Origin of the sequence: Bradyrhizobium sp. 61, from assembly GCF_023073075.1 — a bacterium.
GTDB classification, from domain to species: Bacteria; Pseudomonadota; Alphaproteobacteria; order Rhizobiales; family Xanthobacteraceae; genus Bradyrhizobium; species Bradyrhizobium barranii.
In genome coordinates, this window is record NZ_JADPIU010000064.1 from 173015 (window position 1) to 230254 (window position 57240).

The 57240-nt window shown below is 64.4% G+C and carries 52 protein-coding genes (2 of these 52 only partly in view); 24 read left to right on the forward strand and 28 right to left on the reverse strand.

The window, feature by feature from the left end:
• The 5 genes in view from IVB46_RS22640 to IVB46_RS22660 are tightly spaced (at most 22 nt apart) and all read right to left on the reverse strand, a layout consistent with a single transcriptional unit that may run on beyond the window.
• Window positions 1–526 carry the 5' portion of a ThuA domain-containing protein gene (locus IVB46_RS22640; protein WP_014496439.1) on the reverse strand. The gene continues 119 nt to the left of window position 1, outside the view, so 526 of the gene's 645 nt are visible here — the first part of the coding sequence; the start codon lies at window positions 524–526; the stop codon falls past the left edge of the window.
• Between the two features lie 10 nt (window positions 527–536).
• Complete coding sequence (locus IVB46_RS22645) at window positions 537–1634, reverse strand: Gfo/Idh/MocA family oxidoreductase (protein WP_247343512.1); 1098 nt, start codon at window positions 1632–1634, stop codon at window positions 537–539.
• 22 nt (window positions 1635–1656) lie between these two features.
• Window positions 1657–2505, reverse strand: a complete 849-nt coding sequence (locus tag IVB46_RS22650; protein WP_247308867.1) for a carbohydrate ABC transporter permease — start codon at window positions 2503–2505, stop codon at window positions 1657–1659.
• On the reverse strand, window positions 2498–3439 hold the full coding sequence (locus IVB46_RS22655) for a sugar ABC transporter permease (RefSeq protein WP_247308865.1): 942 nt from the start codon (window positions 3437–3439) through the stop codon (window positions 2498–2500). Before IVB46_RS22655 ends, IVB46_RS22650 begins: the two co-directional genes overlap by 8 nt.
• Before the next feature lie 2 nt (window positions 3440–3441).
• The gene (locus IVB46_RS22660; RefSeq protein WP_247308862.1) at window positions 3442–4701 is read right to left on the reverse strand and encodes an extracellular solute-binding protein; all 1260 of its coding nucleotides are present in this window, start codon (window positions 4699–4701) and stop codon (window positions 3442–3444) included.
• A gap of 167 nt (window positions 4702–4868) precedes the next feature.
• On the opposite strand from IVB46_RS22660, the gene IVB46_RS22665 reads away from it, so the two are divergent.
• Window positions 4869–5627 (forward strand): SDR family NAD(P)-dependent oxidoreductase, encoded by a 759-nt coding sequence (locus IVB46_RS22665; RefSeq protein ID WP_247308860.1) that lies wholly within the window; start codon window positions 4869–4871, stop codon window positions 5625–5627.
• A gap of 162 nt (window positions 5628–5789) precedes the next feature.
• On the opposite strand, the gene IVB46_RS22670 is transcribed toward IVB46_RS22665, so the two are convergent.
• A complete protein-coding gene (locus IVB46_RS22670; protein ID WP_247308858.1) occupies window positions 5790–6653 on the reverse strand; it encodes an alpha/beta hydrolase in 864 nt (287 codons plus the stop codon).
• 299 nt (window positions 6654–6952) lie between these two features.
• Here IVB46_RS22670 and IVB46_RS22675 point away from each other — a divergent pair, with 299 nt between their 5' ends.
• The gene (locus tag IVB46_RS22675) at window positions 6953–7960 is read left to right on the forward strand and encodes an alpha/beta hydrolase (protein ID WP_247308856.1); all 1008 of its coding nucleotides are present in this window, start codon (window positions 6953–6955) and stop codon (window positions 7958–7960) included.
• A 91-nt stretch (window positions 7961–8051) separates the two neighbouring features.
• Here the strand turns inward: IVB46_RS22675 and IVB46_RS22680 are convergent, their stop codons facing one another.
• From IVB46_RS22680 to IVB46_RS22730, 11 genes are all read right to left on the reverse strand, one after another.
• Window positions 8052–9095 (reverse strand): 5-methyltetrahydropteroyltriglutamate--homocysteine methyltransferase, encoded by a 1044-nt coding sequence (locus IVB46_RS22680; RefSeq protein WP_247308854.1) that lies wholly within the window; start codon window positions 9093–9095, stop codon window positions 8052–8054.
• 35 nt (window positions 9096–9130) lie between these two features.
• Window positions 9131–10000, reverse strand: coding sequence for a fumarylacetoacetate hydrolase family protein (locus IVB46_RS22685; RefSeq protein WP_247308852.1), 870 nt, complete (start codon window positions 9998–10000; stop codon window positions 9131–9133).
• 3 nt (window positions 10001–10003) lie between these two features.
• Complete coding sequence (locus IVB46_RS22690) at window positions 10004–10663, reverse strand: polysaccharide deacetylase family protein (protein WP_247308850.1); 660 nt, start codon at window positions 10661–10663, stop codon at window positions 10004–10006.
• 9 nt (window positions 10664–10672) lie between these two features.
• The gene (locus IVB46_RS22695; RefSeq protein ID WP_247308849.1) at window positions 10673–11482 is read right to left on the reverse strand and encodes an ABC transporter permease; all 810 of its coding nucleotides are present in this window, start codon (window positions 11480–11482) and stop codon (window positions 10673–10675) included.
• Between the two features lie 7 nt (window positions 11483–11489).
• Complete coding sequence (locus IVB46_RS22700) at window positions 11490–12296, reverse strand: ABC transporter ATP-binding protein (RefSeq protein WP_247308847.1); 807 nt, start codon at window positions 12294–12296, stop codon at window positions 11490–11492.
• Entirely contained in the window at window positions 12275–13030 is a 756-nt protein-coding gene (locus IVB46_RS22705) for an ABC transporter permease (RefSeq protein WP_085403195.1), read from the reverse strand. Before IVB46_RS22705 ends, IVB46_RS22700 begins: the two co-directional genes overlap by 22 nt.
• Before the next feature lie 2 nt (window positions 13031–13032).
• Window positions 13033–13992, reverse strand: coding sequence for an ABC transporter substrate-binding protein (locus tag IVB46_RS22710; RefSeq protein WP_135216568.1), 960 nt, complete (start codon window positions 13990–13992; stop codon window positions 13033–13035).
• 52 nt (window positions 13993–14044) lie between these two features.
• On the reverse strand, window positions 14045–14773 hold the full coding sequence (locus tag IVB46_RS22715; RefSeq protein ID WP_208072209.1) for a GntR family transcriptional regulator: 729 nt from the start codon (window positions 14771–14773) through the stop codon (window positions 14045–14047).
• 69 nt (window positions 14774–14842) lie between these two features.
• The gene (locus IVB46_RS22720) at window positions 14843–15676 is read right to left on the reverse strand and encodes an N-acyl homoserine lactonase family protein (RefSeq protein WP_247308845.1); all 834 of its coding nucleotides are present in this window, start codon (window positions 15674–15676) and stop codon (window positions 14843–14845) included.
• 21 nt (window positions 15677–15697) lie between these two features.
• Window positions 15698–16084 (reverse strand): carboxymuconolactone decarboxylase family protein, encoded by a 387-nt coding sequence (locus IVB46_RS22725; RefSeq protein WP_027575101.1) that lies wholly within the window; start codon window positions 16082–16084, stop codon window positions 15698–15700.
• A 28-nt stretch (window positions 16085–16112) separates the two neighbouring features.
• Window positions 16113–17489, reverse strand: a complete 1377-nt coding sequence (locus tag IVB46_RS22730) for an MmgE/PrpD family protein (protein ID WP_247308843.1) — start codon at window positions 17487–17489, stop codon at window positions 16113–16115.
• Window positions 17490–17715: 226 nt separating this feature from the next.
• Here IVB46_RS22730 and IVB46_RS22735 point away from each other — a divergent pair, with 226 nt between their 5' ends.
• The 12 genes from IVB46_RS22735 (at window position 17716) to IVB46_RS22790 (ending at window position 29810) form a co-directional block, all read left to right on the forward strand.
• The gene (locus IVB46_RS22735) at window positions 17716–18609 is read left to right on the forward strand and encodes an NAD(P)-dependent oxidoreductase (RefSeq protein ID WP_247308841.1); all 894 of its coding nucleotides are present in this window, start codon (window positions 17716–17718) and stop codon (window positions 18607–18609) included.
• Between the two features lie 30 nt (window positions 18610–18639).
• Window positions 18640–20034 carry an MmgE/PrpD family protein gene (locus IVB46_RS22740; protein ID WP_247308839.1) on the forward strand — a complete coding sequence of 465 codons (1395 nt, stop codon included), beginning with the start codon at window positions 18640–18642 and terminating at the stop codon, window positions 20032–20034.
• A gap of 112 nt (window positions 20035–20146) precedes the next feature.
• Window positions 20147–21082 (forward strand): branched-chain amino acid ABC transporter permease, encoded by a 936-nt coding sequence (locus IVB46_RS22745; RefSeq protein ID WP_063984365.1) that lies wholly within the window; start codon window positions 20147–20149, stop codon window positions 21080–21082.
• A gap of 2 nt (window positions 21083–21084) precedes the next feature.
• Window positions 21085–22857, forward strand: coding sequence for a branched-chain amino acid ABC transporter ATP-binding protein/permease (locus IVB46_RS22750; protein ID WP_187387760.1), 1773 nt, complete (start codon window positions 21085–21087; stop codon window positions 22855–22857).
• On the forward strand, window positions 22844–23551 hold the full coding sequence (locus IVB46_RS22755) for an ABC transporter ATP-binding protein (protein WP_247308837.1): 708 nt from the start codon (window positions 22844–22846) through the stop codon (window positions 23549–23551). The genes IVB46_RS22750 and IVB46_RS22755 overlap by 14 nt, the downstream gene beginning before the upstream one ends.
• A gap of 30 nt (window positions 23552–23581) precedes the next feature.
• Window positions 23582–24832: an ABC transporter substrate-binding protein gene (locus IVB46_RS22760; protein WP_247308835.1), complete on the forward strand. Its 1251-nt coding sequence runs from the start codon at window positions 23582–23584 to the stop codon at window positions 24830–24832.
• Between the two features lie 34 nt (window positions 24833–24866).
• Window positions 24867–26105: an ABC transporter substrate-binding protein gene (locus tag IVB46_RS22765; RefSeq protein ID WP_247308834.1), complete on the forward strand. Its 1239-nt coding sequence runs from the start codon at window positions 24867–24869 to the stop codon at window positions 26103–26105.
• Between the two features lie 40 nt (window positions 26106–26145).
• Window positions 26146–26526 carry a carboxymuconolactone decarboxylase family protein gene (locus IVB46_RS22770; protein ID WP_014496467.1) on the forward strand — a complete coding sequence of 127 codons (381 nt, stop codon included), beginning with the start codon at window positions 26146–26148 and terminating at the stop codon, window positions 26524–26526.
• Between the two features lie 15 nt (window positions 26527–26541).
• Window positions 26542–27312, forward strand: a complete 771-nt coding sequence (locus IVB46_RS22775; RefSeq protein WP_247309124.1) for an SDR family oxidoreductase — start codon at window positions 26542–26544, stop codon at window positions 27310–27312.
• A gap of 19 nt (window positions 27313–27331) precedes the next feature.
• The gene (locus IVB46_RS22780; protein WP_247308833.1) at window positions 27332–28072 is read left to right on the forward strand and encodes an SDR family oxidoreductase; all 741 of its coding nucleotides are present in this window, start codon (window positions 27332–27334) and stop codon (window positions 28070–28072) included.
• A 23-nt stretch (window positions 28073–28095) separates the two neighbouring features.
• On the forward strand, window positions 28096–28809 hold the full coding sequence (locus IVB46_RS22785) for a GntR family transcriptional regulator (RefSeq protein ID WP_085403183.1): 714 nt from the start codon (window positions 28096–28098) through the stop codon (window positions 28807–28809).
• A 26-nt stretch (window positions 28810–28835) separates the two neighbouring features.
• Window positions 28836–29810: a tripartite tricarboxylate transporter substrate-binding protein gene (locus IVB46_RS22790; protein WP_247308832.1), complete on the forward strand. Its 975-nt coding sequence runs from the start codon at window positions 28836–28838 to the stop codon at window positions 29808–29810.
• 12 nt (window positions 29811–29822) lie between these two features.
• Here IVB46_RS22790 and IVB46_RS22795 read toward each other — a convergent pair whose 3' ends face one another.
• Together IVB46_RS22795 and IVB46_RS22800 are read right to left on the reverse strand one after the other, a co-directional pair.
• The gene (locus IVB46_RS22795) at window positions 29823–32927 is read right to left on the reverse strand and encodes a DEAD/DEAH box helicase (protein WP_247343571.1); all 3105 of its coding nucleotides are present in this window, start codon (window positions 32925–32927) and stop codon (window positions 29823–29825) included.
• 372 nt (window positions 32928–33299) lie between these two features.
• Complete coding sequence (locus IVB46_RS22800; protein WP_071917581.1) at window positions 33300–33560, reverse strand: hypothetical protein; 261 nt, start codon at window positions 33558–33560, stop codon at window positions 33300–33302.
• A gap of 122 nt (window positions 33561–33682) precedes the next feature.
• On the opposite strand from IVB46_RS22800, the gene IVB46_RS22805 reads away from it, so the two are divergent.
• On the forward strand, window positions 33683–34414 hold the full coding sequence (locus tag IVB46_RS22805) for a DUF3750 domain-containing protein (protein ID WP_247309120.1): 732 nt from the start codon (window positions 33683–33685) through the stop codon (window positions 34412–34414).
• 310 nt (window positions 34415–34724) lie between these two features.
• Here IVB46_RS22805 and IVB46_RS22810 read toward each other — a convergent pair whose 3' ends face one another.
• On the reverse strand, window positions 34725–35780 hold the full coding sequence (locus IVB46_RS22810) for a LacI family DNA-binding transcriptional regulator (RefSeq protein ID WP_071915404.1): 1056 nt from the start codon (window positions 35778–35780) through the stop codon (window positions 34725–34727).
• Between the two features lie 136 nt (window positions 35781–35916).
• Between IVB46_RS22810 and IVB46_RS22815 the strand changes: the two genes are divergently transcribed.
• Genes IVB46_RS22815 through IVB46_RS22835 form a run of 5 tightly spaced genes read left to right on the forward strand, consistent with a single transcriptional unit; the run spans window position 35917 to window position 41990 of the window.
• Complete coding sequence (locus IVB46_RS22815; protein ID WP_247308831.1) at window positions 35917–36933, forward strand: TRAP transporter substrate-binding protein; 1017 nt, start codon at window positions 35917–35919, stop codon at window positions 36931–36933.
• Window positions 36934–36959: 26 nt separating this feature from the next.
• Window positions 36960–38849 carry a TRAP transporter large permease subunit gene (locus tag IVB46_RS22820; RefSeq protein ID WP_231144498.1) on the forward strand — a complete coding sequence of 630 codons (1890 nt, stop codon included), beginning with the start codon at window positions 36960–36962 and terminating at the stop codon, window positions 38847–38849.
• Window positions 38850–38868: 19 nt separating this feature from the next.
• Window positions 38869–39408, forward strand: coding sequence for a VOC family protein (locus IVB46_RS22825; protein ID WP_014496479.1), 540 nt, complete (start codon window positions 38869–38871; stop codon window positions 39406–39408).
• Between the two features lie 12 nt (window positions 39409–39420).
• On the forward strand, window positions 39421–40629 hold the full coding sequence (locus IVB46_RS22830; RefSeq protein WP_247308830.1) for a ribulose-bisphosphate carboxylase large subunit family protein: 1209 nt from the start codon (window positions 39421–39423) through the stop codon (window positions 40627–40629).
• The gene (locus IVB46_RS22835; protein ID WP_247308829.1) at window positions 40626–41990 is read left to right on the forward strand and encodes a four-carbon acid sugar kinase family protein; all 1365 of its coding nucleotides are present in this window, start codon (window positions 40626–40628) and stop codon (window positions 41988–41990) included. Before IVB46_RS22830 ends, IVB46_RS22835 begins: the two co-directional genes overlap by 4 nt.
• Window positions 41991–42043: 53 nt before the next feature.
• Here the strand turns inward: IVB46_RS22835 and IVB46_RS22840 are convergent, their stop codons facing one another.
• Both IVB46_RS22840 and IVB46_RS22845 read right to left on the reverse strand, forming a co-directional pair.
• Window positions 42044–43069 carry a cellulase family glycosylhydrolase gene (locus IVB46_RS22840; protein ID WP_247308828.1) on the reverse strand — a complete coding sequence of 342 codons (1026 nt, stop codon included), beginning with the start codon at window positions 43067–43069 and terminating at the stop codon, window positions 42044–42046.
• A 21-nt stretch (window positions 43070–43090) separates the two neighbouring features.
• Window positions 43091–44377: an O-antigen ligase family protein gene (locus IVB46_RS22845; RefSeq protein ID WP_247308827.1), complete on the reverse strand. Its 1287-nt coding sequence runs from the start codon at window positions 44375–44377 to the stop codon at window positions 43091–43093.
• Between the two features lie 230 nt (window positions 44378–44607).
• On the opposite strand from IVB46_RS22845, the gene IVB46_RS22850 reads away from it, so the two are divergent.
• Complete coding sequence (locus IVB46_RS22850; RefSeq protein ID WP_247308825.1) at window positions 44608–45744, forward strand: GNAT family N-acetyltransferase; 1137 nt, start codon at window positions 44608–44610, stop codon at window positions 45742–45744.
• A 21-nt stretch (window positions 45745–45765) separates the two neighbouring features.
• On the opposite strand, the gene IVB46_RS22855 is transcribed toward IVB46_RS22850, so the two are convergent.
• Entirely contained in the window at window positions 45766–46989 is a 1224-nt protein-coding gene (locus IVB46_RS22855; protein WP_247308823.1) for an NAD(P)/FAD-dependent oxidoreductase, read from the reverse strand.
• Between the two features lie 472 nt (window positions 46990–47461).
• On the opposite strand from IVB46_RS22855, the gene IVB46_RS22860 reads away from it, so the two are divergent.
• From IVB46_RS22860 to IVB46_RS22870, 3 genes are all read left to right on the forward strand, one after another.
• On the forward strand, window positions 47462–48808 hold the full coding sequence (locus tag IVB46_RS22860) for a polysaccharide biosynthesis C-terminal domain-containing protein (RefSeq protein WP_247308820.1): 1347 nt from the start codon (window positions 47462–47464) through the stop codon (window positions 48806–48808).
• A 229-nt stretch (window positions 48809–49037) separates the two neighbouring features.
• Complete coding sequence (locus IVB46_RS22865) at window positions 49038–50213, forward strand: glycosyltransferase family 4 protein (RefSeq protein WP_247308818.1); 1176 nt, start codon at window positions 49038–49040, stop codon at window positions 50211–50213.
• Window positions 50214–50242: 29 nt separating this feature from the next.
• A complete protein-coding gene (locus IVB46_RS22870; protein ID WP_247308815.1) occupies window positions 50243–51778 on the forward strand; it encodes a hypothetical protein in 1536 nt (511 codons plus the stop codon).
• A gap of 79 nt (window positions 51779–51857) precedes the next feature.
• On the opposite strand, the gene IVB46_RS22875 is transcribed toward IVB46_RS22870, so the two are convergent.
• The 5 genes from IVB46_RS22875 to IVB46_RS22895 form a co-directional block, all read right to left on the reverse strand.
• A complete protein-coding gene (locus tag IVB46_RS22875; protein WP_135215839.1) occupies window positions 51858–52805 on the reverse strand; it encodes an ABC transporter substrate-binding protein in 948 nt (315 codons plus the stop codon).
• Between the two features lie 102 nt (window positions 52806–52907).
• Window positions 52908–53945, reverse strand: a complete 1038-nt coding sequence (locus IVB46_RS22880; protein ID WP_071915415.1) for a ribose ABC transporter permease — start codon at window positions 53943–53945, stop codon at window positions 52908–52910.
• Entirely contained in the window at window positions 53938–55461 is a 1524-nt protein-coding gene (locus IVB46_RS22885; RefSeq protein ID WP_028155725.1) for a sugar ABC transporter ATP-binding protein, read from the reverse strand. Before IVB46_RS22885 ends, IVB46_RS22880 begins: the two co-directional genes overlap by 8 nt.
• Window positions 55462–55591: 130 nt before the next feature.
• Window positions 55592–57037, reverse strand: a complete 1446-nt coding sequence (gene xylB, locus IVB46_RS22890) for a xylulokinase (protein WP_247343517.1) — start codon at window positions 57035–57037, stop codon at window positions 55592–55594.
• A 13-nt stretch (window positions 57038–57050) separates the two neighbouring features.
• Window positions 57051–57240, reverse strand: the 3' portion of a protein-coding gene (locus IVB46_RS22895) for a LysR family transcriptional regulator (RefSeq protein ID WP_028147172.1). 734 nt of this gene lie beyond the right edge of the window; the window shows 190 of its 924 coding nt (coding positions 735–924); the start codon falls outside the window, past its right edge; it ends in the stop codon at window positions 57051–57053.

Here is a 57240-nt window from a genome sequence, read left to right on the forward strand (position 1 = left end):
TCTTCCAGACCACAGGCATCACCACGCCGTCGATCCAGGGCGCGTGCTCGCCGGTGAAGGTCGTCGTCGCCAGCACCTCGTTGGCGGGGTCGACATGCATGTAGTACTGCTCGGAACGATGCTCGAAACTCTTCAGCCCCTTCATGATGGGGTCATCCGGCTTCGTCAAGTCGACCTTGTAGTCGATGATGTTGCCGGGATGCGCGACCCACTGCCCGCCGCACAGGAACTGGTAGTCGACGGACTCGCGGAACGCATCGCACATGCCGCCATGATGCCCGGCCAGCCCGACGCCGCCACGCACCGCCGCGCAGAGATTGAGCGCCTCCGCCTTCTCGATCTTCGACATGGTGTAGATCGGGATGATCAGCGACAGATCGTGGATCGCGGGATCGGCGAACGCGGCCGTCGTGGTCTCGACCCGAACCTCGAATCCTTCCGCCTTCAGCCAGCCGCGGATCATCGAGGCGCAGAGATCGGGATCGTGTCCCGGCCAGCCGCCCCATACAATCATTGCCTTGCGCATGGTCATTCCCTCAGTCGATCTGTCCGGTTTCACGTCCGGCCGGCAGCAATGCCGGCCGCTCGATGCAGCTGCCGATCTTGACGCGGCGTCCTTCGTCGGCGGAGGTCTGGAACGCCTCCATCACCTCGAGCACATGGAAAGCGAGCGCGCCGCTGGCGCGATGCGGGCGGTTGTTCAGGATCGCGGAGGCCATGTCGGCGACCCCGATGGAACGAAACTCGCCATCGACGTGACCGTGGGTCAGCGGCACCGGCTCCCATTCCCCGCCAGTCTTCGCGACCTGCACCTCGCCGCCGAACCGGTTCGGGTCCGGCACCAGCATGCTGCCCTTGTCGCCATAGATCTCGATGGGCGCGTGCCGGTGCTTCGGTACGTCGAAGCTCATTGCGATCGAGACGACCGCGCCGCTCTCGAATTCGAGCGTGCCGGCGACATGGGTCGAAACCTCGACCGGGATCAGGGTGCCGTTCATCGGCTGGCTGGTGACCAACCGTTCGGATTTCGGGCGCGCGGTCGAGCCCATCACGCTCGCGACCGGGCCAAGCAGCTGCACGAGATCCGTGATGTAGTACGGCCCCATGTCGAGCATCGGCCCTCCGCCGCGAAGGTAATAGAAGCCCGGCGACGGGTGCCAGCGCTCGTGGCCGGGACAGCCGAAGAAGACGCTGCCCGCGACCGGCGTGCCTATCGCGCCATCGTCGATCAGCTTGCGCGCGGTCTGGTGCCCACCGCCAAGGAACGTATCAGGGGCGCAGCCGACGCGAAGGTCCTTCTGCGCGGCGAGATCCATCACCTTGCGGGCTTCCGCGACGTTGATGCCGAGCGGCTTCTCGGAATGAACGTGCTTGCCGGCATTCAGCACCGCGAGGCTGACGTCGGTGTGGGCGAGCGGCACGGTGAGATTGATGACGATCTCGACATCCTCTCGCTTGAGCAGTTGATCGACCCGCATCGCCGGCAGCCCGAAGGCGGCACCCTGCCGCTCCGCCGCATCGCTGCGCATATCGGCGAGCGCCTTGATTTCCATGACCGGAAAGCGCTGGGCCGCCTTCAGATAGGCGGTGCTGATATTGCCGCAGCCGATGATTCCGATGCCGACTTTTCTCATTGTGATCTCCGTAAGGTATCGTTCATCCCTTGACCGCGCCTGCGGTGAGACCGGCGACGATGTGTTTCTGCGCCAGAAGAAAAAGAATGATGGTGGGCAGGATGGTCAGCGTGATGAAGGCCAGGATCAGGTGCCATTCGGACGAATACTCACCCTGATAAACCATGATGCCGAGCGGCCAGGGATAGAGCGCATCGGTGTTGAGCATCACCAGCGGCAACAGATAGGCGTTCCAGCTGTTGACGAAGGTGATGGTCCCGACGGTCGCCAGGATCGGTCGCGACAACGGCAGCGTCACATAGCGGAAGAATTTGATGTAGCTGCAGCCGTCGACCAGCGCGGCCTCGAGCAGTTCATAGGGAATGTCCTTGAAGAAGCGCCGCAGCAGCAGCACGCTCATCGCGAGGCTGAAGGCCACCTGCGGCAGCGCCACGCCAAAATAGGTATCGAGCAGCCCGAGATCGCGTACCTTGATGAACAGCGGCAGCACCGCGGTCGCGGCCGGAAACAGCAGGCCGAGCGTCAGGTAGCTCAGCAGCATAGATGAGCCGTAGAACCTGACATGGGCGAAGGTGAACGCCGCCATCGAGGCGACGATCAGGGTCAGGGTCACCGTGAGCGTCGAGATGATCAGCGAGTTGCGCAAGAGCTGCCAGTAGCGCGCGGAGAACAGGATGTCGGCATAGTTCTGCCACTCCCAGTGACGCGGCAGGCCGAACGGATTGACGCGTAGTTCGCCGAGCGATTTGAAGCCGCCGAGCAAGGTCGCGAGCAGCGGCACCAGCACGAAGACGGCAACGACGGCGAGGAACACCGCCTTGAACAGCACGGCAGGATCTAACGGCGTACGATTGGTCTCGGTGCTACTCATCACGCATGAACCATCGCTTGTACGTGAAGGCAAAGGTCACGCAGATCGTGAACAGAATGACACCGATGGCGCTGCCATGTCCGACCCGCATGCGGGAGATGCCGTTGTTGTAGAGGAAGCTCACCAGCGTGTTCGAGGAGTCCGCAGGCCCCCCGCGCGTCAGCGGCATGACGAGGTCGAACAGCTGCAGCGAGCCGACGATGGCGAAGAACACCGAGAGGCGAATCGTCGGATAGAGCAAGGGGATGACCACGTGTCGCAGGGCTTGCGAACGCGTCGCGCCGTCGATGCGCGCGGCTTCGATCAGGCTCTTGTCGAGGCCCTGGAGCGCCGCGATGAACAGCATCATGTGGAAACCGAAGTACTTCCAGACGACGACGATCAGCACGGCCAGCATTGCCGTATCTGTCGAGGCCAGCAGATGCGGGGGCTCGGCGCCGAAGGTACGCCAGATCGAGGCGACAAGGCCGTAATCGCCGTCGTAGACGAAGCTGAAGATCAGCCCGGTCGCGATCTCGGCCAGGATATAAGGCATAAAGAACAGCATGCGCAGCGCCACCGCCCCGCGAAAGCGTTCGGCGAGCATCAAGGCCAGCGTGAGCGCAAGCGGCAGCTGGATGGCGAGCGAAACAGCGATGATCAGCCCGTTGTTGCGCAGCGCAAGCCAGAAGGCGCGTGTCTCCAGCACGAAACGGTAGTTGTCGAAGCCGATCCAGTTGGTCGGCCTGCCGAACCCGTTCCAGTTGAAGGCCGAATACCAGGCCGCCTCGCCAATCGGCAGCACCACGAACAGCGTGAACAACAGCAGCGCCGGCGGCAGGAACAGGATCAGGACCGTCAGCCTGCCGTCCCAGCTCGGGCCGCGGTCGGCGACCTGGGGGACCAGCTCACCGGCAACGTCCATCGCCGACACGCTCGCGGCCCGGCGTGCCACCGTCAGTTACCCTGCTTCCACGCCGCCTCGATCGCCTTGGCCGCGTCTTGCGGGCTCATGCTGCCGCCGGCGATCTCCGCGGTGACGTCGTTGACGACGCGGCCAACCGAGGGGCCGAGGCTCTGGTCATAGAAGTTCTGGTGGTAGTTCGACTTCGCCAGATTGGCCGCGATCAGCTTCATGAAGGCGTTGTTGAGACCGGCATCCGCGCCCTGCACCACCGGGATGATGAAGTTGCCCGCAGCAAGCCGCGTCTGCACGTCCCTGGAGACGAAGTATTTCAGGAAATCGACCGCCTCCTTCGGCGAGCCCTTGGTGATCAGCCAGCCGGTGATGCCGCCGAGCGTATCGGTTGGCGCGCCCTTGCCGCTGGCCACGACCGGGAAGTCGAACCAGCAGATCTTGTCTTCGCTCAATCCGACCTTGTCGGCGGCAAGCGCGCGCTGCAAGTGATAGACCGTGCTGATGGCGAGCGTCATCGCCGCCTTGCCATCGCCGAAATAGCCGACCGCCTGCGGATTCTTGAAGCCGAGGAAGCCATTCTGGAACGGCTGGAGATCGACGAGTTGCTTGAACAGCTCGCCGGATTTCCGGAAGGTCTCCCCGGCGAAGCCGCCGTCCTCGCCGCGCAGCGCCGCATCGAACGCCGGCTTGCCGCCGACGCGCACTGCAAGATGCGTCCAATAGAAGTGCAGCGGCCATTTGTCGGCCCCGCCGACCACGATCGGGGTCACGCCGGCGGCCTTCAACGTTTTCACCGCGGCAAGAAGATCGTCCCAGCTCTTGATCCCTGCGGGATCGACCTTCGCCTTCGCCATCAGCTCCTTGTTGCAGAGGAAGCCGACCTGCGACAGCGCGGTCGGAAGACCGTAAACGCGGCCGTTGGCTGTGAAGGCGGCGAGCGCTGCCGGCGTGAGGCTGTCGCTGTAACCCTTCACCTGATCGGTGATGTCGTCGAGGACGCCAGCCTCGATCTGCGTCTTCAGGACGCCGCCGGCCCAGCTGTAGATGATGTTCGGCCGGTCCTTGGATTGCAGGATGGTCGGCAGCTTGGCCTTGTAGGCCTCGTTCTCGAGGAACTGCATCTCGATCTTGGTGCCGGGATGCGACGCCTCATAGGCCCGCGCAACCTCCTCCCAGATTTTCACCTGGGCCGGATTGGCTTCGATGTGCAACCACTTGACCGTCGTGTCGGCCGCGGCGGAGTTGGCCCAAAGCAGGCATGCGGCGGCGGCGAGTCCCAGCTTCCCGAGCAGTCTCATCACATTCCTCCCAACCGGCTCTTATTCTTTGGCTGCAATCCTGCCTTCGATTTTTGAGGTACGCAACTAAAATTCTGATCTATGCACCTCACGTGGGGAATGGCTAAGGTTGGCGGGACAACTGGGCGGCGCCTCGCACCGCCCGCAACGCAACTTGAGAGGTGCCCATGGCCGCCGTTTATTCCGACCTTGCCGGCAAGGTCGTTCTCGTCACCGGTGGCGCATCGGGGATTGGGGCTGCGATCGTGCGGCGCTTCGCGCAGCAGAAATCCAATGTCGTGTTCTTCGACATCAAGGCCGACGAGGGCCAACGCCTCGCACGCGAGCTGTCGGATCAGGGTCTGGCTGCGCATTTCCAGCGCGTCGACCTGACTGACATCGCCGCGTTGCGCGCCGGCGTCGCCGAGGCGCGCAAAGCACACGGCGCGATCAATATCCTCGTCAACAATGCCGCACATGACGAACGGCACAACACCGAGGAGATGACGCCGGAATACTGGGACGACCGCATCGCGGTGAACCTGAAGCACCAGTTCTTCGCCGCGCAAGCCGTGCTGCCGGACATGAAGGCGGCGAATGCCGGCGCCATCATCAATTTCGGCTCGGTGTCGTGGATGGCCGGACAAGGTGGCATGGCCGCGTACACGGCCAGCAAGTCGGGCGTGGTCGGTCTGACGCGCTCCCTCGCGCGCGATTACGGTCCCTACAACATCCGCGTGAACGCGATCGCGCCGGGCTGGATCATGACCGAGCGCCAGCTCGAGAAATGGATGACGCCGGCGGGCGAGATCGAACTGCAGCAGCGACAATGCCTGAAGCGCCGGCTGGTACCGGACGAGGTCGCGAAATTCACCCTCTTCCTCGCGTCCGATGAGGCCTCCGCCTGCACCGCTCAGCACTACGTCGTAGATGGCGGCTGGGTGTGAGACGCTTTGAGGGTCGTGGGCGGGACCAGAGCTCGAACCCGGCCCTCCCCGCTGACTAAGAGTCAGCGGGTCGCTCCGTCCAGTTGTTTGCACAAGCCGGGGTCGCGAAGCCTATTGGAAAAGATGCCAATGGCACTTTCAATCAGCTCACACCGCGACAGTTCAGCCGTGTTGCTGCGTGACGCTCGGACGTGAGTTGGTGACGGCCTCGCGTATCATTCCGGCGACCAGCTTCGGCGCGGTGATCGGCGATGCATGATCGACTTTCTCGGAGCGAACCTGCGCACCCATCCGTCGTGCCAGGAATAGCTGTGTCGCCGGATTGATCATTCGATCCTCCTCGGCGACCAGGTACCACGACGGCTTTGCCTTCCATGCGGCTTTCGGAGCCTTTTCCTGGATTGCCGCGACGGCAATGGGACGCTGGATTGCAGCAAGGAGCGCAGCCTGCTCAGGTCGGGCATGCTGGCACCAGGCCGCGCCAAACCGGTCGTTCGGCATCCAGAGGAAACCATGACTGTCGGTGGTGAGTTTCGGCGCCTCCGGCGATGGCTTGTCGCGATAGAATATTTGCGCGACTGTTTCGCCTTCGTCGGGAGAGAGGGCCGAAATGAAGACCAGCGACCGCACTCTGTCCTGAGTGACCGCACCTATCACGGCGCCGGCATAGGCATGCGCGACAAGGACAACCGGTCCGTCGGTCCGCTCCAGCGCGCGTTCAAGCGCCGCGACATCATCCGATAGCGATGTGAGCGGAAGCGGCGCGGCCATCGTCTTCAGTCCCTCGGACTGCAGCAGCGTAATGACGTGCGCCCAGCTTGAACCGTCGGCCCAGGCGCCGTGGACGAGAACGACGGTGGCGTCCGTCCCCGCAGCGTCCGATCTTCTGCTGACGTCGCGGGCGACCTTCTTGCTCGCTCGGGCATTTGCAACCTCCGGCGCGATCACGCCGAATTGTGCTGCCGCAACAGTCGTTGCCGCAGCACCAACGAAACGCCGGCGATCGTGGTTGATTTCGTCGGACATGGATCCTCCATTGCTCTGGCGGCTTGCGTTGACGCACCTCCGCTTACCCTGACCTCCCGCTATTCGGCGACGCGACCAAATTGGTTACAGGCGGAGGATCATTCCAGCGATCACTTCCCGACTGTTCCCCGCCTCTGCCCCATCGCGCCAGAGGGATGACCGAAATCATCAGCACGAACGGTTCAGTGACGCTAATCCTGCGAAAGCGCGCTTCCACGCAGGTGCTAACATGTCTCACCGCGTCGTCATTGAGGGGGCGTTTGCCAGGAGCGTCGCGCGAACCTCGAAGGACCTCAGGGATGACAGAAAAGACAAAGATCGAGCGCCGCACCTTCGTCCAGGTGATGACCGCTGCATCGAGCGCCGCTCTATCACTGGCGCTTCTACCGCGACGCGCGGCCGGCCAATCCCCAAACAATTCCACCTCGAACGCTTCCGATCTCTTCGAGACAAAGGAGATCAAGACCGATGACAACACCATTTTCATCAGGCGCTACGGGAGCGGATCCCCATTGCTCATGGTCCATGGATTTCCGCGAACCAGCCTGATGTGGCGTCATGTGGCGCCGCACCTCGCCCGCAATCGCACGGTCATCTGCGTCGATCTTCGTGGATATGGCCGCAGCGGCGTTCCCGCTTCCGCGGAGGATCACTATCCCTATTCAAAGCGGGCGATGGCGAATGAGCTTGTCGCCGTGATGGATAAGCTTGGCTTTTCCAAATTCGATCTGGTTGGACACGATCGCGGCGGTCGCGTTTCCTACCGCCTTGCGCTCGATCACCCGGAGAAGGTGCAACGTCTCGCAGTGTTTGACGTGCTGCCGATCTCGGAAGCCTGGGGCCACGCCGACGCAAAGTTCGCCATGACCTACTGGCCATGGAGCCTCCTCTCGCAGAAGGCACCTCTTCCCGAAAAATACCTGATCGGTGCGCCGGACGCGGTATTCGACAATCCCTTCGGCCAGGGCTCATTCGGCCCCGAAGTGAAAGCGGAATACATCGAAACCTATCGCGATCCGGCTCGGGTGCATGCGATCTGCGAAGAGTACCGCGCGGCCGCAACCCTGGATATCGAGCATGACAAGGCGGACCAGAAGGAAGGCCGGCGCATTAAGTGCCCTATGCTGCACTTGTGGGCCTCCAGCGGGCCACTCGATACATTCTACGAGCAGAATGGCGGCGCATTGGGAATTTGGAAGAAGTGGGCCGACAACGTACAAGGTCGGGCCGTCAAGGGCGGTCACTTCTTTCCTGAGGAAAACCCTACCGACACAACCGAGCTTCTAACCAAATTCCTGTCGGCTTGAACGGTGGCTGACGCCCGCGCAGATTTCGACCAGGCTGGCCACAGCCAGGCGATGGCCGGCGAACGAACGATCCTCGCCGGCCCAGCTCTATTCAGCCGATCTCCCGCCGGACCATGGCCGCCGCATCGCACATCGCCTTCAGTTTTCCGAACGCGATTGCGCGCGGCATGTACTTCATGCCGCAATCGGGCGCCGGGACCAGGCGGTCCGGCGAGACGTATTTCAGGCCGTTGCGGATACGGGCGGCCACGGTGTCGACGCTCTCGATCGCGGGATCCGCGAGGTCGAGCACGCCGAGCATGATCTTCTTCGACGACAGGTCCTTGAGCACGCCGAGGTCGAGCTTCGGCTGCGCGGCCTCGATCGAGATCTGGTCGGCAATGGTGTCGTCAAGCTCGGCGAGGAAGGAATAGCCGGCCGGCTTGTTCGAGCCCGGCACGACCGCGGCATAGCCGAAGCAGAGATGCACGACGGTCGGCACCGTGATGCCCTTCAGCGCACGGTTGATCGCCTTGACGGCGTAGCGCTTGGCAAGATCCGGATTGTTGCGCACCCAGGGCTCGTCGAGCTGGATCACATCCGCGCCTGCCTTCTGCAGATCGAGCGCCTCGGCATTGACGGCCTCGGCGAGCGCCATCGCCAACTCTTCCTCGTCCTTGTAGAACTCGTTCTTGGCCTGCTGGCTCATGGTGAACGGGCCCGGCAAAGTGATCTTGGCGGCCCGATCCGTGTTCTTGCGCAGGAACTGCATGTCGTGCAGCTCGACCGGGCCCTTGCGCTTGACGGGACCGACGACACGCGGCACCGGGGTTTGGGTGTTGCCGGTGCGCGCCACGATCATCGCGGGATTGTCCCCGTCGATGCCGTCGAGCGCGGTGGCGAAGCGGTTGGAGTAGCTCTCGCGGCGGATTTCGCCATCGGTCACGATGTCGATGCCGGCGCGTTCCATGTCGCGGATCGCGACGATGGTCGCATCGTCTTGCGCCTCCTCCAGATGCTCTGCCGGCAACCGCCACATGTCGTGCAACCGCGTGCGCGGCACCACCTTCGACAGCATGGCGCGATTCACCAGCCATTCCGGCTGCGGGTAGCTGCCGACCACCGTGGTCGGCAGGATATGCGTTGGCATGGGCATGGGATTCTCCTTCTTATTGTTATAGAGCGCGGCTCTCACACCGCGCGCGTCGCCGTGGCCGATCCCTCGTCCTTGACGGGGTTCCGCAGGATGCCGATGCCGGAGATCTCGATCTCCACGACGTCGCCGCCCTTCATCCACAGCGGCGGCGTGCGATAGGCGCCGACGCCGCCGGTTGTGCCTGTGACGATGACATCGCCGGGCGCAAGCTCGGTGAACGTCGAGCAATAAGCAATCAAGGCCTGCACGTCGAAAACGAGATCGGAGATCGGGGCCTTCTGCACCTCGACACCGTTGAGCCGGGTGATCAGCGTCTGCTTGGTCACGTCGGTCAATTCGTCGGTCGTCACCATCCAGGGCCCGAAGCCGCCGGTGCCGGCAAAGTTCTTGCCGGGCGCGAATTGCGAGGTGTGGCGCTGCCAGTCGCGGATGCTGCCGTCATTGTAGCAGGCATAGCCGGCGACATGGCTGAGCGCGGCTTCGCGCGAGATGCGGCGGCCGGCCTTGCCGATGATGACGGCCATCTCGCCCTCATAATCGAAACGTTCGGATTCCAGCGGCCGGATCATTGGCTGACCATGACCGACCTGGCTGTTGGCGAAGCGGGTGAAGATCATCGGATGCGCCGGCGTCGGATGGCCGCTCTCGGCCAGATGCGTGGCGTAGTTGACGCCGATGCAGAAGATCTTGTCGGGATCTGGCACGGTCGGCAGCAGCGCGACATCCTGCAGCGCGTGGTCGGGCTTCTCGCCGGCAAGTTTCTCGAGCTCGTCGAGCGATCCCTTCGCAAGCAGCGCCTTCAGCGTCGGATAGGCCTTCAGGCGCTTGCCGGCATCGATGACGCCCTTGTCGGTGACGATGCCATAGCTCGCGGTGCCGGCGATCGTGAAGCTTGCAACTTTCATCAGTCAAACACTCTCTTCGATGGAGGAAACATAGTCGTTGATCGGAAGCGCAATCTCGCCGTTGCGGATCGGAACGCATTGCGGCGGGAAGTCCTGGCGAAAGCGGGCGCCGGCCGCCTCGGCAGCGTCAAGGAAACGCTCGAGATGGTCCATCGCGCCGGTCGGCAGATCGTGCAGCACCATCAGCGTCCAGGGCTGCCGGCTGCACTGGTCGAGTGCGCGCCCGGTCCAGCCGTCGGGGTCGTCCCAGTCGCGCGGGATCGCATTCCAGAGCACGCAGCTGTGCTTGTTGCGGGCGAGATAGTCCACGACGGAGGGTTTCAACAGCCGCGCATCGAGATTGCCGCCGCCACCGAACGGCCGGAACCAGCGCTGGGGATGCGCGAGATCGCCGATCGCTTTTTGAGTTCGGCCGATTTCGTTCTCTGCCGTCTCGCGATCCGCCTGCTCACCGAGCGGAATGGTGTGCGTAAACGTGTGATTTCCGATCCAGTGCCCCTCCCCGTGCGCACGCACCGGAAGGCCGCGCCGCGCGGGGTCAGCGAGCTTCTCGCCGATGACGAAGAAGGTGGTCTTGATGCCGCGCTCGGCGAGAATGTCGAGCACACGCGGCGTCACATCAGGATCGGGGCCGTTGTCGAATGTCAGGGTCAAATCGTACACGCTGGTACCTCAGGTCGCCGGCTGCATCGCGCGCGACGCGATCTCGTCATTGGCCTGACCGGCGCGCGTGCCGGTCTGCCAGATCGCCGCCTTGCGCTCGATCCAGCGGATCGCGGCGTTGAAGGCAATGGCGAGGAACAGCACGAGCAGCACGCCCGCGAACACGTGCGGACTGTCGAGGATCGTGCGGTAGCGCGAGATCAGATAGCCGATGCCGGCCGATGAAATCAGCATCTCCGAGACGACGACGCCGACGATGACCAGCGCGCCGCCGACACGCAGGCCCGACAGCACGGTCGGGATCGCGGCGGGGATGATAACTCGCACCAGCCGCTGGCTCAGCGTCGCGCCCATGCTGCGTGCCGCGAGCAGGAGCTGCGGATCGATGGTCTGGATGCCGGCGGCGGTGGCGAGCATCGTCGGCAGGAAGCCATAGATCGAGGCGAACGCGATCTTGGACTCCGAGCCGATGCCAAGCCATACCGTGAAGACGGGATAGAGGATCACGAGCGGCACTGCATACAGGCTCGACACCATCGGCATGATCAGGACGCGCGGACGCGGCAGGCTGCCGACGATGGCGCCGAGCAGGATGCCGCCGCCGCAGGCGAATGCCATGGAGATTACGACCTCGTAGAGCGTCACTGCGAGCGCATGACCGTATTCGGCAGCGTCGGTCCACCCGGCAATCAGCGTCGACGACAGGGCCGGCAGGAACAGCTCGGGAATGAGCCCGGTGCGCGGCAGCAGCTCCCACAGCGCAATCAGCCCGGTCACGATCAGATATCGCAGCGTCTTCGCACTTATTCTGGCGCTCATCTCCGCCTCACGCCGATTTGCGGATGTGCCGCCAGATGCGGTCGCGCAGCGCACCAAAGGCGTCGCCGCTCAGCATCTCGTAGGTGCGGGGCCGCGGCAGCTGGACCTGAAGATGGTCGACGATGCGGCCCGGCCGCGCCGACATGACGATCACCTCGTCGGCAAGATAGACGGCTTCGGTGAGGCTGTGCGTGACGAAAACGACCGTCTTGCCGGTCGCGGCCCATATCCTCAGCAGCTCGTCGCCCATGGTCATGCGCGTCTGCTCGTCGAGGGCGGCGAATGGCTCGTCCATCAGCAGCACCGGCGGGTCCTGCACCAGCCCGCGCGCGATCGAGACACGCTGCTTCATGCCGCCGGACAATTCGTGAGGATGCCGCCTGCCGAAGCCGTCGAGGCCGACCAGCTTGAGCGCATCCTGCGCCTTGGCGCGGCGCTCGGCCTTGGGCACGCCCCGCAGCGCCAGCGGAAACTCGACATTGTCCTCCGCCGTCAGCCACGGGAACAAGCTCGCTTCCTGGAACACCACACCGACCCTGTTGGGGTCGGGCTGCAGGATCGGCGCGCCGCTGATGGTGATCGTGCCGGAGGTCTGCTGGCGCAGTCCCGCCATCATCATCAGAAGGGTCGACTTGCCGCAGCCACTCGGGCCGACCAGCACGACGAAACGGCCGGGCTTGACCTCGAGCGAGACGTCCTCCAGCGCGACGACGTCCTGCGATCTCGTCTTGAAGACCTGACCGACATTCTTGACCTCGATCGCGCCGGCCCGCGCGGCGGGCTTCAGCGGGGTCACGTTCGCCAATGGCTGCATCGCGTTTCCACCCATCTGACAAGTTCGTTGAAGGTCATGGCGATCGCGGCGACCATCACGACGCCGGCGAGGAGCTGCTTCATCTGGAAGTTCTCGCCCCAGGTCGCGATCTGGTGGCCTATGCCGTCGCGCGAGGCGTACATCTCCGCCAAAATCACGCCGGTGAGGTTGAAGATCATGGAGATCCGCAACGCCTCCAGCAGCACCGGCAGCATGCTCGGCAGATAAACCCGGAACGCCGTCTGCCATGGCGTTGCGCCATAGGAGCGCGCCACCGTCAGATGCTCGACCTTGACCGATTCCACCGCCGTCGTGGTCGACATGATCACGATGAAGATCGTCGAGAAGAAGCCGAAGCCGACCTTCTGGGCGAACCCGACACCGAACACCAGGATGAACATCGGCAGGAAGATCGACTTCGGGATGCTGAAGGCGAAGAACAAAAGCGGCTTGGCCACGTCCGCAAAGTAACGGTTCTCCGCGACCAGGAAGCCGATCACCGCACCGAAGGGCACGGCCAGCGCGAACGCAGCAAGCACCTCGGTCGCGGTCACCATCAGATCCTTCTGCACGGCCGCGCGCTGCAGCAGATCGCCGAGCGTCGCAAAGGTATCGGACGCCGACGGCAGCAGGCGCGGATTGACGATGCCGGTGCGCGACAGCACCTCCCACAGCGCCAGGACCGCGATGATGATCGCGATCCGCGCAAGGTTGATGACGAACGTGCTTTGCATCGTTACGGCTTGGTCGGGACGGGCTTGAACTTGGCCGAGATCACGTCCTCGACCGGCACGATGTCCTTGAGCCCGCCGAGCTTGGCGAGGTCGAGCGAGAGCTGCACGGCCGCATTGACGTCGGCCGCGCCCATGTCGCCGCTGGTCTCGAGCTTCATGATCGTGTTGTCGTACTCAAGGCCCGCGATCTCCGGCGGCATTTCATAGAGCTCAGCGATCAGCTTGACGGTGACGTCGCGGTTGGCGCGCATGAACGCGACCGCACCATAGAGGGCGTTCACCGCCTTCTGCACCATCTGGGGCTTGGCCTCGGCGAATTTGTCGAGCACGATCCAGCCCGCAGTGAGGTTCGGCGGGACCGCGGTCGCGTAATCGAGGATGGGCTTGGCCTCACCGGACTTCGAGATCTGGAAACTCAGAGGCGAATAGACCACGGCCGCCTCGACATTTCCGGCCAGCAGGTTCGGCACCAAGCCACCGCCGCCGACGGGAACGCGCGTAAAATCGATCTTCTTGTCCTGGATGGTCCACAGCGCGAGCAGGTCGGAGCCGGAGCCGGCCGCGGTGATCGCCACCTTCTTGCCGTTGAGGTCCTTGACGTCGAGCGTCGACTTGGTCGGGACCATCAATTGCCAGCCGAAATTGCCCATCGCGGCATTGGCGACGATCCGCGACATCACGCCCTTCTTGCGTCCGGCGGACACCAGCGACGGCGGATCGAGAATGATGTCGGCCGCGCCCGCAGCCATGCCTTCGAACGTCTCGGCCCCGCTGCGGTAGATCGTCAACTCGGCCTGGATGCCTTCCTTCTCGAACAGTTTCTGCCGCACCGCCGTCTCGGCAATCGTCGTCGGCCAATAGGTTTTCGTGGGCAGGCCGACGCGGATGGTGTCGGCGGCGCTCGCAGGCCCCGCCAGAATTGCGGCGGCGATCAGCGACATCAACGCGTGATTGATCTTCATTATTGGCTTCCTCCCGGTCTCTGTTTTTTGTGTGCCGGATTTTTCCGGATCGTCAGGTCGTACGGCTCACCTCCGCAATGCGAGAGGCGGCGAGCTCGACGAATTCTTTGGTGGTGCCGAAGTGCTTTGACAAGGCGCGAACTGCCGCATCCGCATCGCGCCTGATCACGGCGGCGACGATCGCCTTGTGTTCGGCTTCGACGTTGCGTGGCTTGCCACCGACCTCCCGGCGGATCGAGAGGCGGCGATATCGCTCGCTCTGCTCGTGCAGCACGTCGCGGAAGCCGAGCAGCCATGGCGAGCCGCACGCGTTGACCAGCGCACGATGGAAGATGCGGTGACGGATCACCCACTCCTCGTAGTGCACGGTCGGATCGTCGGGATAACGATGGGGAACGGCCTTCAAATCCGCCCAGGCGGATTTCACCGATGCGAGCCAGGCCTCATCGCCCCGCTCGATCGAGCGACGGAGCGCAAGCCCCTCGATGTCGATCCGGGTCTGCGTCACGTCGGCAAGATCGGCGAGCGACACCGGGCTCACGCGAAAGCCACGCTGGTCCGACGCCTGCACGAGCCCGTCCGCGACAAGTCGCGACAGCGCCTCACGCACGGCGGCGAGACTCACGGAAAACTGCTTGGCGAGCCCCGCGATATGCAGCTTCTGGCCCGGCGGCAGCCGCGTCGCCAGGATATCGGCGCGCAGACGTTCGTGCAGCGCCGACGTCAGGCTGCGCGGACCATCCCCGGGGCTTCCGGACAACTGGAACTGAAGCGGACCCATGGTCGGATGATTGCAAGGCGGCGGCCGCGGGTCAACAGAAAATCGAAAATCGATTTTTTCTAGCTCAGGTTACGCTACGCCTTGCCCAACGTCCGGGGAATGCGCGGCCCTGGACGGCGCCACGTCGAGACGAACAGCTACGCCATTCAGATCCGGGCTTGGCGCCGGGTAGACCTTCATGACGAGCGGATCATGGCCGGGAACGATGTGGTCCGCGTCCGGCGCCGCGGCTCGCAGCTTGTCAAAGCCCACCAGCATGTCACCGACATGAAAGGCTGTCGTGAACGGACGCTCGCTCGTCATGTTCTCGTAGAAATGACTGACGTCGGAGGCGAGCACGACCGGGCCGCGGCGCGTGTTGACGCGGACGAACTGAAGACCGGCCGAATGCCCGCCGGCCGCGTGGACCGTCAGTCCGGGCGCGATCTCGGCGTCGCCGTCGTAGAACAGCACCCGGCGCGCATAGTTCAGCCGCACGATCCCGCAGACGTCCTCGACCTCGAAGGAATGCGACAGCCTCGGATACTGCATGTAGCGCCCGGTGGCGTATGCGAGCTCGCGCTCCTGAAGATGAAACCGCGCATTCGGAAACCGGTCGAAATTGCCGGCGTGATCGTAGTGCAGATGCGTGAGGATCACATCCTTGACGTCGGCCACGTCGACATCGAACGCGGCAAGCGTCTCCACCGGGCAGCACAGGAATGTTCGCCTGCGCTGCCTTGCGATTTCGGCGTTGAACCCGGTGTCGATGACGAAGGTGCGACCGCCTCCCCTCGCCAGCCACATGAAATAGTCCATCGGCATCGGCCCGTCATGCGGATCGCCGCCGATGAAATGCTCGCTCCGCTGGGCATCCCGCGTTGCATAGCGGATGGCGAAGAGCTCGTATTCCGGGTCAGCCATGAGAGCTTCCATCAAACGGGCTCAGGACCCCGCATCGACCTCGTTGAAGGCCTCGCGCGCGTTGCGGAAGGCGTCGATACCGGCGGGAACGCCGCAATAGACAGCGACCTGGAGTAGGATCTCCTTGATCTCCTCCTTGGTCAGCCCGTTCTTCAGGGCGCCCTTGACGTGCAGCTTCAGTTCGTGCGGGCGGTTCAGCGCGCCAAGCATCGCCAGGTTGACGATCGAGCGCGTGCGCCGATCGACGCCGGGCCGCGTCCACAGCGCGCCCCAGCAGAACTCGGTCGACCACTCCGCCATCGTGCGCGTGAACTCGTCGGCACCGGCGATCGACTTGTTGACGTAGTCCTCGCCGAGCACCTCTTTACGAACTTTGAGGCCCTTTTCGAACAGTTCGGTCTTGCTCATGATCGTCCCTTTCCGGTCTTGAGAGATTCTAGTTGGAAATTGTTTGGCGCGACGCCGATGGCGGCCGCAATGATTGCAGCAGCGCGCCGACGTCATCCGCCGCGTCGAGCCGCCAGACTGCATCGATAACTCGGTCCGCGTCCCAGTCACTTCGACCCGTCCGCACGCCTTCGCGCAGCTTGGCCTCGAGATCGCCGTCTGTAAGCGGCGCAGCCTGGCTGCCGCGCGGCGAAGTCACGGTCTCTGTGAGAATTTCACCAGACGACAGGCGCAAGGTGACGCGCGCAGCGCCATCGGGCATCTGCGCATCAAGCTCCGCCCTCACCTTCTGCCGCAGTCGCGCGATATCGGGCCGGACCACGGTCTCCTGCGCGAACTCGGCCACACCGGCCGCGCCGAGCAGCAGTCCGCAAGCCACGCAATGATGGATGCTGACGCGCGCATCGCGTTCGTTGTTCACAGGGCGATCACCGCGCGCGAGCAGCAGTGCCGAACCCTGCACTGTCACCGACTCGATCTGGTCAACGCGTCGGCCAATTCGTTCGCGCAACAGCAGGCAGGCGTCGATGACCGAATGGAACACGATGCCGGCGGGATAGGGCTTGTAGGTGTTCTTCGCGATCTCCCAGGTCTTGCCGAGGCCGGCGAGCATGCGGGCGAGATCCGGCTCGTCCCCCATGGTGCGCGCCCAGCCGAGCGGACCTTCGATGGCGCGGGGCGCAGCCTCATAGCCCTGCTGCGCCAGCAGCGCGGCAAACAACCCGTTACGCGCGGCGTTGCCGACGCTGACATTCTTGGCGGCGCTTGGCAGATTCTCGACATTGCCGGCCGACTGACTCGCCGCAAGTCCGATCGCGTTCGCAATCCCTTCCGCGGGCAGCCCCAACAGCTTGGCGCACGCCGCCGCAGCGCCAAAAATCCCGCAGGTCGAAGTGATGTGCCAGCCGCGGGCGTAATGGCGCGGCGAGACTGCATTGCCGATGCGGCACTCCACATCCACGCCAAGGATGAACGCGGTCAGCACCGCGCGCCCCGTCAGCTTGCGCGTCTCTGCCAGCGCCAATATCGGCGCGGCGACCGGCGCGGCCGGATGGATGATCGTTTCAGGGTGCGTGTCGTCGAAGTCGAGCAGATTCGCCGAGATGGCATTGAGAAACGACGCGCACAGCGCGTCCATGGACTGCGAATGGCCGATGATTGTCGATGTCGCGGTGCCGCTGAACGGCGACAGCGTGCGCATCGCGGCCGTGACCACCGGATCGCGTGCGGAGCCGAGCGCGGTCGCAAAGAAATTGAGAATCGATCGCTTCGCCTCAGGGCTCTGCGCCTCCACGTCCGCCCACGACGAGGACGCGACGAAATCGGCGAGCGTCTTGCTCACACTCGGAATTGAAGCTTGCGGCACGCGGGGCGTCTTCCTCGTTTTCCCGGACCATATGACGATCCGCGGCAAACTGTCGACCCCAAATGTTATGCTTGACAGCTTGTCAGACAATCATAACAATCCGGCCCGTTGGCGCGGGATCCCGCTGCCACGACGACGGCGGCCGAGAAGGCCGACCGGCGGAAGCGTTTGACCAACGAGATCAAGAAGGCGCGCCCGTCACGGGTCGCGCGACAGGGAGTAGACGATGGCGGGAGAGATTCTCGGCGTAATCGGCACGGGCCGCATGGGCGGCCCCATGGCGGCGCGATTGATCGACGCGGGCTATTCGCTCGTCATCTATGACACGCAAGCTGATGCAACCCAGCCTCTGGTCAAGCGCGGCGCCCAGCTCGGCAAGTCGCCGGCCGACGTCGCCTCGCGCGCCGACATCGTGCTCGCCAGCCTGCCGACGCCCGACATCGTCAAGGCGGTCATGCTCGGTCAGGACGGCATCGGCAGCGGCAGCCGCGCCAAGATTGTCATCGATCTCTCGACCTCGGGTCCCGGCGCCGCGAAGATCGTTGCGGAAGGCCTGAAGGCCAAAGGCATGACGCTGGTCGATGCGCCCGTGAGCGGCGGCATCAAGGGCGCCGTCAACGGCACGCTGGCCGTGATGGTCTCCTGCCCGCAGGCGACCTACGAGACCGTGCAGCCGATCCTGAAGAATTTCGGCAAGCTGTTCTACACCGGCGACAAGCCCGGCGTGGCGCAGACGGCCAAGCTTGCCAACAATCTGATGGCGGCGGCGGCGCTGGTGATCACGTCCGAAGCCGTCGCGATGGGCGTCAAGGGCGGCGTCAACGCAAAGGTGCTGATCGACATCATCAACGCCAGCAGCGGCCGCAACAGCGCCTCCGAAGACAAGTTCCCCCGCGCGGTGCTGCCCGGCACCTTCGATTTCGGCTTCGCCACCGGCCTCTCCTACAAGGACGTCCGGCTCTGCGTCGACGAGGCCGAGGCCATGGGCGTGCCGATGGTCTGCGGCGCGGTGGTGCGGCAGATGCTCGCGATCACCAACGCCAAGTATGGCGCGTCGTCCGACTTCACCTCGATCGCCAAGGTGCTCGAGGAATGGGCCGGGGTCGAGATGCGCGGCTGATCACGCAAGCCTTCAGGGAGAGCGATTGCGATGACGATCGGCCCGACCGGATCAGCCAAGGTCTCGCTCACGCGCCAGATGGCGCGGAGCGTGCTTGCGCTCGATCTCGGCGATTTCGGGCCGGAGGTCGTCGCGAAGGCAAAGCTCTGTCTGCTGGACTTTTTGTCCTGCGCCTTCGAGGCGGGCCAGCATCCCTGGAGCCGTCAGGCGGTCGCGATCGCACAAGCCGGCGGCACTGCAACGATCATCGGGACGTCACAACTCTCCTCGTCGGCCGATGCCGCCTTTGCCAATGCTGTGATGGGGCACGGCCTCGTCCGCGAGGACATGCATGCGGCCAGCATCGCGCACCACGGCGTCGTGATCTGGCCGACGCTGCTCGCGCTGTCGGAACAGACGCCGCTGCACGGAGCCAGGCTGCTCTCGGCCGCCATCATCGGCTATGAGACCGGCGCGCGGATCGGCCGCGCGCTCCTGACCTCCGACCTCGCACGGCTCTATCGCCCGACGGGGCTCGTGGCGCCGCCAGGCGCGGCGCTGGCGGGAAGCTTTGCGCTCGGTCTGTCCGAGGACCAGGCAACCAGCGCCGTCGCGATCGCGGCCAATACATCCAGCGGGCTGAACGAGTGGCCGCATGCCGGCGGCTCCGACATGTATTTTCATCCGGGCTTTGCGGCCAGCAACGCGATCAAGGCGGTCGGTCTTGCCGCAGCCGGCGCCTTCGGCTCGGAAACGATCCTCGAAGGTGAGGCCGGCCTGTTCGCCGCCTATCGACGCCAGGCCGCGCCCGACAGCATCACGCTCTTCCCCGATGGCGAGAGCGAGATCATGGCCGTCTACAACAAGCCGGTCCCGGCCTGCAATTTCGCGCAGACCGCGGCCCAAGCAGCGCTTCGCGTCTCGCACGAGCTCGCCAGCACTGAGGAGATCGACCGCGTCATCATTCGCGCACCCGATGCCGCCGTTCGCTATCCCGGCTGCGACTCCATGGGGCCCTATCGCAACGCGCTTCAGGCCAAGATGAGCATTCCCTTCAGCGTTGCTGCGACGCTGACGCGGGGCGAGATCGAGGAAGAGAACTATTCCGAACTCGATGATGCCGACATCATTCGCCTGGTCGCGGTCACCGATCTCGGGGCAGATCCAGGCTTCACCGCCGCCTTCCCCGGCAAGCAGGGCGCGGAGGTGACCGTGCATCTGCGCAGCGGCCGGACCATCCGGCACGCTTTGCCCGACGTCATCGCCGCAACGCCTTCAGATGTTCGTGCGCGCTTCCGCGCCGCCGCAACCAGAGTCCTTGGCGACGATCGCGCGCACCGGCTCGAACAACTCATCGACGGCTGCGAGCAGCTCGGCAATGCCGGCGACATCGCAGCACAGTGTCGTCTGAACACGCCAGAACAGGCTTTACGATCGGCATCATAAGAAATGCCAAACAATACGGGGGAAACATGGTCGACCGGGAGACCAGCCTAGCAGTGCCGACGGCGCACAATCGCCAGCAAGCCGGCGCTCGCGCCGCGCGGAGGCGGGGCTGATGGAAGGCTTCTTTCAAGCGCTTGCTGCGGGCCTTTTGATCGGCGCCGTCTACGGCCTGATGTGCGTCGGGCTCGGCCTGATCTTCGGCGTCATGCGCGTCATCAACTTCGCCCATGGCGATTTCATGATGCTCGGCATGTATGCCGCCTTCTATCTCTTCACCGCCGCCGGCATCCAGGCGCTGTTCGGCAATACGGTCGGTCCGTTCGTGGCCATCCTGCTGGCTGGCCCGGTACTCGCGGTGTTCGGCTATTTCGTCCATCTGGCCCTGATCTCGCGCGTCTCGGGCACGCGCACCGCCTCACTGGAAGGCGAAGGCCATTACGCCCAGCTCATCCTCACGCTCGGCATCGCGCTGATCCTGCAGAACGGCGGCCTCATCGTGTTCGGATCGGTGCTGGCCTCGATCCGCACGCCGCTGTCGAGCTCGGCCTGGGAATTCGTTCCCTTCTTGGACATCAGCATCTTCCTCAACAAGGCGCGCAGCATCGACGCGATCGTTTCGCTCGCGATCATGATTCTTCTTTCGCTGCTGATCACGCGGACCCGGATCGGCAAGTCGCTCCGCGCCGCCGCCGACAATCCGACCGCTGCGACCTATATGGGCATCGACGTCGACCGCGCGCACCGCACGGCCTTCGCGCTCGGCTGCGGCATCACCGCGATTGCCGGCGGCCTGCTCGCGACCAACTATCCGTTCCACCCCTTCGTCGGCCTCGAATACGTGATCGTCATGTATGCCGGCGTCGTGCTCGGCGGCATGGGCAGCATCATCGGCGCCTTCTGGGGCGGCATGACGATCGGCCTGGTGCAGCAGATGTCGACGCTGATCCTGCCGACGCAATTGCAGAACGCCGCGATCTTCGCCGTGTTCCTCCTCATCATCTTCTTCCGTCCGCAAGGTTTCTTCGGGCGCATGGTCGAGAGGACGTGACCATGCTTCGGATGCGTTCACTGCTGCCTCCCCTGCTCTTCACGCTCGCCTACGCCGGGATCTCACTCGGCGTCACCAACTCGTACTACCAGCTCATCCTGACGCTGGTGCCGGTGTGGGCGGTGTTCGGCCTGTCCTGGAACCTGCTCAGCGGCTACACCGGGCTGATCTCGTTCGGCCACGCCGCCTTCTTCGGGATCGGCGCCTACGCGACCGCGCTCGGGCAGATTTATTTCGATATCTCCCCCTGGCTGCTGATCCCGGTCGCCGCCATGCTCGGCGGCATTGCCGGGCTGCTGATCGGATTTCCGACCTTCCGCCTCCAGGGCCACTACTTTGCGCTCGCGATGCTCGCCTACCCGCTCGCTATTCTCTACGTGTTCGAGTGGCTCGGCTTCCAGGAGGTGACGCTTCCGATCAAGCGCGACGCGCCGATCGCCTATATGCAGTTCTCCGATCCCCACATCTACACGCTGCTGGGGCTGGCCATCATGCTTGCCACCATCGTGCTGACGCAGGTGATCGAGCGATCCCGCTTCGGCATGGCGCTGCTCGCGATCAAGCAGAACGAGGCTGCGGCAGAAGCGGCCGGAATCAACACGCTGGCTTGGAAGCTGCGCGCGATCACGTTGAGCGGCGCGATCGCCGCCGCCATCGGCGGATTCTATGTGCAGGTGCTGCTGGTCGTGACCCCGCAATCGGTGTTCGGCATGCTGGTGTCGGCGCAGGCGTTGACGGTCGCGATGTTCGGCGGCGTCGGTACGGTCTGGGGACCGGTCATCGGCTCCGTGATCCTGATCCCACTCGCCGAGATCCTGCACGCAGAGGCCGGTGCGCGCATCCCCGGCATTCAGGGCGTCATCTTCGGCCTGGCGATCGTCTGTGTCATCTTGCTCGCGCCGGAAGGCCTGTTCTGGAAACTGCGCGATCTCCTGCGCAGGCGAAATGCATCCAAGGCCACGGCTAGCGTCACTCCGGAAACGGCCGTCGCCAACGTCACGGCGCTGAAGCCTGCCGCGCGGCAGCGTGCGGCCACCGGCGAGGTGATGCTCGAGGTTCGCAATCTCTCGCGCTCCTTCGGCGGACTCAAAGCCGTTCAGGATGTCAGCTTCAAGCTGCACAAGAACGAGATCCTCGGCATCATCGGCCCGAACGGCGCCGGCAAGACCACGCTGTTCAACCTCCTCAACGGTTTTCTGAAGCCGAGCGAGGGCGAGGTGCTGATCGACGGCCGCAACATGTCCGGCCAACGGCCGCACGTGATCTGCGAGGCCGGCATCGGCCGCACCTTCCAGGTGATGCGGCCATTCCTGCGCATGTCGATCCTCGACAATGTCGTGGTGGGGGCCTATGTGCGCGCCCGCTCCGATGCGGAGGCACGCAAGCTCGCCGCCGACGCAGTCGCCCGCGTCGGGCTCTCCGCCGTAGCCAACCGTGTCGCCGGCGAACTCTCGACCAAGGAGCTGCGGCTGATGGAGCTCGCCCGCGCGATCGCCGGCCAGCCCCGTATCCTGCTGCTCGACGAGACGCTCGCGGGCCTTGGCCACGGCGAGGCGGACGAGGTCGTCGCCGTGATCCAGCAGCTCGCACGCGACGGCATGACCATCGCCATCATCGAGCACACCATGCAGGCGATGGTCCGCCTGGTCGACAGATTCCTCGTGCTCGACCACGGCGCCGTCATCACCGAGGGCCTGCCGGAAGTGGTGACGCGCGACAACCGCGTGATCGAGGCCTATCTCGGCAAGAAGTGGGTGGGCCATGCTGCGAATTGATGGATTGAGCGCGGGCTATTCGGCCAAGCCCGTCCTGAACGACGTGTCGATCAATGTCGGCGCGGGCCAGTTCGTCGCAATCGTCGGGCCCAACGGCGCCGGCAAGACGACGCTATTCAAGACGATCTCCGGCATCGTGAAGCCGAGCGGCGGGAGAATTACGTTCGACGGCGTCGATCTCCTCGCGGTGCCGCCGCCGCAGCGCGCCCATCTCGGCATCGCCCATGTCCCCGAGGGCCGCCAGGTGTTCCCGTCGCTGACGGTGATGGAGAACCTCGAAATGGGCGCAATGACCGAAAGCGGCCGGCGCGACTGGCAGGCCAATATCGAGCGCATCTTCGAATGGCTGCCGGTGCTGAAGGAACGCCGCAACCAATTCGCCGGCACGATGTCCGGCGGCCAGCAACAGATGCTCGCGATCGGCCGCGGCCTCGCCTCCTCGCCGAAGCTGCTGATGCTGGACGAGCCTTCGATGGGGCTCGCGCCGTCGACCGCGGACTTCATCTTCGAGCGGCTGATCGATATCCGGCGCCAGTCCGGGCTGACCATGCTGCTGGTCGAGCAGCGCGTCGCGGAAGCGCTGGAGTCAGCCGACCACGGCTATGTCCTCGAAGCCGGACACGTCGTGCTCGAAGGCAACAACGACACGTTGCGCGCCGATGATCGCGTGCGCAAAGCCTATCTCGGCATGTGACGAACAAAAACAAAGAGCAGGGAGACACGAATGAACAAGACATCGAAGGGCAGGATATCAAATGGACTGACGCGCCGGACCGTGCTGTCGGGCGCCGCCGCCGTCGGCCTCGCCGGCGTGGCACGTGCGCAGGCGCCGGCCGAGGTCAAGGTCGGACTGATCGTGCCGCTGTCGGGCATCTACACCCGCCCCGGCCAGGTGATGAAGATGGGCGCCGAGATGGGCATAGAGCACATCAACGCGCAGGGCGGCATCAAGGCACTCGGCGGCGCCAAGCTGAAGCTGGTGGTGATCGACTGCGGCGACACCACCGAGAAGGCCAAGAACGCGGCGCAACGCATGGTGGCGCAGGAACCCGATCTCGTCGCCGCCACCGGCTCTTATCTCTCCTCCTTCACGCTCGCCGTCACCGAGGTGACCGAGCGCGCCGAACTGCCGGTGCTGACACTGTCCTATTCGGACCTGCTGACCGACCGCGGCTTCAAATACATCTTCCAGACCGCGGCAACCGCGAGCCGTCAGTCCGAGCTCGGCCTACCGACGCTGATGAAGCTCGCCGAGAACGCGTCGGGCAAGAAGCCCAAAGCCGTGGCGATGCTGATGGACAACACCGCGACATCCGTCGCCACCGCCAAGGCGCTGAAGGAAAAACTGCTCGCGCAGGAAGGCCTCCAGCTCGTCGTCGAGGAAGTCTGGACCCCGCCGCTGTCGGATGCCACCCCGCTGATCCAGAAGGTCCGCTCGGCCAAGCCCGATTTGCTCCTGTTCATGCCGAATGCAGTGTCGGATGCCAAGCTGGGGCTGGAGAAGATCAGCGAGTTCGGCCTCGGCCAGGGCAAGATCCCGACGGTGTCGTTCAGCATCACTATCGCCGAGCCCGACATGCTCCAGAGCGTGAGCCCGGAGACGGTGCAGGGCATCATGACCATCGTCGCCAACTGGGGCTCGAAGGGTCACGAGGCCCTGATCGCCGAGCTCAAGGCCAAATACAAGGAGCCCTGGATGACGCAGAACGTCATCTCGACCTATGGTGACATGTGGCTGATGAAGGAGGCGCTGGAGAAGGCCGGCAAGGCCGACCGCAACTCGGTCGCGCAGGCGTTCCGCACCATGGATGCCGGCCCGTCGACATACTATCCGGGCGGCCAGCTCAAATTCGACGAGAAGGGCCGCCGCGTCGGCGCCGGCGTCGTCATCGTGCAATGGCAATCAGGCGTGCCTGTCACCGTCTATCCGCCCGAACTCGCGCAGGCGCAGCCGTTCTGGCCGAAGAAATCATAAGGCGTCGCGAGATTTTTCAGGGAGGAGAATTGTCATGACTGCAAAGAGCAAAATCACGATCTCGCGGCGAACATTGCTTGCCGGCGCTTCCGGCACGCTGATCGCGTCCCGTGCCGCCTGGGCGCAACAACCGGCGGAAGTGAAGGTCGGCCTGCTGGTGCCGATCTCTGGCCTCTATGCCCGCCCGGGAACGGTGATGCGTGAGGGCGCCGAGATGGCGGTCGACCACATCAACGCGCAAGGCGGCATCAAGGCCCTCGGCGGCGCCAAGCTGAAGCTGGTCGTGCTCGATTCCGGCGACACCACGGAAAAGGCCAAGAACGCCGCCCAGCGCATGGTCGCGCAGGAGACCGATCTGGTTGCGGCCAGCGGCGCATACCTGTCCTCGTTCACGCTTGCGGTGACCGAAGTGACCGAGCGTGCCAGCCTGCCTGTCCTTACCCTCTCCTATTCCGACCTGATCACCGACCGCGGCTTCAAATACGTGTTCCAGACCGCGGCCACCGCAGGTTCGCAGGCACGGCAGGCGTTACCGCAGATCATCAAGCTGGCGGAAACGGCCTCCGGCAAGCGGCCGAAGACGGTCGCGATCCTGACCGACAACACGGGGGCCTCGATCGCCTCCGCAAAGGCGATGCGCGAGGGCCTGCTGGCGGAGAACCAGTTGCAGCTGATCGTCGACGAGACGTTCACGCCGCCGCTGGCTGATGCGACGTCGCTGGTGCAGAAAATCCGCTCGGCGAAACCCGATCTGCTGTTCTTCCTGCCGACGGTGATCTCGGACGCAAAGCTGCTGCTCGAGAAGATGAACGAGTTCGGCCTCGGCCAGGGCAAGATTCCGACCATCTCGTTCGGCATCGCGATCGCTGAGCCGGACATGCTGCAGACTGTGAGCCCCGAACTGCTCCAGGGCGTGCTGACCTGCGTCGCAAGCTGGGGCGCCAAGGGCCACGAGGCACTGATCGCGGAACTGAAGACCCGCTACAAAGAGCCGTGGATGACGCAGAACGCGATCTCCACCTATGGCGACATGTGGGTGATCAAGGACGCGCTCGAGAAGGCCGGCAAGGCCGACCGCGTTGCCGTCGGCGAGGCGCTGCGCACCATGGATGCCGGCCCCTCGAAATACTATCCGCTGGGCGAGATCAAGTTCGACGAGAAGGGCCGCCGCGTCGGCGCCGGCATGACCATCGTGCAGTGGCAATCCGGCGTGCCGGTGACGGTGTTCCCGCCCCAGCTCGCGCTGGCGCAGCCGTTCTGGCCCAAAAACTGACTGAGAACTGACAACGCCCGAAAGAGAAACGGAGAACAACATGGACAAGGCGACCTACGACCGCGGGCTCGAAATCCGCAAGAGCGTGCTCGGCAACGAGTTCGTGGACAAGGCGATCGCAAGCGCGGACGAGTTCAATCGTCCGATGCAGGACCTCACCACGGAGTATTGCTGGGGCTACGTCTGGGGCCGCGACGGCCTCACGCGCAAGACGCGCAGCTTCCTCAATCTGGCGATGCTCTGCGCGCTCAACCGCCCACACGAGCTGAAAACCCATGTCCGCGGCGCGCTCGCCAACGGCGCCACCAAGGAGGAGATCCGCGAGGTGTTCATGCAGGTCGCGATCTATTGCGGCGTGCCGGCCGGCGTGGATGCGTTCCGGAACGCGAAGGAAGTCTTCGCCGAGCTCGACAAGAAATAACGGAGCGTGACGACGATGAAGGGCAAATGGGCACTCGTGACCGGTGCGACCGCGGGCCTTGGCCTCGCCGTCGCGGAAGGCCTTGCCGGCGCGGGCGCCAATATCGTCCTTCATGATCTCGTCGCGCCGAAGCAGGCCGCGGATGGCCTCCGCGCCCGCTTCGGCGTCGAGGTCGTCTCGGCCGGCGCCGATCTCGCCCAGCGCGAGGCGATCGAGGCCATGATGGCCGATCTGCTCGACCGCTGCGGCGCCATCGACATCCTCGTCAACAACGCCGTGGTCAGGCATTTCTCCGCCATCGAGCAGTTTCCGCCCGATCGCTGGGAGCAGGCGCTGGCCGTCAACCTGTCGGCGCCGTTCCATTTGATCCGCCTGGCGCTGCCAGCCATGAAGCAGCGCGGCTGGGGCCGGATCATCAACATGGGCTCGATCTATTCCAGCCGCGCGGTCGAGGATCGCATCGACTACGTCACCACAAAGACTGCGATCCTCGGTATGACCCGCGCGGTGGCGATCGAGACGGCGCGGAGCGGCATCACCTGCAACACGCTCTGCCCAGGCACACTGCCAACGCCCGCGATCCTGAACAAGATCGCAACGATCGCGTCGAACAGCGGCCGTCCGGTCGACGACGTGACCAAGGAATATCTCGGTGAGCGCCAGCCAACGCAGCGCTTCGTCGAAATGAATGCGGTCGCCGCCATGGTCGTCTTTCTCTGTGGGCCCGCGGCAAACGATATCACCGGCGCCAGCCTGCCGATCGACGGCGGCTGGTCGGTCGCATGAAAGCATTGGGAGTGTTGCGATGACTGAACAATCGGGCCAGAGCGTCGTGCTGACGGGTGCCGCCGGCGGCATGGGACGCGCCATCACCAAGGCGTTGCTGGAAAGCGGCCGCCGAGTCGTGCTGGTCGATCGCGACGCCAAGGCGCTTGAGGAACTTGCGTCCTCGGCGGGCAACGCGGTGTTTCCGATCCAGCTCGACATTAGCGATGGGCATGCCGTGGATCGCCTGCCGGACGCCATTCCCGCGCAGTTCAAGCCGGTCGACGTCCTCATCAACAACGCCGGGCACGATATCGGCGGGCGGACGCGGTTCGATGCCGGCTCCGCCGACGACTGGTCCAACATCATCCAGACCAATCTGATCGGCCTGATGCGCGTCACCCGCGCGATCCTGCCCGACATGGTCAGGCGCAACGCCGGCCATGTCGTCAACATCAGCTCCATCAACGCGGTCCGGATCGTCCCTGACATGGCCGCCTACAGCACCAGCAAGGCGGGCGTGCACATGTTCACCGAGACGCTGCGGGGCGAGCTGGCGGAAACCGCGATCCGGGTCACCGAACTCCAGCCAGGCCTGACCCGGACCAACATCATCCTGACCCGCTACCGCGGCGACAGGCAGAAGGAAAAGGACTATTTCGACCAGTTCAGGATGGCGCTCGAGCCTGCCGATATTGCCCGTTCGATCGTCTTCGCCCTGGACCAGCCCGCGCACGTTCAAATTGCCGAAATGATGATTCTGCCTGTAAACCGGTACTGACTTTTCCCAACCAGGGTCCGGACATGGAAAGACGTAGCGAATTGCAGTCGACACTCCGCATCGAGGACGTCCCGACCGTCCGGGCGATGGTCGCGCAAAAGCTGCGCGAGGCGATCATGTCCGGAACACTCAAACCGGGCCAGCGCCTGGTCGAGCGCGAGCTCTGCGAGATGATGGGCGTCAGCCGGCCCTCGATCCGTGAAGCACTGCGGGCGCTCGAAGCCGACGGGCTGGTCAACATCGTCCCGCACCGCGGCCCCGTGGTCTCCACGATCAGCCTCGAAGAAGCCCGGCAGCTGTACGCGGCGCGAGCGGTGCTCGAAGGTTTCGCCGGCCGCGAATGCGCCAGGCTCCACGATCCGGAAGTGGCTCGACGGATCGGGGAAGCCCTGGCACGGCTGAAGGCGGCCGCAGCCAAGCAGGATCTCGTCGGGAGCCTCGAAGCCAAGACCGACTTCTACGCCGCGCTGATCGGCGGCTGCCGCAACGCCTTCATCGAGCGCATGCTCAAGCCGCTGCACGACCGGATCCAACTGTTGCGGATCACGTCGATGTCGCAGCCGAAACGGATCAACAAGAGCCTACGCGAGGTCACCGCGATCTGGCGTGCGATCCAGAACGGCGATCCAGATCTCGCCGAGCGCTGCTGCGTCGATCACATCAATGCGGCTGCGGTGGCCGCGCTCGACATGATTGAACGAAACGCCGCCAAGGAGGCGGCGCCTTCCGACGACTAGAAAAACAAGAATTCAGGGAGTGTTCGATGTTGTCTCTGGTACGATCGCTGATCCTGTGTCTCCTGCTCTCGCCCTGCGGCGCGGCAATCGCAGACGACTACCCCACCCGCCCGGTCACGATGATCGTGCCGTTCTCCGCCGGCGGCCCCGGCGACGTCATCGCGCGAATTCTCGGCAACGCCATGAGCGCGACGCTGAAGCAGTCCATCGTCATCGAGAATGTCGTCGGTGCCGGCGGCACACTCGGCACCAACCGCGTCGCCAAGGCCGCGCCTGATGGCTACACGCTGCTCCTGATGCATGTCGGCCAGGCCACTGCGCCCGCGCTCTACGCAAAACTGCCGTTCGATCCCGTCGGCGACTTCGCCATGATCGGGCTCGTCACGGATGTCCCGATGATCCTGGTGGCCCGGCCGAATTTCCCGGCCAAGGACCTCGGCGAGATGATCGCGCGCATCCGCAGCGAAGGCGACAAGATGACTTTCGGCAATGTCGGTCTCGGCTCAGCCTCGCAGCTCTGCGGCCTGATGTTCATGAGCACCACCGATACGAAACTCTCGCAAATCTACTACAAGGGCGGCGGGCCCGCGCTGAACGACGTCATCGCCGGCCATATCGACGTCTATTGCGATCCCGCGACGGGACCGACGCCCTATATCCAGTCGAACACGATCAAGGGCTACGCGATCACGAGCAAGACGCGCGTCGCGACGCTGCCCGGCGTGCCGACCTCGGCCGAGGCCGGCGTTCCCGAATTCGATGTGACGACCTGGTATGGCCTCTACGCGCCGCGCGGCACGCCGAAGCCCGTGATCGACCAGCTCGTCGGTGCGCTCCAGACGGCGCTCAAAGACCCTGCCTTGATCAGCCGCTTCGCCGAGCTCAGCATGGCTCCGGTCGAGGCCGAGCGTGCGACGCCGGCTGCGCTCGAAGCCTTCCTGAAGGCGGAGATCGCCAAATGGGGGCGGATCATCAAGGCAGCCGGAATCGAGCCGCAGTAGGTCCCGCCTGCTTCACTCGTCCAGAAGCTCCAGGAATTCCTCGATCCGGCCGAACGGGTCCGCATGCCCGCGGGCGGCGCAGACGACGCGATCGCCGTCGCGCTGGAGCGATCGTGCTCTGGATTTCCGCAGCCGCCCGGGGAGGAAAGTGGCAGCGACCGCCTCGGGCCCGACATCGAGCCTGACGATGCCACGCCGCTTGCAATCGATCCGGAGCCTGGCGGCCGCAAAGAAATCGCGCGCCTCCGGCGGCAGCCTGCCGAAACGGCGCGAGGTCTCCTCCTCCAGGTCTTCCAGATCGTCGTCGCTCCGGCATCTGGCGGCGCGACCATAGATCTCGAGCCGCATTGCTTCCGATTGCACATAACCTTCAGGCAACATGTCGCCGACAGGCAGATTCAGATCCGGCACCCACAGAAAGGCGCCCGAGTCGTTCACTCTTTCCGAGGCGAGCTTCAGGAGATGACTGTAGAGCACCGGCCCGAACACCTGCACGTGCCCAGACTGCTGTTCGGAAAACAGATCGCCGGCGCCCCTGAGGTCCAGGTCGCGCTCGCTGATGGCAAAGCCGGCGCCGGGCTTGCTGAACTCCTCGAGGACGGCCAAACGCTTCTCGGACTGCTCCGAGGTCGACTCCGTCAGCAGATAGGCGAAGGCGCGCGTTCCGCCGCGTCCCACCCGCCCCCTGAGCTGATGGAGCTGTGCGAGGCCGAACTTTTCGGGCCAGCACACCACGATGGTATTCGCACGCGGGATATCGAGACCGCTTTCCACGATGTTGGTTGCCAGAAGGACATCCGCCTCGCCATCGACGAAACTCATCATGCGGTCGTCGAGGTCGTCGACGGGCATCTTGCCATGAAGGCAGACGATGCGGAGGTCGGGCGCCAGTGATTGCACCCGCGCCAGCATCGGCTCCAGATCCTGGATGCGCGGGCAGATCAGAAAACTCTGTCCATGCCGCCGCCGCTCGCGAAGCAATGCTCCGGCAATGGCCGCATCCGAAAGCGGAGCGATCTTGGTCACGATCGGAAGCCGGTGAACCGGCGGCGTTGCGATCACGCTGAGATCCCGGAAGCCCGCAAGACCAGCAGCGAGCGTGCGCGGGATGGGCGTCGCGCTCATCCAGAGCGTATGGGCATTCTTTGCCAGCCCAGAAAGCTTCGCCTTCTCCGCCGCTCCGAAGTGCTGCTCTTCGTCGATGATGACGAGGCCAAGATCGGCGAACTTCACATCCTTTGCAGAGAGCGCCTGCGTGCCGACGACGACTTTCAGCCTGCCGCTTCGCAGGCCCTCCTTGATCCCTCGCGTCTCCGGGCCGGAGGTCGCTCGCGACAGGCTTCCGACGTCGATACCGAGAGGACCGAAGCGCTTGCGGAAGGTTTCGACATGCTGCCGCGCCAGGACCGTGGTCGGCACCGCGATCGCCACCTGTTTCCCGGACAGCGCCACGGCGGCTGCCGCGCGCAACGCGACCTCGGTCTTTCCAAATCCGACGTCGCCACACACCACCCTGTCCATGGGATGACCTGCCGCGAGATCATCGAGCACGTCCTGAATGGCCTTCGCCTGATCGACGGTCGGGAAATACGGAAAACGCGCAACGAACCTTTCATAGAGCGGCCCGGGTGCGACCAGTTTCGGCGCGCGGCGGCGGTGGCGCTGGCTGATGTGCTTCGCGAGCGCCTTGGCGGCGACCTGAATCTCCGCCTCGGCCTCGGTCCGCCGCGCCCACCATGTGCTCCCGTCCGCCTTGTCCCGTGCCAGCTTGCCGGGCTCGGCCGCATACGGCCAGATCAAGGCAAGATCGGCCGGCGGCACGAGAACGGCGTTGTCTCCCGCGAACGCAAGCCTGACCATCTCGCGCCGCGATCCCGTCCCCATGGCGAGGGTCTGCAAGCCGTCGAGCAGGGCGAGCCCGCGCTGCAAATGGACGACCGCCGCGCCGCGCTCCGGGACGTCGGGATGATCGAACGCGGCCGTCCAGGCTCTCGCCATCGGCTGCGGATGATGGGCTCTGCTGCCGAGCACGTCCGACGCGGTGACGATGACGAGAGGCTTGCGGCCGGCCCCGACGAAGCCGGCATCGAAATCGGCCAGGAACGCCGTTTCGCGATCCCGTCCCTCTGTCGCCTCGCTCCAATCGGCACAGCGCTCCGCCTTGATCCCGCTCATCCGCTCCATCGCGCGAAGGTCATCCTCGACGGCCGCGACGAACAGCACCCGCGACCCGGCGCGTTGCATGTCGTCAATAAAAGCGCGGAGGATCTTTCTTGGCGAAGAGGCCTTCGAGAAATCGGGCGTCGGCGTGAAGGCCGATTTTTGCGGAAGCACGCTGATGCTCTTCTTCAGCCGCTTCCAGTCCGCCCGTCCGAGATACTCGCGCTCCGCATCCCTGCGGCCAGCTGCCTCCTCGATGGTGCCCAGCCAGATATCGGCGTGGCCCGGTACGCCGGCATCCACGATCCACCGCGCGCGAGCGCAATAATCCGGCAGCGTCGCCCGCTGCCCGCGCTTGCCTCCGAGCGCAATCTGTTCGGACATCGGATCGATCAGCAATTCCCTGGTCTCGTAGACGACCTCATGCTCGACCGGATCGACGGCAACGATCTTACGGATAACACCGTCGGAATGTTCGATCCTGAAAGGACCAAGTCCGCCCGCGGGAAACACCTCGAACGTCTTGCCGTGGAACAGGACGCCGCCCGGATATTCCGCCTCTTCGTCGAGGTCGTAGCCGAGCGCTTCCAGACGGCGCTCCAGCTCGGCTTCCGAATAGGCCGCGCCCACTTTCAGGCTGAGGCTGGTCTTTGACCAGCTCGCCGGCAGTGGCAGCCGCTCCATGATGGCTTCTGCGGTCGATACGAGGAAGACCGGCTTCCTTGCCTTGGCAAGGCGCCGCAACACCGAGCTCCGCCTGCCCGCGATCTCGCGCGACGGCTCCAGACCATCGAATGGCAGATTGTTCAGCCGCGGGAACACCAGCACGTCGACCGAAGGATCGAGCGCGTGGATCACGCCGCCCAGCCGCTCTGCCCTGTTCTCATTGTCGCAGAGGAAGACGAGGCCGTCGCGGCCAGACTTCTCCCATTGCTCGCGCAGATGCAGCGCCAGCATGCCGAGCGGCGATGAGGACGAGACCGTAGAACGCGACGCGCTCTTGCCTTTCGAGCCTTTGCTCTCTGTGCTCTTCGAACCCTTGCGCTTTGAACCCTTGCTCTTCGAGCTCTTGGTCTTCGGGCTCTCGCCTTTCGAGCTTTTGGCCTTGGTCTTTTTCGCGCCGGTCGCGGCCCGGGCTTTTTTGGTGGACGCCAATGTGTATCCAACTTTGTTTCAGAAATAGAGTCGCGCGCCGACGAGCCCTGCCGTAGAGCTCGGTCGACAACGCGGACTGGGCCTAAGCGCCCAAGCACGTCATTACAATTTCACGATTGCGTTGGAAAGCACGGATGCAAGCCCGGACGACCGGCCTGCATGCCAAAATAAGGCCTACTGCAGGACCTTCGGCAGCACCACGACCACGTCGACGCTCTGCCCGAGGACTTGAGTCGCAACCACCGCGAGGTGATGCGAGAACTCGTCCTCGATCTCGCTCGCGCAGTCTTCGTCCCTGGCAATGGCGAACAGCAGATTGCCGTCGATCTCGTCGAATCGGATGCCGGCGAAGATGCGATCGAACGTCTCGGCGCCCGCGATGCCCGCGATTCGCGCCTGGATGGCCTGGTCTTCGATGAGGGACAGTTTCATCATAATCGGGAACATGGGGGCGCACCTCCCAAATGCAAGAGCAGAAGCGTGCTGGCGCGGCCCGCCGGGCGAACTATATTAATCGTGTCGTCCCGCCTGACCACCATCCGCCCTTGAGGAAACTCTTGATTCTCTTCCTGCTGCTGGTCTTCGTGCCGATAGGACTGTCGGCCGGACGCTATTATCTGTTCGGCGATGGCCGGGGCAATTGGCAGACGGCCGATCGCTCGAGCGCCGGCTTGCTGCCGCCGGCATCCGCCAATCCGGACGCGCTGATCCGGGTCTTTGCCGCGCGCACGGTGCGGTGGCGCAGCATTTTCGCCGTCCACAGCTGGATCGTCGTCAAGGAGAAAGGTGCCAGCACCTACAGCCGATACGACTACACGGCGTGGGGCGACCCGATCCGGAGCAACGGATTTGCACCCGACGGCCGCTGGTTCGGCGCCATGCCCGAAACCGTCGTGGCGGTCGACGGCGCGCGGGCCGAAGCGCTGATCCCCAAGATCCGCCACGTCGTCGAGACCTACAAGTTCCGCGCCTACGGCGATTACAGCGCCTGGCCCGGACCGAATTCCAACACCTTCGTGCAGGCGGCGCTGGACGCCGTTCCCGAGCTTCGTGCCGTCCTTCCACCCACCGCGGTCGGCAAGGACTATCCGTACAGCGGACGCTGGGCCGGCATCACCCCTTCCCGCACCGGCGCCTACGCCTCGCTGTCGGGTTACCTCGGCATGACGGTCGGCTGGGTCGAAGGGTTCGAGATCAATTTCTTCGGCGCGGTGCTGGGCATCGACATCCGGCGGCCGGCGCTCAAGCTCCCCGGCATCGGCCGCCTGGGCGTCGCCGCCGGCCTGTAGAGCGCCTGCCGACGCCTCGCCAAACAAAAAACTGAAAAACAACCCCATGCACAGTAGAACCGCCCCTGGCCGGTTGGTCGCGGTGGCGCGGCTTAAGTCGAGATGAGGCTTGGGTGAATTGCCTTGCGCGCGCAGAACGAGAGGCCTCTCTCCTGCAACGCACGTTGAGGTGCTCGACGAGCCCGATGTCTTCAGACGCCGGTCATTTGACTCGTCGGGCAAAACACCGGCAAAATTGCATCGTGCCAATCAGGCCATGGATGCGCTCGACCAGGCCGACCATGGGTCCAGCAAGCCGCCTCCCTGGATCCTAGCCCCCAAGCGCCGGAATATTTTCGCGAAAGATGATCTCGCTGCGCGGCGCCTCGATGCCGTGCATGGCGCTGCGGCCGGCGCGCAAATTGTCGAAGATGCCGACACAGCTCATCATCGTGTTGAGCTGATTTTGAGTGATGACGGCATCCATCGTCCCATCGAGCAGAAAGCTACGCGTATCCGAGGTCAGACCATGGCCAATGAAGACCACGTCACGCGCCCGGTTCATTTCGTTCAGGGCGCGAGCGACACCATCGGCGGCGCCGCCGATGTTGTAGATTCCGGCAAGATCCGGATGCTGGCCCAGCAGCATGCGCGTCTGGCGATAGTTGCGGTCGGCGTCATCATGGCCTTCGCGCAGGCCCACGACCTTGATGGCCGGGAATAGTTCTTCGAAGACGTGCAGAAAGCCCATTTCGCGTTCTTCGTGCGCGCGGTAGCTGCGGCTGCCCGCGATCATCGCGACCTTGGCCGGACGCTCGCCCAGAAAGCGCGCGATCAGATAGCCGGCAGTGCGTCCGATCGAGCGATTGTCCAGTCCGATATAGGCCGCGCGGCGCGCGTTCAGGATATCCGAGATCAGCGTCACCGTCGGCACGCCGTGCTCCGCTAATCGGTCGACGGCTTCCCTCACGACGGGATGCTCGAGCGCCATGAAGGCGATGCCGTCGGCCTTGTCGCGGGCCCGCCAGAGCTGACGTGCCAGCAGGTCGGGATTGAAGCCCTTGATGGTGTCGACCTGACAATGGACGTTGAAGGGCGCGAGCCGGCCGTCGGAATGCGCGATCAGCTGCCCGAGCGTGGACAGGAAGCGGTTGGTGCCGGCCGGCAGCAGGAACAGCAGCCGCATCGGCTTGGGCCGCATCGCCGCCAGGATGTTCTCGGCCGGCATGTAGTCGAGCTCGGACGCGGCGGCGAGCACCCGCTGCTGCGTAATCGCCCGCACACCGGGCCGACGATTCAGCACGCGGTCGACCGTCGCCGTGGAGACGCCGGCCCGGCGCGCCACGTCAACGATGCGGCTCAGCGAAGGAGCCACTGGTTTATTCATTCCGGGGCCCAATCGTCGAATACCTCAAAAACCATCATCTTTATCGTTTGACATGCTAGCTCAAAGTCGCAATTTTCGCATCAATATTGTTGCAGAAACATCAAATAACATCAAATCGCTGTTGGAGGAGAAGCCCATGTCCCTGACCCGTCGGCGCGCCCTGCAAGCCCTGTCCGTCCTCCCCGCCGCGGGCCTGATCGGCGGTCTCTCGCGCCCGGCCCGGGCGGCCGAGTTCTCGCTGAAATACGGCAACAACCTGCCGCTGACGCACCCCCTCAACATCCGCGCCCAGGAAGCCGCCGACCGCGTCGCCAAGGAGAGCAATGGCCGGGTCGAGATCGCCATCTTCCCGAACAACCAGCTCGGCGGCGACACCGACATGCTCGCCCAGGTGCGCAACGGCGCGCTGAACTTCTTCACGCCCTCCGCGCTCGTGGTCGCGACCCTGGTGCCGATCGCCGCGATCAACGCGGTCGGCTTTGCCTTTGCCGATTACGATCAGGTCTGGAAAGCGATGGACGGCGGGCTTGGCGCGCATATCCGTGCCGCCATGGCCAAGGTCGGCCTCCATACGTTCGAGAAGATGTGGGACAACGGCTTCCGCCAGATCACCAGCGGCGCCAAGCCGATCGAGAGCGCCAAGGACATGGACGGCCTCAAGATCCGCGTGCCCGTGTCTCCGCTCAGCATCTCCATGTTCAAGGCGCTGTCGTCCTCGCCGACCAGCCTGCAATTCAGCGAGGTCTATTCGTCGCTGCAGACACGCATTGTCGACGCGCAGGAAAATCCGCTGCCGATCATCCAGGTAGCGAAGCTCTACGAGGTGCAGAAGTACTGCGCGATCAGCAACCACATCTGGGACGGCTTCTGGTTCATCGCCAACGCCCGCGCCTTCAACGCCCTTCCCGCCGATCTCAGGACCATCGTCAGCAACGCCATCAACGATGCCGGCTTGAAGCAGCGCGAGGACATCAAGACGTTCAATGCGACCGTGCAGGCCGATCTCCAGCGCAATGGGATGAAATTCACCACGCCTTCACCGGACTCGTTCCGCGCAAAACTGCGCGACTCCGGCTTCTACGGCGAATGGAAGGGCCGCTTCGGCGACGAAGCCTGGGCGCTGCTCGAAGGCGCCGTCGGCAAGCTGGCCTGAGCGCGATGACGATCGCAGAGCATCAGATGACGGACTATCTGGCGGCGGCCGCGCACCCTGCTTCCGCTGCGGGCACGCGCAAGCTTGCGAGCGCCTTTGGCACCGTCGACCGCTGGCTCGGTGCGGTGGTCGAGACCGCCGCGGCCGGTGTCGTGCTGGTCGAGATCGGCATCATGCTCGCCGGCGTCATCATGCGATACGCCTTCCACAGCCCGCTGATCTGGTCGGACGAACTGGCCTCGATCCTGTTTCTCTGGCTCTCGATGCTGGGCGCGGTGATCGCGCTGCGCCGGGGCGAGCACATGCGCATGACAGGGCTCGTCAGCCATGTTGGCCCGGGCGCGCGCGCCTTTCTCGACACGATCGCTGCGGTGGCGCCGCTAGCCCTGCTGGCGTTGATCCTGCATCCCGCCTTCGACTATGCGAGCGAGGAACAGGTCATCGTCACCCCGGCGCTGGAGATCAGTAACGCCTGGCGCGCAGCCGCAATTCCCGTCGGGATGACCCTGATGGCCGTCGTCGCCGCGATCCGGCTCGCGACGCATCACCGCCCCGCGTTGATCGTCGCGGCCCTCATCACCGCCGCCGTCCTGATTGCCGCATTCTGGCTTGCCGGACCGCTGCTCGCCCCGCTCGGACGCTACAATCTCATCATTTTCTTCGTCGGCGTGGTCGCAGCCAACGTGTTCGCCGGCGTACCGATCGCCTTCTCCTTTGCGCTCGCGACCTTCGGTTATCTGGCGCTGACAACCAGCGTACCGATGATGGTGATGGTCGGCCGTCTCGATGAGGGCATGTCGCACCTGATCCTGCTCGCGGTGCCGCTCTTCATTTTCCTCGGCGCGTTGATCGAAATGACCGGCATGGCGCGGGCCATGATCCAGTTTCTGGCAAGCCTGCTCGGACATGTCAGGGGCGGACTGTCCTATGTGCTGATCGGGGCCATGTATCTGGTTTCCGGCATCTCCGGCTCGAAGATCGCCGACATGGCCGCGATCGCGCCGGTGCTGCTGCCGGAGATGCAGCGGCGCGGCGCCAAGCCCGGCGACCTCGTCGCGCTGCTGTCGGCCACCGGCGCGCAGACCGAGACCATTCCGCCGAGCATCGTGCTGATCACCATCGGCTCGGTGACCGGTGTCTCGATCGCGGCGCTGTTCACGGGCGGGCTGCTGCCGGCCCTGGTCGTGGGCACCGCGCTCTGCGTGGTGGTGTGGCGGCGCTACCGGAACGAGGATCTGAGCCATGTGCGGCGGGCCTCGAAGCGCGAGATCGCAAAACTCACAATGGTCGCTCTGCCCGCCATCCTGCTGCCCTTCGTGATCCGCACTGCCGTCGTCGAAGGTGTTGCCACTGCCACGGAGGTCTCGACCATCGGCATCGCCTACGCCGTGCTGATGGGCCTTGTGGTCTACCGCCAGTTTCCCTGGCGGCGGCTGAAATCCATGCTGGTCGAGACGGCCTCGCTGACGGGCGCAATCATCTTCATCATCGGCTGCGCCACGGCGATGGCCTGGGGACTGACGCAATCCGGCTTCTCGCAACAGCTGGCGAAGGCGATGGCGGCGATCCCCGGCGGCGCCTACGGTTTCCTCGCGATCTCGATTGTGGCCTTCGTCGTGCTCGGCAGCGTGCTCGAAGGCATTCCGGCCATCGTGCTGTTCGGCCCATTGCTGTTTCCGATTGCCAAGCAGGCCGGCGTGCACGAAGTGCACTATGCGATGGTCGTGATCCTCGCGATGGGCATCGGCCTGTTCGCGCCGCCGTTCGGCGTCGGCTATTACGGCGCCTGCGCGATCAGCAAGATATCGCCGGACGAAGGCCTCAAGCACATCTGGGGTTATGTCGCGGCGCTCTTCATCGGCCTCGCCATCGTCGCGGCCGTGCCGTGGCTGTCGATCGGCTTCCTCAAATTCTGAAGATCATGGGAATCATGCAATGAGCCGTTTTTTTGGTGAGATCCGGCAAGCCGGCTACGTCGTTGACGACATCGAGAAGGCCATGGATTATTGGAGCCGCGAGCTCGGCATCGGGCCGTGGTTCTATAATCCGCGGGTTCCAATCGTGAACTACCACTATCGCGGCAAGGCCTATGAGCCGCACAATTCGGTGGCGCTGGCCAATTCCGGTCCGCTGCAGATGGAGCTGATCCAGATCCGCAACGATGCGCCGTCGATGTATGCCGACTTCCTGAAAGCCGGACATAAGGGTCTGCAGCACGTCGCCTATTGGACCGAAGACTACGACGCCGATCTGTCCCGTCTCGAAGCCGAGGGTTTCAAGCCGGTCATGAGCGGCGAAGTCGGCGCGCGCGGTCGTTTCGTCTATTTCGACACGGAGTATCATCCGGGAACGGTGATCGAACTGTCTGAGGTCTCGGGACCCAAGGGCAAGATGTTCGATCTCATCCGCGCAGCCGCCAAAGGCTGGGACGGGCGCGACCCCGTGCGGCCGTTCCCCGATCTGACCAAGCTCTAGACCTGCGCTCCCGTGACGCAAAATCCCGTTCGCATCGAAGCTGACTATCTGATCGAAACGCCTGAAGATCCGCGTCTTGCCGCGGAAACCATGGCGGGCGAGCAGTCGAGCGGCACGTTCGTCGCGGTGCCCGGCGAAACGCCGGAGCTGAAAGCGCGTGCGGCCGCCCGAGTCGAGAGCATCGAGTTGCTTGATGCAATCTCCGCGCCGTCGCTCCCGGTCGCCCGCCCGATCAACCCAGATGGCCCCTGGAATCGCGCGCGCGTGACGTTGTCATGGCCGCTCGATAATATCGGCGCGTCACTGCCAAATCTCGTCACGGCGATCGCCGGCAATCTCTGGGAGTTGCGCCAGCTGACCGGCCTGCGGCTGCTCGACCTGCGCCTGCCGCTCGCGTTTGCCGCCGCCTATCCCGGACCGAAGTTCGGCGTCGCCGGCACGCGCGCGCTGACCGGCGTCAGCGGCCGTCCTCTGATCGGCACCATCATCAAGCCGAGCATCGGGCTCAGCCCGGCCGAGACGGCCTCTCTCGTCGCGACGCTCTGCGAGGCCGGCATCGACTTCATCAAGGACGACGAGCTGCAATCGGACGGCGCCTATTGTCCGTTCGACGCGCGCGTGCGCGCCGTGATGCGCGTCGTCAACGACCACGCTGATCGAACCGGCAAGAAGGTCATGATCGCCTTCAATCTGACCGACGAGATCGACCAGATGCGCCGCCGGCATGATCTGGTGCTCAACGAGGGCGGCACGTGTGTGATGGCGAGCATCAACTCGGTCGGGCTCACAGGCATGGTCGAGCTCGGCCGCCACACGCAGCTTCCCGTTCATGCGCATCGCAACGGCTGGGGCGCGCTGAATCGTCATCCCGCGCTCGGCTGGGATTATACGGCGTGGCACAAGATCTGGCGGCTGGCCGGCGCCGACCACATGCACGTCAACGGCATCGGCAACAAGTTCAGCGAGACCGATGACAGCGTGGTCACATCCGCAAAGGCGGCGCTGACGCCGATGTTCGCGCACAAGCCGTGCATCGCGATGCCCGTGTTCTCCTCGGGCCAGACGCCGGCTCAGGCCGCGCCGACCTGGCGCGCACTCGGCTCGACAGATCTGATCTTCGCAGCAGGCGGCGGCATTCTCGCCCATCCCGATGGACCGGCCGCCGGCGTTGCCGATTTGCGCGCAGCATGGGACGCCGCGATGGCGAGTCCGCAGCCGTGAGCGGCGCGTCCGCCCTGCCCGACGGTCCACTCGTTGCCTTCTATGGCGACGATTACACTGGCTCGTCCGCGGCGATGGAGGCCCTCACCTTCGCGGGCCTGCCGACAATCCTGTTCCTGGAGACTCCGACGCCCGAACGTCTCGCTTCTATCGGGCAGTACCGCGGCGTCGGCATCGCCGGCACGGCGCGCGCGAAGGATCCGGCCTGGATGGAGCAAAACCTTCCGTCGGCCTTTGCGGTGCTCGCAGGTATCGGCGCGCCGATCGCACACTACAAGGTGTGCTCGACCTTCGACTCCTCGCCGCAGATCGGCTCGATCGGTCGGGCGATCGACCTCGCGGTGCCGCAGCTCGGCGGCGCCTGGCATCCGCTCCTCGTGGGATCGCCGGCGATGGGCCGCTATCAGATGTTCGGCCATCTGTTCGCGGCCGTGAATGGCGTCGGCCATCGTCTCGACCGGCACCCGACCATGTCGCGTCATCCGGTGACGCCCATGGACGAGTCCGATCTCGGCCGGCATCTTGCAAAACAGACGGCGCGATCGATCGGACTGATCGACTTCGTCACCATGGCCAATGGCGGCGCGGATCTGGCGCTGATGCGCGCGAGGGGCGCCGGCAGCGAGATCATCTCGCTCGACGTGCTCGATCAGCCATCCCTGATCGAAGCCGGCCGCCTGATCTGGGAATATCGCGGCGAACGCCTCTTTGTCGCCGGCTCGCAAGGCGTCGAGCAGGCCCTGGTCGCCTATTGGCGGTCGGCGGGCCTGATTGCCGACAGCAAGCCTGATCTGCGCCTTGCCGGCGTCGAGCGCATCGCCTGCGTCTCCGGCTCCTGCTCGCCCGTCACCGCCGCGCAGATCGCCCATGCCGCGGACAACGGCTTCGATATCGAGCGGCTCGATGCCACACGCGCCGTCGACGCGGCCGAATGGACCAGGGAGATCGGCCGCGCTGCCGAACGTGCGCTCGCAGCACTCGCATCGGGACGCGATGCGCTCCTGATCACCGCAAGTGGGCCCGACGATCCAGCCATCGGTGCGCTCAACGCGGCCATCAAGGCGAGCGGCGCAACGGCGAGCGCAGTGAACGAGCGCATCGGCGCGGGGCTCGGCCAGGCGCTGGACTCCATTCTGGAAACCGCGCGGCTCCCGCGCGCCGTGGTCGCCGGCGGCGACACGTCCGGCCATGCGCTGCAGGCGATGGGCATCTATGCCCTGACCGCGATCGCCCCTCTCGCGGAAGGCGCGCCACTCAACCGCGCATCATCGGATCGCGCGCATGCGAACATCGAGATCGCGCTCAAGGGCGGACAGGTCGGCGGGATCGATCTGTTCTGCCGGGCGAGGGACGGCGGTTAGCCGTCACCGCAAGGCGGTCGTGATCTGGCCGACATTGGCCGTGAACCGCGGCTTCAACGGACCGGCGGGATCAGGGCGCGCAGGATGTCGGGCTTCCAGGCCTGACGGGCGCTGTCAAAGGCCGCGAAATCATGGTCGAACTGCCAATAGGCCCAGGCCCAGCCACGTCTGTCGGCGCTTCGCGCCACGAACGACAGGTATCTCTGGCGACTCTCGGATGGAGCCCGTTCGTATACCCCGAACTCGCCGAGATAAATCGGGCGCTTCTCTCGCTCCGACCACCGGCTGACCTTCTCGAAATCAGAGGCCGCCCTGGCTTCGTCGTCCGGACTGCCCCAATCCAGCGGCCCGATGCGCGCGAACGTCTCAGACCATGGCGCACCCTGATGCGTGAAGCGTATCGGCGCGTAATAATGAAAGGTGACGATGAGATTCCTGTCGCCGGCGGGGAGAGCCAGATCGTCGATGGGAATCTCGTCTGTGTTGAGAACGGCAGCAATGACCCGCCGCTCGGGGTTGGTGCGGCGGATGATGCCGATACAATCGTTGAGGAGCGAATTCCAGCTGGCGGACGTCATCTGTCCCCCCGGCTCGTTCAAGACCTCGAAGACGAGCCCGGGATATCTTCCGGCATAGCGCTCCGCGATCTGCCGCCAGAATGCCCTGAGCTTCTCGCCGCATTCGGATACATCACGCTGACAGACATGCGTGTCGTGCTCGTCGACGATGGGAACGAGGTTCCTGGCGAGGATTTCCTCGATGACGGCATCAAGCCTTCTCAGCACGGCCTCATCCAGCACATTCCCGCGATCCATGAACTTGAAGCCGAAGAAATTGATCCTGACGTGCGAGAATCCGGCCTTTCTGATCGCCGTCAAATTGTCCAGACGGAACGGCGCGTTCTGGCCGCCCTCCCAGATTCCGTCGTAACCGAGAATGTTGATCCCGCGCCCCAACCTTGCTGCATCACGAAGCACGACCTGCCCGGCGCCATGGGCGTCGGAGCAGAGCGATGCGAAGACGAAAGCCGCTGCGGCAAGATTGAAGCGTCTCGACCAGCGAGCGCGGGGGGCGGTCATCCTGCTTCCATTCCGTAAGGGTTAGAAATCGGTCTCCGGCACCGGCCTGCACGTTGCAAGAAGGAACGCCACCAGGAGCACCGACGTGAACATGGTCGAGCGAAGGAACGTCGTCTCGGTGAAATTGGTCTGAAAGCTGAGGGCGACAAATCCGATGATGAGGGCACAGTGCGCCCGGTGGATCGATCGTGCAGAAATCAAATAGAGAACCTTGTTCGAAAACAGAAGAACACTCGCGGCGAAAAGCGCGTAGCCCAGAAACCCCGTTTCCATCAGAATCGCGATATAGCCGCTATGATAGTTGTCGAGCACCCAACCGTGGTTCTGCTCGAAATAATCGTAGATCGACGGGATCGTCCAGAAGCCGTTGATGCCGAAGCCGAGCAGCGGCGCATCGTCGAAATGGCTTATCGCGTAGTGCCAGATGAAGGTCCGCTCGGTGAAATTAACGGTCGCATCGCCAATGTGGATGGCGTCGTATCCTGTCGCGTAAAAATAGACGATCAGGAGGCCGGCCATAACGCACATGGCGAACGGCAGGATCGCATAGAGCCTCATGCAGCCGACCGACCACATCGACGTCACGAGCAGCGCACAAGCCGCCAGGGCGACAGCACCGGCGCCGCGCGATTCCGACGCGAGGACGCAGGTCGACGCCAGCAGGAACGCGACGAGGAACGCCAGCCACCCCTGCCCCGTCATCTTCCGGTAGCAGGAGAAGAACATCAGATACGCGCCGACAAAGCCCAGCGTCTGCTTCGATTCATAGACGCCCTGCCATTGACCATTGTGCATCCAGCTATGGTCTATCCCGATATCGGGCACGGCGAGTGCGCAAAGCGCCGATGCGGCGACCAATATGAAGAGCCCGGAGGATGTCGCCTTCACGACATCGTCGATATCGATCCGCGTGATCATGCAGAACGCGCCAAACGTCGTCATTGCAAGAGCGGCGCTCTTCATGATGGCTGCGGCATTCAGAGTGGTCCACAACACCGAGACGACCGCCAGCGTGTAGAATGCGAGGAGCGCGATCAGATCGGGGTTGAACGCCAGCTGCAGACGCGGGCGCACGAATGCGCTTGCGTAGATCAGGACGCTCCACATCAGCAGAGCGACCGCCTGTTGCAGATAAGTCAGTCCCGCCGGCAGTATCGCCGTATTGAATGTCCCCATCGACGCGACGACATTGACGGTGATCGATACGCAGATGGCGAGCCTGGCGATCTTCTCGACGCCGGCACTGCGCGTCTTCCAGATCGCGCTCGTGAGTGCCTCGGAGTCTCTCTCGGTCTGCAGGATGGTCATGCGGTGACTTTCCCTTAAGCTTGGTTAATTATCTACTACTGCGGGTTGATCTCCCGGGCCCCGGCACCACGAAATCTCGAAACTTCGGGGATTGATAACGATACGGCCCCTGCTCGATGCGTTAATGCAAATCGCACCCCGATGGTGCCTCGGCCGTCACGACCCTGCTATACAAGCGCGGGATCCGGCTCGATCGACTTCTCCGGGTTATCTGGTTTCCGTGGTCACGCATGAATAAGCCGAGCAATACATTCGATATCGCCATCGAGCAGGCGTTCGACTTCCTGTCTCCGGAATACGGAGCGCTGTTCGACAGCTCTGCGGCGACCGCGTTTCAGCATCCGCTCTGGCTGGACAGCCTCTACGCCAGGCTCGCATCCCATGCAGGCGCGACGCCGCTGGTCGTCGTGGTTCGCCGCCGTACAACGGGGGCACTGGCGATGGTGCTGCCCCTGCTCCGAATCCGCCGCGGCCCGATCCGCACCATCGAATTCGCCGATCTGCGCGTATCCGACTATCTGGCGCCGGTCTGCAGTTCCGAGGTGTTTGCCAGCGTGCTGGAGGACGAAGCGGCCTGCGCGGAGATCAGGCGCCTCGTCCGCCCGTTCGACCTGCTCCGCATGACCAAGCTGCCCGACGGACGTCTTCCGATCGAGAGCTTACTCGGCGCGCCACGCCGGGTCTCGATGGAGACGAACGCCTACGCGACCGTTCTCGTCGCCCCGTTCGAGCAATGGCGCGCCAGCGCGCTGGATCGCTCCTATCAGAAGGAGCTCGCCAAGAAATATCGCCAGCTCCAGAAGAAGGGAGCATTGAGCTTCTCATGCTGCGACGACAGCGCCTCGATCTCCGAGGCGATGGACGCGATGAAGCAATATCGCGGCCCGCGCTTTCACGCCCAGGGCGACGGCGACCTGCTCCAGCGCCCCGAATATTACAGCTTCTATTCTGACGTGGCGGCCCGCGGTCTCGGCTCGTTCGTCCGGCTCTACGCCATGAAGATGGACGGCGGCGTGATCGCCGCCGTGCTCGGACTGTGCCATCGCGACAGCTTCCTCGTCATCATGAGCGCCTTCGATATCGACGGGTACAAGAGCCAATCCCTGGGCTCTCTGATGTTCGAGCAAGTGGCGCGGGATTGCATCGAGCGCGGCGCTCAGATGCTCGACTTCACGATTGGCGACGAGCCGTACAAGAAATTGTTCGGCGGCCAGCCTTCGCCGATGTGGATGGTCACGCAGGCCGGCAGCACCGCGGGCGCCATCAGCCTGTTCGCGCTGAAGCAGGCTCCCTGGCTCAAACTGGCGGCCAAGCGGCTGTCGGATTTCAGGCTCCTGCCGGCCCGCACCCCAACGCCCACGCGCTAACTGAAGCGCAAGCGAGGGAGCTCAGGCGCGGAGCGCGCCGCGGACGCGTCCGAGCCAGCCCGGATGCATCTGATCGACACGATGCGTGAGACTGCGCCGCAGGAAGTGCAAGCGGCGCCGCACATCCCATTCGATATCGTTGCGGGATGTCAGGGCCTGACGGAAGCGCGCCATTTTCAGCGACCGCTGGTCTGCCGCGAGCTTGTCGGGATCGGAATAGAATTGCGAGATCTTCTCCGTGCCCATGCCGGCGCTTGCGAGCCAGCGCGGCGCGTACTCCGTGCAAAGGCGATCGACGTCCACCAGGAGGCGGGCGACGCCCGTGCCGGCGGCGGGACAATTGGTCTGGAACGCATCGCCGATGAGGACGATTCCGGGCTGAAGGTGTCCCTCCACCACGGTCAGATCCATCACCCAGTTCTGCACCTTGTCGGTCACGTGGAAATCGCCGAGGTAAGGCCGCAGTCCCGGCAGCAGCCGCAGGACGGTCGCTTCCGGTTCTCGGCGCAGCTCGCGCATGATCGGATCGGTCGGGTCGCGGAACATGAACAGATTGGCCCGCATGCCTGATGGCACCGGGAACAGGCTGAGATAGTCGATGCCGTCAGCGGTACGCTCGCCGTAACAGGTCAGCGCCTCGAAATCGAACGGCGTGCCATCGCGGCGCGCGATCGTGAAGCCGAACGACACCGAATGGCGCTCGGCCAGCACGCGCCGCTTGATGCCGAGCTTGTAGCCGAGAGCTCCCGCCATGCCTGTGGCGAGCACGACGAGCCGCGCGTCCAGGCGTCGTCCCGACGCAAGCTCGATATGCTGGACATCGTCGCTGGGGCTGATTGCGGTGACTTCGTCGACGATCAGATTGGACGGATCAGGCAGCTGGCTGCGCGCCATGGCGACGAGGCCGGCATAGGAAAACCCGTAAGCCTGGCCGACGCTGACATCGACGACCTTGCCTTCCCGGATATTGAGCACCCGGTCATACCGGCAGGCGACGTTCTCGAGCGCATGGAGGAAGCCCAGCTTGCGGAACATCTCGAGCTGATGGCCACCGAGCTTCTCGACCCGGAATTCGTCCGGATGCACTGCGCGCTTGTCGACGAGTGCGACGCGATGCCCCGCCCGCGCAAGCACGGACGCGGCGAGCGATCCCGCAAGGCCGCCACCGACGATCGCAATGTCTGCGACGATCGCCGCGGTCGCAGCTACAGCGCTCGGCTCGGTCACGGGTCTATCCGTCGTCATGGTTTAGGGCTCCACGGTTAACGGTGGTTCCATGTGCAATTCCCTCGCCTGATGTCGTATCGCAGAGCCAAACGCGATCATTTCCGGCGATTGAGGTTAACGGGTCGCCGGACTCATCCGTCCCGGCACGCGCCTTGCTCAGAACGACCTCGAAATGCTGCTGTCTCGTGAGACCAAGCGTCCGAATTCGTTCCAGAGAGGCCATTCCAATGCTCGAACAGCCGCAAGCCGGCCGGCTTCGCCCCGCACCTAGCACCGGCACGACATCGCGCCGCTTTTCGGTCGAGCCGGTGCCCGCTCAATCTGGCACATCACGGACGCGGCTGTTCCGCAGTGAAGCAGCGGCGTACGACCTTCGTCGACGACAGACGACGGGACCTGAAGACCGCGCATTAACACTCGCATTTTTCCGGCATGCTAGGCTCTCGCCGTACTTGCAACGCCCATCTTCGGGGAACGCTCAGCATCTTCGATGATCGATTCCATTGTTCAATTTCTGCGGCGTGACGTCACGCGCGGTGTCGTCGGGACCATCCTCCTGAAGGTTGGCAGCGGCGCGCTCGCGTTTGCGTTGTTCTCGCTGGCCGCGCGAACGATGACACCCGACGGATTCGGTATCTTTGCGACCTGGCTTTCGGTTGCCCAGATCGCCGCAGTCGTAGGACTGGTCGGTCAGGAAGCATTGCTGGTGCGGTTCCTGAACGAGTATGAGGTCGGCGACAGGCCCGACCTCACCAAGGGCCTCCTGCTCTCCAGCTTCAGGATTTCCGCCATCGCGATGCTGATCGCGATCGCCGCAGTTGCGTTGGTTGCGCACTTCAGAGGGGATTTGTGGCTGCTGATCCTCGCCGTCTCGGCCTACACCGCCGTGAGTGCCGGATTGATGCTCGGCAGCCAGATCGCGCGCTCGCTGGTCAGCATTATCATGGGCGAAGGCAACCGCGAGTTCTTCTGGCGGGTTTTCGTCGTCCTGTTTCTGCTCGCCATGCTGTTCGGGCATCGGCAGCTCGATCCCGCCGAGCTGATCGCCGCAATGACGATTGCGATGTCGGTGGGCCTCGTCGCACAGATAATTGCGATCGTACGGGCGCTGCCGGATTTGCGCGCCACAGCAGCGAATTCCGAAGCAACGCGCTGGCGATCGAGCGCGCTGCATTTCTGGCTAGCGTCCATCCTTGAAGTCGCGAACCAGTATTTCGACGTCATTCTGGTCTACTGGATGCTGGATCCGGCGACCGCCGGCATCTACTTCGCGGCGTCACGCCTCGCCAACATCTTCGCCATGCTCTCCGCCGCGCTGTACTCGTTCGGCGCGCGCCGACTTCCTTCGCTCTACTTCAGCAAAAATCACCGGGAATTCGAGCGGACGCTGCAGCTCATGGCGGAAGTGACTGCGCTTTGCGTGGTCGCAGGCCTCGCCATGATCTGGATCGGCGGCCCCTATCTCCTCAACCTGTTCGGGCCTCATTTCACCGAGCAGCACTCGGTGCTGATCGTGCTCGCGATCGGAACGGCCATCCAGGCCGCGGGCGGCCCGTCGGCGGCGATCCTGCAGTTGACCGGCCATGAACGCATCTACGTCCCCGTCGTCGCCGCAAATGTCGCATTGAGACTGGTCGGATTCCTGGTCCTGATCCCCTGGCTCGGCGTGCTTGGCGCGGCGATTGCGGCCACCGTGTCGCTGGCGCTCACGACCATCGCGCTCAATATCTTGTGCCGGCGGCGAACCGGGGTCGATCCTTCGGTTCTCGTGCTGTTGCGCTTCTCGGCGTGGCGACGCGGCCGCTATGCGGTTCGCGGCGCCGACTCCGCCGAATAGGCGTCAACCGTACGATCGGCCTGGTTGATCCGCGACGGCGCGCGCGCGTCCCGTTGGTTAACGCGCTCGCTGCGCACCATCCGGGAACCAGCAGAATTCCCGCGAGAACGCGGCAATCGGCGGCTCGCGCATTAACTCCGTTTGTTGCTAGTCGGTGTCTGCCCGATGCCTGCATGATAGGTACGGGGTTAAGAAGGTGAAGATTTCGTTTCTTTAGCGGTCGGGATCCGTGCTCCACTACCAGCCGAACAAGGAATTGGGCGAGACGACCGCGACAGAACTGGCGCGGCTGAACGGCAGCGAACGAAAGCTGCACGTCCTTCTCGTACAGACCCAGGCCGAGAACGCGGGCGCGCAGGAGATCTCCAGGCTTCTCGGCGCCGGCCTCGCCGCGCGCGGCCATCGCGTCTCCAACCTGTTTTTCTTCCGCAAATCGGATTCGTTCGACGAGCCGCCCGAGACGTTCTATTGCGCATCGCGCCGGCCGGGCAATCCGGTTGCGCTGCTGCGGATGCTGTGGACGCTTGGCGGTCATATCAGAACCACGCGGCCCGACGCGGTCTTGACCTTCCAGCATTTCGGCAACGTCATCGGCGCGGGCGTGACGCGCCTCGTCAGCCGCGCCCCTGTCGTCGCCAACCAGGTTTCATCCGCGCTGTCGATGAGCTGGCCGATCCGCACGGCCGACATCGTCATGGGCAGCGTCGGCTTCTTCGACCGCATCACGCTGAACTCGAAGGACATGGAGCGCGAGTATTCGCGCTACCCGCAGGCCTACCGGTCGCGCATGGTGCATGTCCCGCACGGCTTCGAGGACAAGGCCCTCATCCTGCCGAAGGGCGCCGCACGACAGAAATTCAACCTGCCGCCGGACCGCGTCCTGCTCGGCTGCGCGGCGAGGCTGCATCCGCACAAGCGGCTCGATGCAGCGATACGCCTCTTGCCGGATGAACCGTCGTGGCATCTTGCACTCGCCGGCCAGGGTGCCGACGAAGCGCGACTGCGGCAGCTTGCGGACGAGCTGAACGTCTCGGACCGATTGCATCTGCTCGGCGAAATCGCGCCACGCCAGATCGCGGATTTTCTCGCCTGTCTCGACATATTCGTGTTTCCGACGCAGGCCGAGACCTTTGGCCTCGCCGCCGTCGAGGCCGCCAACGCCGGCGTTCCCTCGGTCGTCACCGATCTTCCCGTGCTGCGCGAGGTGCTGTCCTTCGAAGGAAAGCCCACTGCCCTCTTTGTCGATGCTTCAGATCAAGCGAAGCTGTCGGCTGCCGTCTCCAGACTTCTGACCGACCAAGCACTGAGCGACGAACTGCAAAAGAACGCCAAAGGCCTGAGGTTGCGCTATTCGGTCGATGCGATGGTTGAGGAATACGTTCAAATCCTCAATCGGGTCGTCTAAGCCGATGCGTTGGAATAGGTTGGCTCGACATGATCATCGAGTTTCGCTGCGAACGTGACCATGCGCGGCGGTGGATGCACCGCCAGACGCTGTCGATCGACGGCCGGGACGTTCCGGTTCAAATCGCGTTGACTGCAACGGCGGAGCCACGGCCCGCGGGGCTCGACGCCCTGTTCGAACTCGAGCGCATGGTGCTGCGTAAAGGCAGGCACAGCGGCGCCGACGGGCTGAAGATCGATCCGGAACAGACGCAGGCTCGCACCGGCACGGCCGACGTGATCGTCGATTTCACGAGCGCCGCGCGCGATCCGGACTGTTCGGCCCGGCTGTATCTCCGCCCGTTGTTCAACGGAACTTCGGGTGAAAACGCGGCACTCGCGGCGATTCTCGCCGGCGACCTGCCCGTCATCGAGATCGTCAACGAGGTCGACGGTGCGGTGCTCGATCGCGGCCATCCCTCCGCAGAAATCGCGGCCGGTTTGAGCGGTGGGCTCGAGACGGTCATGGCGCGAACCCTGACCATGGTGGCGGCCATCCTGTCGGGACGGCCGCGTATCGTGCCTCAGCTGGCACGCCGGGCCCGAGCCGGCAACGGCCGGCCACCGGCGGCCTATGTCGTGCGCGGCCTCGCCGTGTCGATCGCCAAGGAGATCTACCGCCTCTGCTGCTATGCCCCGCATTGGCATGTCGGATGGCGCTTCAATGATGGCGCGGGTGTGTGGCAGACGGGAGATCTCTCCGGGCCTGGCTGGAACGTTCTCGCCGATCCCGGAAACCATTTCTACGCCGATCCCTTCCCGATCACATGGCAGGGACGAACATTCGTCTACTTCGAAGATCTCGATCATCGGGTTGGAAAAGGCATCATTTCGGCGGTCGAGTTCGGCGACGCCGGCCCGGTCGGCGAGGTCGTGCCTGTGCTGGAGGAGCCCTGGCACCTGTCCTATCCGTTCCTGATCGAGGACAATGGCGAGTTGTGGATGATCCCGGAGAGCTCGCTCCACGGGGACGTCGCGCTCTACAGATGCGTTCGGTTTCCGGACAAATGGGAGCGACACGCCACGCTGCTCTCAGGCCTCGAACTGGCCGATGTGACCATCACGCAGCACAACGGTCTGAACTATTTGTTCGGAGCCTGGCGAGACGGAACCGGCGGCTATTCGGATTCGCTTGCGATCTATTGCGCCGAGCACCTGCTCGGCCCCTGGTTGCCCCATGCCAGCAACCCGGTCCTGATCGATCGCGCAAGTGCGCGACCCGCGGGGAATTTCGTCACCATGGATGGCAAATTGTGGAGGCCGGTGCAGGATTGCGCCGACGGATATGGCGCCGCACTCGGCCTCGCGGAAGTGGTCGAACTGTCTCCGACGACGTTCAAGCAGGTCGTCCGCCACTCCCTCAGACCCGGACCGGCATGGCCCGGCAGAAAGCTGCACACGCTGAACCGCTGCGGCCGGCTCGAGGTGATCGACGGATCGCGTGTTCAACCCAAGACCCGCGCCTTCGCAAGCAAATTTCCATCGGTCGTCTTGTCGCCGCGAACCAGTCCCCGCACCGCCTGTTAGCGCGTGGCACGACGGACGGCGTGGATCACAACGCCGCCCGTCGTCTCGTGTTTCGACCGCTCCCGCAGGAGGCGGCGTTCTACTGAGAACGATCCGAGGTCCAGCCCTTGTACTCGGCGACGTTGTCCCGGGTCACGAGCTTCGAGGGCAGGAGCTCGACGGTCGAGGCCGGCTTCTGGCCATTGAGAATGCCGACGCCCACCTGCACCGCGCGCCGCGCCATGAAGAACGGGTCCTGCGAAGCGGAAGCCTGGACCTGCGGCGCTGCCGGATCCTTCAGTGCGGCCTCGATGTCGGGCGCGCCATCGACCGCGGTGATGACGATGCCGCTGCGGCCTTGCTGGCGCGCCGCGAGATCGGTGCCGATCGCCTGCGGATCGTTGATGGCGAAGATGGCGTCGATCTTGGAAAAGCGCGTCAGATAGCCCTGCGCGATGGTGAGACCGCCTTCACGCGAGCCTTTGCCGTCCTGGTCGCTGGACAACACCTTGATCCCGGGATTCTTCGAGAGAACGTTCTTGCAGCCGACGACGCGGTCGATCACGGCCGAGACCTGCGGCCCGTTCTCGATGATGACGTCGCCCTTGCCCCCTAGCTTGTCGACGATGTACTGGCATGAGATCTCGCCGGCCTGCACGTTGTTCGTGGTTATGGTAGCGTCGGCGCCTTCGGCCGCGGTGTCGACCGCGACGACCACGATGCCCGCCGCCTGCGCCTTCTTGATCGCCGGCCCGATCGCCTTGGGATCGCCGGGGTTCAACAGGATCAGGTCGACGCCGGCGGCAATGAAATTGTCGATCTGGGTGACCTGCTTGCCGAGGTCGTATTCGAAGCCGACCGTCGTGATCTTCACATTGGGGTTGGTCTTCCTGGCCTCGAACTCGGCGCCCTTCGACAGCGCGACGAAGAACGGATTACCCATCGACCCCAGCGAGACGCCAATCGACTTGAGTTCCTTGGCGAAGGATGGCGCGGTGCTTAGGGCAAGCGCCATCGCGGCGCCGGCGAGCGTGATCGTCTTCAACATTGGCTTCCTCCCTGGTCTGTATTCTTACCCGGCACGGCAGACCAGTTGCCGCAGCGGAACCTCGCATCACACCATGCGCACTCAGGTGCGCGCCGAACCCTTTCAGGTTCTGGCGGAGCCTTGCAGCCGATAGCGGTCCAGCGCCACGGCGCCGATGATCACCAGGCCCTTGATCACATATTGCCAGATGTCCGAGACGCCGACGAGGATCAGGCCGTTCGACAGGACGGCGATGATCAGCGCGCCGACCAGCGTGCCCCAGATCGAGCCGATGCCGCCGACGAACGACGTGCCGCCCAGGATCACGGCGGTGATCGCATCGAGCTCGTAGGACTGACCGAGCTGGAGACCGTTGGCCGCATAGAGCCGCGCCGCCTGCATGGCGCCGCCGAGCCCGGCGAAGAGTCCCGAGACGCCGTAGACGAAGATCAGCACGGCCCAGACCTTGATGCCGGCAAGCCGCGCCGCGCTTTCATTGCCGCCCACCGCATAGATGTGCACGCCGAGCACGGTCCGGCGCAGCACCAGCCACGAGACGAGGATGACGAGCAAGGCGATCACCGAGAGCCACGGGATCGACGCGACGCCGGGAACGAGCGTCAGCGAGCCGTTGCCGATGAAGGCATAGGGTATGGAAGGATTGAAGACGGTGGTATCGGCCCCGAGCAGTCGCGCCAGGCCGCGTACGGCGGTGAGAGAGCCGAGCGTGACGATGAAAGGCGGCAGGCGGAGGAGTGCAATCAGTGCGCCGTTGATGACGCCGAAGCCGAGGCCGGTGAGCAGCGCGGCCGGCAGCCACAGCATCCCGAGCTCCGGCAGCTTGGAGAGCGTCAACCCGGCCATCGCGGACGCCGCCAGGATCGAGCCGACCGAGAGGTCGATGCCGCCGGTGAGGATGACGAAGGTCATGCCTGCTGCAAGCACGGTGTTCACTGCGGCCTGCTGCAGCACGATGCCGAGATTTTGTCCGGTGAAGAAGCGGCCCTCCGATAGAAAATGGAAGCCGCCGCACAAGATCAACAACACCGGCAGCATGCCGGCGGCGCGGATCAGAAGCCTTATGCGCTGACGCTTCGTCTCTTGCGCGGCCGCGAGGCCCGCGGCGGCGGCGGCGTCCGTCTTTGAAGAGCCGTCATGCATCGAGTTGCTCCATCCCCGTGGCGAGCGCCATGATGTCTTCCTGGTTCAGGGGCGACGTCGCGCCACGCTCGATTTCACCGGCGATATGCCCCGCCCGCATGACGACGACGCGGTCGCAGATGCCGATGATTTCGGGCAGATCGGACGAGATGACGAGGATCGCGGTGCCGGATTTGGCAAGATTGTCGATGATCGAATAGATCTCGGACTTGGCGCCGACATCCACGCCGCGCGTCGGCTCATCGAGGATCAGGACCTTTGGCGTGGTCGCAAGCAGGCGCGACAGCAGCACCTTCTGCTGGTTGCCGCCGGACAATGCGCCGACGGTGACGTTGATATCGGCGGCACGAATGCCGAGCGCTGCGAACGCCCTGTTGGCACGGTCGCGGGCCTTGTCGCGATCGAGGATGTAACCGATCCGGGCATCCCGGCCGAGCACCGCGAGGTTGATGTTGTCCAGGCACGACATGTCCAGGAACAGGCCGAGCGCCTTGCGGTCCTCGGTCAGATAGGCGACGCCGATGTCGAGCGCCTCACCCGGCGTGCGGATGTCGACCGGGCGTCCTTCCAGCTCGACACGGCCGGAGGTCCTGGGCGCCGCGCCAATGATGAGATGCGCAAGCTCGGTGCGACCCGCGCCGATCAGGCCGGCGAGGCCGACCACCTCGCCCGCATGCACGGTCAGCGAGCAGCCCTTGACGCGCCGGCCATCGGCCATGTCGATCGCTGCGAGCACGGGATGCCCCCGCCCCGCCTCCGGATCATGATCCTTCTTGTAGAACGAGGAGACGTCACGCCCGACCATCAGCCGAACGATGGTGTCGGCGCGGATGTCCTGCTTGTCGAGCGCCCCGACCAGCCGGCCGTCGCGCAGCACGGTGACGCGGTCGCCGAGCGCGTAGACCTCGTCCATGCGATGCGAGATGTAGATGATGGCAAGCCCCTCGGCGCGAAGCTGGCGGATCAGCGCGAACAGCCGCGCGCTCTCGCCGGCCGACAACGCCGTGGTCGGCTCATCCATGATCAGGATTTTTGATCTGACGTGCAGCGCACGCGCGATCTCGACCAGTTGCCGCTGGCCCATGGAAAGGTGCGCCACCAGCGTCGACGGCAGGAAGTCCGCGCCCAGCCGTTTCAGGATGGGGCCGACGCCCTCGCGCATGGCGCCGCGTGCCAGCAAGCCTGCTCGCGATAGCTCCCGGCCGAGATAGATATTCTCGGCAACACTGAGATTGGGAGCCAACGACAGCTCCTGGTAGATGATGGAGATGCCCGCCGCGCGGCCGCCGAGCGGACCTTCGATCCGTACCGGGCTTCCTTCGATCCGGATCTCGCCGCCGGGATCGGGCCTGTAGGCGCCGGACAAGATCTTCATCAAGGTCGACTTTCCGGCGCCGTTCTCACCCATCAGGGCATGAATTTCGCCGGCATAGACGGTGAGATCGACGGAACGCAGCGCCTTGATGCCAAAGAAGGATTTTGAGACCCCACGCATCTCGAGGATCGGATCGTTCATCGTGCCTCCCGACGCACAATGCGTTTCCTACCCGCGTCTCAATCATTCCGTCAGCGCGGTTCACGCATTAAACAAAAGGCCGCGGCGCAGAGCAATACCGAACACACGGGAATGCAACGTCGAGGCGATGCTAGTGGCGCGGCCGATACAGTTCACGCCAGGCGGGAAGCCGCTCGGCATAGGCATCGACCAGTCTTGCGTCGGGTTCGAACGTCTCGATGCGTTGCGGCCGCGTGCATACGGCTGCGATCGCCTCACCGGTGACAGCAAGCCGCCCCAATCTCGCCGCACCGAACGCCGCGCCGGTCTCGCCTCCGGCAAAGCGATGGACCGGAACATTCAGCACGTTTGCCAGCACCGAGAGCCAGAACCGGGACCGTGAACCACCGCCAATGGCGTCGGCTTCCGTGATCGCAATGCCGGCATCCGCGAGCGCGTCGCGGCAATCGGCAAGCGCGAAGGCGACGCCCTCGAGCACCGCCTGCACGATCGACCCGCGATCGGTGCCATGGCTCAAACCATCCAGCATGCCGCGCACGGCGGGGTCATCGTGCGGTGTCCGCTCACCCGCCAGATAAGGCAGGAAGCTCACAGCCGACGGCGCCTGCGGGCGCAATCCAAGCGGCGCCAGCAACTCGGCCTCGGTGGCGCCGAACAGGCGCGCGATCCAGGCCAGGCAGGAGGCGGCCGAGAGGATCGCGCCGGCCTGAATCCACATGCCGGGAATGGCGTGGCAGAACGTGTGCACCGCGCGGTCCGGGTTGGCGGCGATTCTGCTGGTCGGTGCCAACAAGGCGCCCGAGGTTCCCAGCGACACGAACGCGGTTCCCGGCCGGATCGCGCCGATGCCGACGGCGCCTGCCGGATTGTCGCCGGCACCGCCCGCGATCACCGGCTGTCCGGTCATGCCCCAGCGCCGCGCCAACTCGCCGCGAAGCGTGGTCGCGGGCGCGCATCCCTCGACCAGACGCGGCATGTGATCGCGCGACAGGCCGGTCGCCGCCAGTGCTGCGTCCGACCAGTCCCGGCGCGCGGCGTCGAGCCACAGCGATCCCGATGCATCCGAGACGTCCTCGATGGCCTCGCCGCTCAGCACCAGGCGCAGATAGGCCTTCGGCAGCAGAACGAGTTTCGTCGCCGCAAAGATTTCAGGCTCGTGCGCCGCGATCCAGAGCAGCTTCGGCGCGGTGAATCCCGGCATCGCCTTATTGCCCGACGTCGCGCGCAAGGCGGGCCAGCGTCGTTCCAGGACACGACACTCGGCGGCGGAGCGCCCGTCGTTCCAGAGGATGCAGGGCCGCAACGGTCTCGAGCTCGCATCGAGCAGCGTGGCGCCATGCATCTGGCCTGACAGTCCGATGCCTTCGACAGCCGCCAGCTCGCCGGCATGCGTCGCCTTCAAGGCATCGAGCGTGGCGAAGGTTGCATCGATCCATTGCGCGGGGTCCTGCTCGAAATAGCCTGATAGCGGCGAGGCGGTCGTCAACGGCCGGCTCTCGCTTGCAATCACGCGCTGGGCGCCGTCGACGAGAACGGTCTTGACCGCCGAGGTGCCGAGATCGATGCCGAGATACATGGCTGCTACCCGCTCACTTCGTCGCGTCCATCCAGATTCCCGGCTCCGAATGCTCGCGGATGTGGGTGACGAGAAAGTCGGAAAAGGCCCTGATCTTGGCGGGCAGCCCGGCGCGGTTCTGGTAGGCGATGTTCATGGTGAGCAGCGGCAGCTCCCAATCCACCAGCACCGGGACGAGACGGCCCGCCGCGATGTCGCTCTGG

Excerpts from the sequence above, each read along its gene's own strand:
- IVB46_RS22645 (WP_247343512.1), bottom strand. The coding sequence starts at position 1,634 with ATGAGAAAAGTCGGCATCGGAATCATCGGCTGCGGCAATATCAGCACC.
- IVB46_RS22650 (WP_247308867.1), bottom strand. The coding sequence starts at position 2,505 with ATGAGTAGCACCGAGACCAATCGTACGCCGTTAGATCCTGCCGTGCTG.
- IVB46_RS22660 (WP_247308862.1), bottom strand. The coding sequence starts at position 4,701 with ATGAGACTGCTCGGGAAGCTGGGACTCGCCGCCGCCGCATGCCTGCTT.
- IVB46_RS22665 (WP_247308860.1), top strand. The coding sequence starts at position 4,869 with ATGGCCGCCGTTTATTCCGACCTTGCCGGCAAGGTCGTTCTCGTCACC.
- IVB46_RS22670 (WP_247308858.1), bottom strand. The coding sequence starts at position 6,653 with ATGTCCGACGAAATCAACCACGATCGCCGGCGTTTCGTTGGTGCTGCG.
- IVB46_RS22675 (WP_247308856.1), top strand. The coding sequence starts at position 6,953 with ATGACAGAAAAGACAAAGATCGAGCGCCGCACCTTCGTCCAGGTGATG.
- IVB46_RS22680 (WP_247308854.1), bottom strand. The coding sequence starts at position 9,095 with ATGCCCATGCCAACGCATATCCTGCCGACCACGGTGGTCGGCAGCTAC.
- IVB46_RS22685 (WP_247308852.1), bottom strand. The coding sequence starts at position 10,000 with ATGAAAGTTGCAAGCTTCACGATCGCCGGCACCGCGAGCTATGGCATC.
- IVB46_RS22695 (WP_247308849.1), bottom strand. The coding sequence starts at position 11,482 with ATGAGCGCCAGAATAAGTGCGAAGACGCTGCGATATCTGATCGTGACC.
- IVB46_RS22700 (WP_247308847.1), bottom strand. The coding sequence starts at position 12,296 with ATGCAGCCATTGGCGAACGTGACCCCGCTGAAGCCCGCCGCGCGGGCC.
- IVB46_RS22705 (WP_085403195.1), bottom strand. The coding sequence starts at position 13,030 with ATGCAAAGCACGTTCGTCATCAACCTTGCGCGGATCGCGATCATCATC.
- IVB46_RS22710 (WP_135216568.1), bottom strand. The coding sequence starts at position 13,992 with ATGAAGATCAATCACGCGTTGATGTCGCTGATCGCCGCCGCAATTCTG.
- IVB46_RS22715 (WP_208072209.1), bottom strand. The coding sequence starts at position 14,773 with ATGGGTCCGCTTCAGTTCCAGTTGTCCGGAAGCCCCGGGGATGGTCCG.
- IVB46_RS22720 (WP_247308845.1), bottom strand. The coding sequence starts at position 15,676 with ATGGCTGACCCGGAATACGAGCTCTTCGCCATCCGCTATGCAACGCGG.
- IVB46_RS22725 (WP_027575101.1), bottom strand. The coding sequence starts at position 16,084 with ATGAGCAAGACCGAACTGTTCGAAAAGGGCCTCAAAGTTCGTAAAGAG.
- IVB46_RS22735 (WP_247308841.1), top strand. The coding sequence starts at position 17,716 with ATGGCGGGAGAGATTCTCGGCGTAATCGGCACGGGCCGCATGGGCGGC.
- IVB46_RS22740 (WP_247308839.1), top strand. The coding sequence starts at position 18,640 with ATGACGATCGGCCCGACCGGATCAGCCAAGGTCTCGCTCACGCGCCAG.
- IVB46_RS22745 (WP_063984365.1), top strand. The coding sequence starts at position 20,147 with ATGGAAGGCTTCTTTCAAGCGCTTGCTGCGGGCCTTTTGATCGGCGCC.
- IVB46_RS22750 (WP_187387760.1), top strand. The coding sequence starts at position 21,085 with ATGCTTCGGATGCGTTCACTGCTGCCTCCCCTGCTCTTCACGCTCGCC.
- IVB46_RS22755 (WP_247308837.1), top strand. The coding sequence starts at position 22,844 with ATGCTGCGAATTGATGGATTGAGCGCGGGCTATTCGGCCAAGCCCGTC.
- IVB46_RS22760 (WP_247308835.1), top strand. The coding sequence starts at position 23,582 with ATGAACAAGACATCGAAGGGCAGGATATCAAATGGACTGACGCGCCGG.
- IVB46_RS22765 (WP_247308834.1), top strand. The coding sequence starts at position 24,867 with ATGACTGCAAAGAGCAAAATCACGATCTCGCGGCGAACATTGCTTGCC.
- IVB46_RS22770 (WP_014496467.1), top strand. The coding sequence starts at position 26,146 with ATGGACAAGGCGACCTACGACCGCGGGCTCGAAATCCGCAAGAGCGTG.
- IVB46_RS22775 (WP_247309124.1), top strand. The coding sequence starts at position 26,542 with ATGAAGGGCAAATGGGCACTCGTGACCGGTGCGACCGCGGGCCTTGGC.
- IVB46_RS22780 (WP_247308833.1), top strand. The coding sequence starts at position 27,332 with ATGACTGAACAATCGGGCCAGAGCGTCGTGCTGACGGGTGCCGCCGGC.
- IVB46_RS22785 (WP_085403183.1), top strand. The coding sequence starts at position 28,096 with ATGGAAAGACGTAGCGAATTGCAGTCGACACTCCGCATCGAGGACGTC.
- IVB46_RS22790 (WP_247308832.1), top strand. The coding sequence starts at position 28,836 with ATGTTGTCTCTGGTACGATCGCTGATCCTGTGTCTCCTGCTCTCGCCC.
- IVB46_RS22795 (WP_247343571.1), bottom strand. The coding sequence starts at position 32,927 with ATGCTGGCGCTGCATCTGCGCGAGCAATGGGAGAAGTCTGGCCGCGAC.
- IVB46_RS22800 (WP_071917581.1), bottom strand. The coding sequence starts at position 33,560 with ATGATGAAACTGTCCCTCATCGAAGACCAGGCCATCCAGGCGCGAATC.
- IVB46_RS22810 (WP_071915404.1), bottom strand. The coding sequence starts at position 35,780 with ATGAATAAACCAGTGGCTCCTTCGCTGAGCCGCATCGTTGACGTGGCG.
- IVB46_RS22815 (WP_247308831.1), top strand. The coding sequence starts at position 35,917 with ATGTCCCTGACCCGTCGGCGCGCCCTGCAAGCCCTGTCCGTCCTCCCC.
- IVB46_RS22820 (WP_231144498.1), top strand. The coding sequence starts at position 36,960 with ATGACGGACTATCTGGCGGCGGCCGCGCACCCTGCTTCCGCTGCGGGC.
- IVB46_RS22825 (WP_014496479.1), top strand. The coding sequence starts at position 38,869 with ATGAGCCGTTTTTTTGGTGAGATCCGGCAAGCCGGCTACGTCGTTGAC.
- IVB46_RS22840 (WP_247308828.1), bottom strand. The coding sequence starts at position 43,069 with ATGACCGCCCCCCGCGCTCGCTGGTCGAGACGCTTCAATCTTGCCGCA.
- IVB46_RS22845 (WP_247308827.1), bottom strand. The coding sequence starts at position 44,377 with ATGACCATCCTGCAGACCGAGAGAGACTCCGAGGCACTCACGAGCGCG.
- IVB46_RS22850 (WP_247308825.1), top strand. The coding sequence starts at position 44,608 with ATGAATAAGCCGAGCAATACATTCGATATCGCCATCGAGCAGGCGTTC.
- IVB46_RS22855 (WP_247308823.1), bottom strand. The coding sequence starts at position 46,989 with ATGACGACGGATAGACCCGTGACCGAGCCGAGCGCTGTAGCTGCGACC.
- IVB46_RS22860 (WP_247308820.1), top strand. The coding sequence starts at position 47,462 with ATGATCGATTCCATTGTTCAATTTCTGCGGCGTGACGTCACGCGCGGT.
- IVB46_RS22870 (WP_247308815.1), top strand. The coding sequence starts at position 50,243 with ATGATCATCGAGTTTCGCTGCGAACGTGACCATGCGCGGCGGTGGATG.
- IVB46_RS22875 (WP_135215839.1), bottom strand. The coding sequence starts at position 52,805 with ATGTTGAAGACGATCACGCTCGCCGGCGCCGCGATGGCGCTTGCCCTA.
- IVB46_RS22880 (WP_071915415.1), bottom strand. The coding sequence starts at position 53,945 with ATGCATGACGGCTCTTCAAAGACGGACGCCGCCGCCGCCGCGGGCCTC.
- IVB46_RS22885 (WP_028155725.1), bottom strand. The coding sequence starts at position 55,461 with ATGAACGATCCGATCCTCGAGATGCGTGGGGTCTCAAAATCCTTCTTT.
- xylB (WP_247343517.1), bottom strand. The coding sequence starts at position 57,037 with ATGTATCTCGGCATCGATCTCGGCACCTCGGCGGTCAAGACCGTTCTC.